Origin of the sequence: Paenibacillus sp. FSL R7-0210 (assembly GCF_038009085.1) — a bacterium.
GTDB lineage: Bacteria > Bacillota > Bacilli > Paenibacillales > Paenibacillaceae > Paenibacillus_AQ > Paenibacillus_AQ silagei.
In genome coordinates, this window is the sequence record NZ_JBBPAR010000001.1 from 5,188,498 (window position 1) to 5,246,168 (window position 57,671).

A 57,671-nucleotide genomic window follows, 5' to 3' on the forward strand; every position below is an offset into this window, starting at 1 on the left:
GAAACCTTCTTGCTCTGTCGTCCATGCGGATCTTGTGCCACAACAACAATGCTGTACGCACCTGATGGAAGTCCTGTTAGAGTCAAGGTCTGATTAACCTGTGCTATATTGTCACTGTCCAGCGTCAGAGTCAGCGGATAGTTGGGCATAGCTTCAATTCTGATCTCTGAGTCTGGCTTAGATAAATAGTAATATGCACTTGCAATTCCACTGCGGTCTGTCACTTTCACGTTAAACTGTTGTGATGATTTGAAATGATCGTGCTGACTTATTGCGGTATATTTAATCTCCGGGGAATAGGCGTCATACGTGTAGACTTGTGAAAATTCAGCAGTGTTACCAGACTGTTTATTTTTCACACGATATTCCAGTATATATTTCCCGTCCATCAGAACTTTGGTTCCGCTAAGATTCGATTTTTCAGCTGCACCAACATCTTGGCTTGATTCATAAACTCTAAAGTTTTGTGTAAAGCTTTTGTCATTGCCAGGAGCAGAAATCCACCGGTAACTCGTTTCAAAGTTTGGATTGCTTACGTCAAAGCTAATGTCAAAATACGGCTTTGGAAGACTGGAATCCTCCGTATGGAGGGTGTCGGCAACATTTCCATTGAACATACTCACAGGCTTTTTATAGTATCTAGAGGCTTGCTCGTTTCTAGAATCGTTTCCAAGTGAGTCTACTGTGAAATAATAGAGCGTTCCCTCAAAGTTGTCCCCTTTTGGAATGGATAGAATGGTAGTTGTGCTGTCACCTTCTGAGTCTACAAATGCCCACAGCCCTTGAGTTGAAGCAATTTCTTTGGAGGCAGGTTTAATTTGATTGATTGGCGTGTCAGGCGGCGCCGCAATTCCGTCTACAAAGGTATAATAAGTCCTTGACCAGCCGTTGTTGCTTTGCTCAAGGTCGTTCATTTCAAAGCGGTATTCATTTCTTTTGCGAAGCTGCGCATCTTGCGGATGTACAGTTTCATGTACGGTCACCCGCGGAGCCAGGTTGTCGATTTTGATATTTTCAATTTCTGCATAGCCGGCATCTCCGCCCAGCGGATTGTCAGCTTGATCCCATCCATACAGACGAAGCTTGAATTCGCCTTCCGTAGGGTCGATCGGACTTAGCTTTATGCTGACTCCATTGATGACCTGCGTGTTAATAGGTGCGGTAACTCTTGTTCTGTTTCCTGTACCGTCAAAGTTTGTTATTCGGGTCACGGCCGGTTCATAGGAATCGCCGGTTTTCTTGTACAGCTCATAATTCAAATAGTTTTGATTCGACTCGCTGTGGGCGACATTTCCCTCTGGATAGAGTGTTTCGCTGGCAACCATATAAAATTCATGCAGCTTTTTGATGTTGTTTTGAATGGAATTTGCCCCCAGCAGGTCATTTCCATTTTGGTCGGTCACTCTTACAGTTGGGGTTTTTGTGTCCACTTTATGAGTTGAGAAATAAAAACTTTGTGATGTCGGTGATTCTGGAGTTGGATTCTCTAAATAATAGGCCTGAGCGCGCCCCTTTTTCATTAGATAGGTAGATACGTTGTTAAGCTGAAGCCTTATGCCCTCGCTTTCAACTGCGCTAACATCCAGCGGAACTTTTCCAGTGAACTGAAGTTTGCCGTTTGGTTTGCCGTCATTGCCCTGCAGTTTGGTCATGGTAAGGTCGGCAAGCGGTGTTTCCGTACTGTTGCCAAGATATAACACAGGCGTTGCCTGGAAGTTTGTGATGAGCTCCGTTTTAATTTCTTGCGTCATAGCCTTTTTATGAATGGAAACCGCTTCAACTGTGATGTTAACATCTGTCAATTTCCGATTCAGATACCGGTTGTCCTGGCTCGGCGAATAGGTAACCGTCTGATTGATATCGGGGTTGCCGAGGTTATATATACTACGATAGAACGTATAAGTTACATCTTTATAATAGTAATTCGCTTGCCCTATCTTTGTTGTTAAATAGGTTTTAACCTCGGGATCGCCTGAGCTTGTATGGGCAAAGGTCCCCCCGAGGCTTTCAGCATTGGTAGACTGGGCAAGCAGCGCCACCCTGTAGGTTAGCGAAATCTCTGCTTTGTTCTGTGCAACCATTTGATCGTGAAGCTTCTTGCGGTCAATATTGAGCTGAAACGTTTTTGTTTTTGTAGGCTCCTCAAATGTTAACCAATCCCTGCCTACAGCGTCGTCCGAAACAGAATAGCTGAATACAGGAGCATCCTCATATTGCATGATGTCATAGTAACCATATTGATCTCTGACATATTTGTTCCACTCTGCATGTTCTGAGCCTGCCGAATTCGCATCCAGGTAGAACTCTCCGCCGAGCTCATCAACATAACCTATATCTGTGAATTTTCTTTTGGTTACGTCCGAAATGTCACGGTAAAGTCTGCCCTGGTCTCTTGTCCAGGAATCTATTTTAATGGTCTGTACCTTAGCCGGATTGGTATTCCCCTCAAGATAGGGAAGATACAAATCCACAGATTTACCGTACCAGTCATCACTGCCCACCAGCCAAAAAACGAGCTCATTCATTCTCCATGGTGGAATATTTTCCATTTTAAAGGTATGTCTTATATCAGACCAAGCGGGAGCTCCGCCAAAATTTGCTGCATAATCAGAGGCTGGTCCAGATTCATAGGTACTCACGCCCATGTAAATATCATCACCTGTTCCGCCGTCATCGTTTCCTCCTGTTTTCACACCAAACTCATAATTGTACTCTGTTGCTACATTCGCATAAACAGGCGTTACTGATGCGAGAAGCGATATTACCAGCATCAAGCTTAAAATCTTCTTCATAAAATACCTCCTCGTTATAAGACCACATTCTGGACAACGATCAGCCTTTACAGCTAATTTCCGCTGCAAATAGTTTCTATGTATTTTGAGCTAAGACCAATGGCTTGTAGCTCTTGTTTCATTTGATGGGTGAGTTCGATTTTTTGGTTAGGGACATATAAAGCCACGCCGTTGCGATTTTTGTAGCCAGCTGAATTTCTTACTTCGAAAGCAAGTGCTTGGGCGGCAGCAGTGACTTCTGATGATTGACCCATGATCTCTATAAGATCATATTGATCCAATATCCCTTCGTTTTTGCCTAACAGCTCTGATCGTTTTGCAAGGTCTGTTAGTGAGCGATCCAATTTCGCCTTTTCTATGGCCTTAACCAAGGATTCTGCCTGAGACAGCTTCATCATGGACATGGTTGTTTGCATCTTAGCTTCCATCCCCGAATGAAGGGTAAAAGAATCTAAAATTAACCGCCCTATTCTTTCCGTGCTGATCTGCGGGTTTCGCTCTAGCGCACCTATCCATGTGGTATAATACAAGCCTGCTGCGGGGGTTGAATCTTCAGAAGCTATGAGATATTTGCCCTGATCTCTAAGAGCATAGGCAGTTTCAACGGTGCCCATAAGACATGCATCAAAGACGATTAAGTCGAAATACAGATCTGATGAACCGATTGCTTGGGAAAGCTCCGAAACCTTCATCGTTTTTCGTTCGTTTAGCTCGTCTGCACCAAATCCGCCCATTGTACCGTACCCATGATCCCATAGAATCAGGATATAACGCTCACTTGGTGCAACGGTTTTACCCCAAACAAGAAAATCCCTTAGTGTCCTAGGGTCTGATGCGGCAGTTTGGATATGACTTTCGTGCTTTTGAAGTTGTCCATGGCTAACCTCAAAGCGTTCGGACGCTCCATCGGCCATATATTTGTTGTGATATTTGAGCGTTCCGCCTGTTTGCATCAGGATTTTCGTATTTTGGTTTGGCTGACCACGTAAAATTTCTTCCAAATCATCGGTGAGCCGGCCTTGCTGAGATTCAAGATCAGAACCAACCGCATAGATTAAAATCGTCGCTCCATCCAGATTTTTATCCTGCTCCCAAAGTGCCCTTGCCTCGTTTAATTGTTGCGTGGTGAAGACATCTGTTGCACTAAGGGTTTGACCTAGCGTGGCAAGTTGGTTTTTGGGTCTTGTGTTTAGAACATAACTGCTTATTTTTGCAAGAGTTCCCCGATTGAATTCGCGTTCTTTGGTAAGGTCTATTCCTAGAACTATAGAGGCGAAAGAAACCGCAGTTCCATAGGTAAAGTCGCCCTTGGTTTCTGAATATCCCAACACCCTTAATACCATTGAACAATATTGGTTAAGAGAGATGGGCCGGTTACCGCCAAAACGAAATTCATCAATTCCGTTAACTACACCCTTGGTATAGGCATACGACACGTAGCGGCCTTCCCACCCCGTATCAGTGAATGGATTTTTATAGATGCTATTCAGGGCCTCTTCTTCCTTCCCCCACAGCCGCAGCATCATTACAAGGGATTCTGCCCGGGTAGGCACCCGCGACAGTTCATATCCATGCTCCGTTCCACTGAACAACCCCAAGTGGTTAAGCCCTTCTGCATAATTTGAGCTTTGTGCCGCTGCTGCTGCTGATGGAGTTGTTGCGAGAAGAAAGATTAAAAAAATGATAAAACCTCGGATTTTCCCCATCAAGTTCCGGCCTTTCAATTTGAAATCCCCTTCTTTGCTCCTAAATTAGCTGATTAACCCTATCAAGCTACTCTAACATGACAGTTTAACCCCTGTGTGAAAGTTAAAGAAATCTTTAAGTTCTCACTTGCCGCTCGATTTTGGCAGACACCACAAATGTGTCCGTCGCTCACACCATTGATTCTGTGCATCAAACGAAAAATAATGATACTATGTATGATGGGTAAAAGACTTTGCTATAGACTATATCGTTTTTATATGTTGCAACAGGAGAAGATAATATGCGTAACGAACCAAACTTTTGGCTGGATTTACCGAAACCGTTTTTTATATTAGCTCCAATGGAAGACGTCACAGATATAGTATTTCGTCACGTCATTAGTGAAGCTGCAAAACCTGACGTATTTTTCACAGAATTCACAAGCGCAGAAAATTATTGTCACCCTGTTGGAAAAGAAAATGTAGGTGGCCGGTTAATGTTCACAGCTGATGAGCAACCGATTGTCGCTCATATTTGGGGCAATAAACCTGCACTTTTTGAACAGATGAGTATTGATATGAAAAAACTTGGTTTTCGTGGTATCGATATAAACATGGGGTGCCCGGCACAAAACGCCGCAGCCAGTGGAAAAGGGGCCGGATTAATACGCCATCCTGAAGTTGCAGCAGAAATTATTCAAGCAGCAAAAGCAGGTGGATTGCCGGTTAGTGTTAAAACAAGATTAGGTTACTCTAAAATTGATGAGTGGCGCGATTGGTTAGGACATATATTGAAACAAGATATTACGAATCTTTCCATTCACCTTCGTACCAAAAAAGAAAAGAGTAAAGTAGCTGCACACTGGGAACTAATTCCTGAAATAAAAAAATTGCGCGATGAAATTGCCCCAAATACGTTGTTAACCATTAATGGAGATATTCCGGACCGCGCAACAGGATTAAAAATAGTTGAACAATACGGCGTTGATGGTATCATGATTGGCCGCGGCATTTTCACTAATCCATTTGCTTTTGAGAAAGACTCTAAAGAACATAGCGCGAAGGATTTTCTCAATTTACTTCTTTTACAGTTGGATCTTCACGATAAATATTCAACAGAAACCTTGCCACGTTCATTTAGACCCCTTCTTCGCTATTTCAAAATCTATGTTCGTGGATTTAGTGGCGCAGGCGAACTAAGAGACCAATTAATGGAAACCACTTCAACAGACGAAGTGCGTCGTTTAGTAAAACCTCTTTTAGATGAAGAATTAGATTGAAGAATATTAAAGATATGAGCTACGAAAAAGAGACTTCCCACAAGTTCAATGAACTCATAGGAAGTCTCTTATTTTTGCATTCATGTGGTCAAACGGTGTTTCCTTCTCAGGAAACCCTTGATGCATAAGGGTTTGTCACCCTTATTACATCATGCCGCCCATACCGCCCATGCCGCCCATATCTGGCATTCCGCCACCAGCAGCGGCTGGTTCTGGCTTGTCAGCGATAACCGCTTCAGTAGTCAGGAACATAGCAGCTACGGAAGCCGCGTTCTGCAGAGCATAACGTGTTACCTTGGCAGGGTCAACGATCCCTGCTTCGAACATGTTAACCCACTCATCGGTAGCAGCGTTGTATCCGATGCCGATCGCTTCTTTTTTCAGACGGTCCACGATAACGGAACCTTCCTGGCCTGCGTTAGCAGCGATGGTACGAACAGGCTCTTCCAGTGCGCGCAGCACGAGGTTCACACCCGTTCTTTCGTCGCCTTCAGCTACAACAGCAGCTACAGCAGCATATACGTTCACAAGAGCCGTACCCCCACCGGATACGATACCTTCTTCAACCGCAGCGCGGGTTGCGTTCAGGGCATCTTCGATGCGGAGCTTGCGCTCTTTCAATTCAGTTTCAGTAGCAGCACCGACTTTGACAACGGCTACGCCGCCAGCCAATTTAGCCAGACGCTCCTGCAGTTTTTCTTTGTCGAACTCGGAAGTGGTTTCTTCCAGCTGGGAACGGATTTGGCTAACGCGTGCATTAATGTCCGCCTTGTCGCCGCTTCCGTCTACAATTGTAGTGTTTTCTTTGGTTACGCGCACTTGACGGGCGTTACCCAGTTGCTCGATAGAAGTGCTCTTGAGATCCAGTCCAAGCTTCTCAGTGATCACTTGGCCGCCTGTCAGAGCAGCGATATCCTGCAGCATAGCTTCACGGCGGTCGCCGAAGCCAGGAGCCTTAACCGCTACAGCATTGAACGTTCCGCGCAGCTTGTTCACGATCAGCATCGCCTGAGCTTCGCCTTCGATGTCTTCAGCGATGATTACCAGCGGACGCGCCTGTTGAACGATCTTCTCCAAGAGTGGAAGAATTTCTTGAGTGCTGCTGATTTTCTTGTCTGTAATCAGGATGTACGGGTTCTCCAGAACGGCTTCCATCTTGTCCGTATCGGTGATCATGTACGGGGAGATGTAACCACGGTCGAACTGCATACCTTCAACCACTTCAAGCTCTGTCAGGAATCCGCGGGATTCTTCAACGGTGATAACGCCGTCCTTGCCCACTTTTTCCATAGCTTCAGCAATCAGTTGGCCCACTTCTTCGTCAGCAGCGGAGATTGCAGCTACTTGTGCGATCGCTTGGGAATCCACAATCGGCTTAGCGATATTCTGCAGTTCAGCGACAGCAGCCTTCACTGCTTTGTCGATCCCTTTACGCATAACCATCGGGTTAGCGCCTGCAGTTACGTTCTTCAGACCTTCGCGGATCATAGCCTGAGCCAGAACCGTTGCAGTTGTAGTACCGTCACCAGCCACATCGTTAGTCTTGGTAGCTACTTCTTTAACGAGCTGTGCGCCCATGTTCTCGAAGGCATCTTCGAGTTCGATTTCCTTGGCGATGGTTACACCGTCATTCGTGATCAGCGGGCTGCCGAATTTCTTCTCCAGTACCACGTTGCGGCCTTTTGGACCCAGTGTAACTTTTACTGCATTTGCCAAAGCGTCAACCCCGCGCAGCATTGCACGGCGAGCATCTTCACTGAACTTAATTTCTTTTGCCATTGTATAGTTAACCTCCTAATATAATTTGTGAATGTATTCTGAATCTGAGTTATGAGAGACGCTTAAGACTAGTCAAGAATAGCGTGAATGTCGCTTTCTTTCATAATCAGATATTCTTTGCCTTCGTATTTGATTTCAGTTCCGGCATATTTCGAGAAAAGCACACGGTCGCCTTCTTTCACTTCCAGCGCTACACGGACTCCGTCTTTCAAAGCTCCGCTGCCTACAGCGATAATAGTACCTTCTTGCGGCTTCTCTTTGGAAGAGTCCGGAAGCACGATCCCGAAAGAAGTGGTTTCCTGTTGCTCGCTTGGTTCTACCAATACGCGTTCACCTAGTGGTTTAATCATGAAAAAATAGCCTCCTTTGAAATTATGTGATTTGCCTTGAAAACATAGATTGAGCTGCGGGGATCTGCCGTCAGGGCGGCAATATAGCGGATCAGCATCTTGATAAGGGATGTTGCTCCGGCTATTCCCGGTTTTTTCGCAGCGTTAGCACTCAACCCTCTGTAGTGCTAACAACAATTTTTATGATACTCAACTTGAAGGCGAATTTCAAGTCCTTTTACGTAAAATCGTATTTGTTTTTGCCAAAATTATGGTTTCAGCGCTTGTCCGTCACACACTCTCCTACATTCTATCCAGCAAGGGGCATATTATGCCCCCTTCCCACTAATCTGCCTTCACATACCGCGACTCCCGCTTAGCGTCCTCAGCCAATTGCCTGCGGTAGACGAATGCGGACAGAAACACACTGAATTCATACAGCACCAGCAGCGGAATCGTCACCAGAAAGTCCGAGATGAAATCAGGCGGTGTAATGACCACAGCAATGAACACAAGCGCGAAATAGGCATAACGGCGCATCTTGCGCAGACGCAGCGGGTTCAGCACCCTGAGCTTAGTCAGGAACATGACAATCAGCGGCAGCTCGAAGAGCAGGGCCAGCGGAATCACCAGGCTGAACAGGAAGTTGAAGTATTCAGCGATGCCGTAGGTCTCCTCAAGCCCCATATTCCGCGTAATCGAAATCGTGAAGGATAAGGCCATAGGGAATACTATGTAATAGGCAAAAGCAATGCCGGCAATAAACAACACAAACACATAAGGCACATAACGCAGGGCAGCGCTCCTCTCCACAGGCCGCAGGCCGGGGCTGATAAACGCCCATAGCTGAAAGGCAATAAACGGCACGGAGAAGACCAGTGAGACCGCCATAGCGATCTTCATATACATCCCGATTCCGTCCCAGAAGGAGAACGCATGCAGGACGAAGCCCTGCGCAGCATCGGCGCTGATCAGGTACAGATAGATTGGCTTGGCGACGAATAAGCCGAGCACAAGTCCTGCTACGAACACGATCAGCACGTAGATAAGACGTCTGCGCAGCTCCGTCAGATGATCGACGAGGGACATTTCTTCCGCTTCCAGAGACATGACTGACACCACCCGGATTGACATTTTTTCATCTTCAAAAAAAGGGCGCCGCCCCGGTCTAAAGCAGACCTGGGAAAGACGCCCCTGCGTGGGAACCTTAAAATTATTCCGGCAGACGGCGGTCCTGCGGAAGTTCTGCTGCTGCCGTCTGCGCAGCCGCAGGAGCAACAGTCTCGCTCCGCTTGGCCGCTTCCGGCTCGTTCACAATCTCCCGAGCACCGTCCTTGAATTCACGGAAGGTACGCCCGACTGCCCGCCCCAGCTCAGGAAGCTTATTGGGACCGAAGAGCAGCAATGCCAAGATAACCAACAAGATAATTCCGGGTGTGCCAATACCACCTAACATACCGGTTTCCTCCCATCCTTCTGTCCGTTCATGACAATAGTTAACGATAAAATAATAATACCATAACTTATATCACACATCCATTGTGTATCCTGAACGATTTAGACAAAAGTGAGGAGAGCAGAGTCCGATTACTGGCGGTATTGTCCCGTAACCATTAGCAGAGCTTCCGGAAGCTGATCCATAATCGCCGCCAGATTCTCATGTACCCCCTTCGGGGTACCGGGCAGATTGACAATCAGAGTTCTTCCGCGGATGCCGCAGATTCCCCGGAACAGCATAGCTGCGCGGTTCTTCTGCATCACCGTACTGCGCATCGCCTCGGAGAGTCCGGGCACTTCGCGTTCAATGACCCGCCGCGTCGCTTCCGGCGTAACATCGCGGATGGCCAGATCGGTTCCGCCGGTTGTCAGCACCAGATCCGCCTGGAAATAATCCGTAAGCTCAATCAATGCAGCAATAATCTCATCCTGCTCATCAGGCACGATCCGGTATTCAATGATCTCGCCGCCCAGCTCCTCCTCCACCAGCTCCCGAATCACCTGGGCGCTCGTGTCTTCCCGTTCGCCCCTGGCCCCTTTATCGCTGGCCGTCAGGATTGCTGTTTTCCACGCCATAGGTTGTCCCTCCCTCTCTATGTACTATGTATATCCGGCTGCTGAAGCAGCTGCCGCTGCGCCTTCGGCTGTATCCTTCCCTGCTGCTGCTCTATTCTGCTTCCAGCGCGTAATCCCCATTCTTGCCGCCGCTCTTGGACACCAGCATCGTAGGTCCGATAATCATGTCCTTCTGCAGCGCCTTGCACATATCATATACGGTCAGCGCCGCTGCCGATACGGCAGTCAGCGCCTCCATCTCCACCCCGGTCTTGCCGGTAGTGCTGACGGTTGCTTCTATATATAGTTCATCTTTGTTGTTATCCATGAAGCGGATATCCACTCCGGTAAGCGGCAGCGGGTGGCACATGGGAATCCAGCTTGCGGTCTGCTTCGCCGCCATGATTCCTGCAACCTGAGCTACCGCTAGCACATCGCCCTTGCGGACCGCTCCCGCCTTAATGGCGCTCAGCGTCTCCGGGGCCATATGCACCTGGCTTCTGGCTGCCGCTGTCCGCCTGGTAACCTCCTTGTCGCTCACATCCACCATGCGGGCTCTGCCCTGGTCGTTGAAATGAGTTAATTCCATGTAGCCCTCTCCTTCCGGCAATCCCAGATGCCGTTCTCCGTAATCAGCAGATCCATTAAGGCATCATGCTCCTCAAGCGGTACTTCCGGTACCAGCTGGAGGCCGTAGGCCAGACCAATCCACATAGGCTTGGCAGCCGTACCGGGGACTCCTGCCTCCAATGCGGTGTGCATGCGGTCATAATATCCTCGTCCGTAGCCGAGGCGTCCGCCCCGCCGGTCAAAGGCCAGTCCGGGCACGAAGATAACCTCCGGGCAGCCGGTTCCCCGTCCTGCTTGCGCGAGGGCTCCGGCAAGAGCAGCACTCCCGGCCGGCGGCTCCATGATCCCGTAGGTTCCAGGGACAAGCTCATCCCAGGAGCTTACCTGGTGAAGGCTTAAGTCCCCGCTCTCCCGGTTGACGCGGGGAAGCAGCACCTTATGCCCTTCCGCCCATGCCGCCGTAAGAAGCGGACGGCAGTCCAGCTCGGAGCGAAACGGCGCATACGCAAGCAGTGAAGCTGCGCCTTCCTGTGAGAACCAGCTCCAGGCATGGGCGCACACCCGGGCGGATAACAGCTCCCGCTGCTCCATGGGCAAGGCATCGCGGAGCGCGGTATTCCCGGCGCGAAGCTCGCGCTTCCGCCCGGCAAGCTGCATGCTGTGCTCCTGCATAGGCAGCCTCCTCCTTCACTTGTTCCTAGCTTATCATAGTTTGTAAGCTCAGTTTACCACTCTTCTCACCGGTTCGCCAAGGTTGATTCATTCCCCTTGTTAGAAGAATGAACCTCGCATGCCCCACCTTTTTCATGTAAACTGGAGAATAAGATTAGACAATCGCCTGGGCGCAAGCCGCCGGGGCCAATTTGCAAGGGCGGAGGTTTCATCAGAATGCTTCTTCAAGCGACAGGAATTACGAAATCATACGGTATACAAAGCGTGCTGGACGGCATTAGCCTAATGGTGAACGAGAGGGAGAGAGTCGGGCTGGTTGGCGTCAACGGAGCAGGCAAATCGACCTTTCTGCAGATTCTCGCGGGTGAGATGTCTTATGACAGCGGACAAATTCATAAGTCTAAAGAGACTACGATTGGCTATCTGGCCCAGAACAGCGGCCTGCAGTCGGATAACACCATACAGGAAGAGATGCTCGCGGTATTTGCGCCGCTGCTGGAGGCAGAGGCCGAGCTGCGGCAGCTGGAGACCGATATCGCCGATCCGGCACTTGCCGAAGATCCGAAGCGTTATGAGGATCTGCTGGAGCGCTATGCCAGACGCTCCGACTGGTTTAAGGATCACGGCGGCTATGAGATCAATACGCGTATCCGCAGCGTGCTGCACGGGATGGGCTTCGGAGAGTTCGCACCGGATACTCCGATCTCAACGTTAAGCGGAGGCCAGAAGACACGTCTGGCACTGGCCCGCATTCTGCTTCAAGCCCCTGATCTGCTCATGCTCGATGAGCCGACCAACCATCTGGACATTGAGACGCTCACCTGGCTGGAGGATTATCTGCGCGGCTACGCAGGCGGTATTCTGGTCGTATCCCATGACCGGTATTTCCTCGACCGCCTGGTGACGACCATTGTGGAGATTGAGCGGCACCAATCGCGCAGATACACAGGTAACTACAGCCGTTATATGGAGCTGAAGGCTGCGGAATACGAGATTCGTATGAAGCAGTATGAGAAGCAGCAGGACGAAATTTCGCGGATGGAGGATTTCGTGCAGCGCAACATTGTCCGGGCCTCCACCACCAAGCGGGCACAGAGCCGCCGCAAGGCGCTCGACAAAATGGAGCGCATCGACAAGCCGCTGGGCGACCTGAAGAAGGCCAGCTTCTCCTTCGAGCCTGACTTCATGTCCGGCAAGGAAGTGCTGCAGGTCCGGGAGGTCGCAGTATCTTTCAGTCCTGAGGCTGCACCGCTCTTCCGCAATGCCTCCTTCGAGCTGCGGCGCGGCGAGACAGCGGCGCTGATCGGACCGAACGGGATCGGGAAGTCCACACTGCTGCAATGCATGACCGGCACCCGCGAGCCTTCTCGCGGAACCGTGAACTGGGGAACCAAGGTGAAGATCGCCTACTACGACCAGGAGCAGACCCGGCTGAATCCGCGCAATACTGTGCTGGAGGAGCTGTGGAGTGAATATCCGATGCTGGAGGAGGCCAGAATCCGTACGATTCTCGGCAACTTCCTGTTCAGCGGCGAGGATGTGCTTAAGAAGGTAGCTGCGCTGAGCGGCGGCGAGAAGGCCCGGGTGGCCCTGTCCAAGCTAATGCTTCGCGGAGCCAATATGCTGATTCTCGATGAGCCTACCAACCATTTGGATCTCGTCAGCCGTGAGGTGCTCGAATCGGCCCTGATCGATTTTGAAGGCACATTGCTGTTCATTTCCCATGACCGTTATTTCCTCAACAAGATGGCTGAACGGGTACTGGAGCTGCACCCGGACGGAATTGATCAGTATTTGGGCAATTATGACGACTATATCGAGAAAAAGCTCGAGCTCAAGGCGATTGCCGAAGAGGAAGCCGAGCTTGCCGCCGCCAAGTCCTCCCGCAGTGCCGACAACGAAGCGGTATCCGCCGAGAAAGGAAGCTCCCTCTCCTATGAGGCGGAGAAGCAGGCCAAACGCGAGGAGCGGAACCGCCAGCGCCGCATCTCCGAACTGGAGGAGAATATCGCGAAGCTGGAGGAAGCCATCGCGGAGATTGAGCATGAAATGACTAAGCCTGAGGTGTATCAGGATTATATGGCGCTTCAGGAGCATGAAAGTGAGCTTAAGGACAAAAAACGCGAGCTGGGAGATTTATTTAGCGAATGGGAGAAACTGGCTGAGGAATAATGTAAAGGCGCATCAAAAAAAATTTTAACAGTTTCCAATTTGTTCAAATCTAGTTATCCACAGGCTCATCCACAGTTTCCGTGCATAACTATCGTCTAAAATTAGCCCTTCGGGGCTTTTTTCATGCGTAAAATGGCTACTTTGCTTGTCAAGGACTTTTTATCCACCGAATTATCCACATTATCCACAATTCTCACAATTTTGTTTCATAGCATAACCTCCTGTTTATGGTGCTCGCAAAAAAGGCGTTATTGCTGATTTTACACGGTTTTTACACAACTCGTGCGGAATATGTGGATAACGTTGTCCACAGGTTGACAAATGCCGCAAGTGGCAAAAATCATGTTAGGTTTAGGCGATATGTACGTTCACTTGTGCGCCATCCGGCCCACGCTCCCACGCAACGCCGAATGTGGTCGGTTTTTCGACTACATTTGGCTCGCGTACCCTCATCCGGCGCATTATGGTCGGTTTTTCGATTACAATGGGCTCGCGTACCCTCACCCGGCGCATTGTGGTCGGTTTTTCGACTACATTTGGCTCGCGCACCTTCATCCGGTGCATTGTGGTCGGTTTTCGACTACATTTGGCTCGCGTATCCTCATCCGGCGCATTGTGGTCGGTTTTTCGACTACATTTGGCTCGCGCACCCTCATCCGGCGCATTGTGGTCGGTTTTTCGACTACATTTGGCTCGCGCACCCTCACCCGGCGCATTGTGGTCGGTTTTTCGACTACATTTGGCTCGCGCACCTTCATCCGGTGCATTGTGGTCGGTTTTTCGACTACATTTGGCTCGCGCACCTTCATCCGGCGCATTGTGGTCGGTTTTTCGACTACAATGCGCCCGTCAGCCGTCGCGGCATATAATGTGGTCGGTTTTTCGACTACAATGGGCTCGGAAGCCGTCGAGGCATATAATGTGTTCGGTTTTTCGACTACATTCGGCCATACGTCGCTTTGCTAGCACCTGACAGCAAAAATGCCTCTGCCGATGTTGGTGACATGGCAGAGGCATCCAATCCTTGAAAAGCGTTGAACCCGCGCGGTAACTTCGCTCTGTTCTTGGGTCTCTAGCTTTTTAGCTATTCACCGCCGAGCCGGGAGAGGGCACCTCCGATTCCGACAGCAGTGCCGCATTACAAGCGGCGATGTAAGCAATGCCTGCGGCCATCACGATATCGTGATGGATGGCCGTGCCCCGGAACTTGGTGTCCTTCCACTCCACCATGACGGCGGCCTCGGCCTGGGCATTCCCGCCGCTGCCGAGGGAATGCAGCTCCAGCCCGTCGAAGCGGATATCCTCGGCAATCCCTTGCCCTATAGCGGCAATGATTGCTTCCAGCGGACCGTCTCCGGTGCTGGTCTGGGTCGTCTCTGCGCCGCTCTGCAGATGGCGCACTGTCACTGCGGCCACGCGGCGCGGCGCGCTGCCGGCCAGGACCTGGACCTCGCCGAGCGCATAGACCTGCGCCTGCTGTCCTGTGGTGCTGCTGACCATCCGCAGCAGCTCATCATCGCTGACGGCCTTCTGGCGGTCAGCCGTCTCCTTGAAGGATTCGTAGAGCGCGTCCAGCTCCGCCGAATCCAGGGCAATGCCGTACTTCGCAGCGCGGTCCTTCAGCGCATGCCTGCCGGAATGCTTCCCGAGGATAATCATGCTGCGCGGGATGCCCAGCCGCTCCGGGTCCATAATCTCGTAGGTACTGCGGTCCTTCAGCAGGCCGTCCTGATGGATGCCGGATTCATGCTGGAAGGCATTGCGCCCGACCACCGGCTTGTTGAAGGCAATCGGGAAATGCATCGCCCCGCTGATCATCCGCGAGGTGTCATACAGCTTATCCAGCACGATTCCAGTCTCGGCGCCGATAGAATCTCCGCGTGTCTCCAGCGCCATGACCAGCTCCTCCAGCGCACAGTTGCCGGTCCGCTCGCCCACTCCGTTGACCGTAACCTCAATCTGTGTGGCGCCGCCTTCAATGGCCGCCAGGCTGTTCGCTACGGCGAGGCCCAGATCGTTGTGGCAGTGGGCGCTGTAGATGACCTTGTCTCCGCCCCTGGCCCCAAGCCGCACACGCCGGAACATCTCTCCGTATTCCTGAGGCAGCGCATAACCTACCGTATCCGGCAGATTGATAATCGAAGCGCCCTCTTCAATCACCGCCTCGACCATCTCGATCAGATCGTCGATGCCCGTCCGCGCAGCGTCCATTGCAGTGAACTCTACCACATCGCAGAACTGGCGGGCATAAGCCGTCATCTCTCTGGCAACCGCTACAACCTCAGGGCGGCTCATGCGCAACTGATGGCGCAGATGGATGTCGGAGGAGGAGATGAATAGATGAATCCGCCGCCGCGCGGCATCCCGGGTGGCCCGAACAGCAGCATCGATATCCCCCTTGACTGCCCGTGCGAAGCCGCAGATCTCCACACCCTGAATGTTGCGGGAGATCGTCTCCACCGCAGCGAAATCCCCCGGACTGGATACAGGGAATCCCGGCTCCATGACATCCACTCCCAGGTCCGCCAGCTTGCCGGCCAGAATAATCTTTTGCTCTGGGGTAAGACTGGCTCCCGGGGCCTGCTCCCCGTCACGCAGCGTCGTGTCAAAAATCTGAATTCGTTTCTTTACCGGAATAATCATTGTAATTCCTCCTCAAATTAGGTTTATCTAATGGAGGGCTGCCTCCTAAAAAGCACAAAGACCCCCCGTCTCTTATAAAGAGACGGGGGGTCAGCCCTCCGCGGTACCACTCTTTTTGACGCATAGTCTCCCTGATGTCAGAAGTCCTGGCTGCGTCCAGCTTAGATCAGATCTCCCAGCCCCGATAACGGAAGCTATAAAGATCTGAAGGGTCCGGTAACGGGGACATCCGTAGCAGCGTACCTGTAGCTCTTTCCGCCGCTCCGCTCACGGGCGAGATTCGCCGGCCTCTGGTGTCTGCGTCGCACCTCCCCGCAGCTCTCTGTTCACCTTAGCCGTCTACTGCTCCCGATCCTTGCGTGTCATTCCTATATAACTTCTCACAAAATGTGCACAAAAAAAGCCTGCCGTCTCATTCAAGAGACGACAGGCTGTTCACTGTCGCGGTACCACTCTTGTTGATATCCGAACCCGCTAACCTTCCAGCTGTTCTGCGATACCCACTCCATGTCTGCAAGGTTCCCGGAATGTTCCCACTCCGCCAAGCCTTGACTGACCACCCTCTCACGGAGGTTAACCGTAACGGTGTACCTAAGGTTGCCGGATTACATCCTGTACCGGCCAACGCTCCTGTTCAAAGAGCTCCCTGCTTCCACCGCTCCGCTCCCGGACGAGTTCAGGTCTCCATCGACTGCGTCGCACCTTCCCGCAGCTCTCTTATCCCGGAGTGACCTTACTGCTTCCGATCATTGCGTTTGTTCAAATATAAGATGATTGAATTGAACTGATTATACCCGGCGGCATCTGCAAAAGTCAATAGGCAGATACCGACCATTTCTCCAGCGAATAGCCGGGATCGGCGACCATATCCAGCGGAATCCCGCCTTCATGTCTCCATTTCACGTAAGCTGCGGCACCAATCATCGCCGCATTATCCGTGCAATATACGGGAGGAGGGATAACCAGCTCGATCCCCTCTGTCCCGCAGCGCCGGATCAGGGCTTCGCGCAGCCCCTTGTTCGCCGCTACCCCTCCGCAGAGCAGAAGCTGCTCCGCGTGGTATTCACGGACGGCACGGATCGCCTTCTCGACCAGCACTTCAACTACGGATTCCTGGAAGCCGCGCGCAATGCCCGCGACATCCGGCACAAGCCCCTTCATCTTACTCTGATTCACCGCGTTCAGCACCGCAGACTTCAGACCGCTGAAGCTGAAGTCATACGAGCCCGGCTCCAGCCACACACGCGGCAGAGCGAAGGCTTCCTCCGCTTCATGCGCCAGCTTGTCCACATGCGGCCCTCCCGGATAAGGGAAGCCCAGGGCCCGCGCCACTTTGTCGTACGCTTCGCCGACGGCATCGTCACGGGTGCGCCCGATGATCCGGAAGCTTCCTTCCCGCTCCATATGCACCAGCTCCGTATGCCCCCCTGACACCACCAGCGTCATGCCCGGATACTTCAATTCCTTGACCAGCCGGTTAGCATAGATATGACCGGCAATATGATGCGTGCCGATGAGCGGCTTGCCCCAGGCCAGCGCCAGGCTTTTGGCAGCCACGACTCCGACCAGCAGCGCCCCCACCAGTCCCGGACCCTGCGTTACCGCCACAGCCGTCAGCTCCTGCGGACGTACGCCGGCTACGCTTAAGGCTTCTTCAATGACCAGCGTTATCACCTCGACATGCTTGCGGGAGGCCACTTCAGGCACCACTCCCCCGAATGCCCGGTGGGTCTCAATCTGGCTGGAGATGATGTTGGACAACACCTCACAGCCATCCTTCACTACAGCTACAGAGGTCTCGTCACAGCTGGTTTCAATCGCCAGAATCAATACAGGCTCCCTTGCGCCCGTGTCTGTCTTCATTTCAAGTCCACGCTTCCTTCCGTTACAGCTTGCTCCCCGTACTCCGGCAGATCAGCCCACATGATGAGCGCATCCTCGCGGTTGTCCGAATAATAGCCCTTGCGGGTACCCGCAGGCTTGAAGCCTTTTTTGCGGTATAAATTCTGGGCCACCTCATTGGAGACCCGTACTTCAAGCGTGATCGACTGCATGCCGAGATAAGCCGCCGTCTTCATCAGCTCGTCCAGGAGCCGCTCGCCCCATTTACGTCCCCGGTATGCCTCCAGCAGTGCAATATTGGTAACATGCGCCTCATCGACAATCGCCCACATTCCTGCGTATCCAATAATATGCCCTGCCAGCTCCATTACCATATATTTAGCAAAATGATTGTGGGTCAGCTCGTTGCGGAAGGCTTCCTCTGTCCAAGGCATGGTGAAGGCCTCCCGTTCAATCACAAGAATCGCAGGCACATCCTCCAGCCGCATCAGGCGAAAAACAAGCTCAGTCCCCTGAGCTGGTCTACGTTCCGGTTCGATCATCGTGTATTCAGACTCCCTTCGCTGCTGCGGCGCAAATTCGCCTCCGCCTCCGACAGCTGCGTATAATTGGGAATCAGCGTATGCAAATCTCCGCTCTCTTCGTAGAGACCCGCTTCCGCCAGAAATCCAGTCCAGCGTCCTTCCAGCTCATAAGGCACTGCCTGAACGTTGGCGGCTTCCATCAGCGGAGCCAGCATGTCCGCACTTCCGTGCAGCGCCGTCTCGCCTACGAACCACAGTGTGTCCGGCAGATTGCCCTCAGCTGCGGCTTCCTTCAGCCGTACCGCCAGCTCCTGCACCCAGTCGGCCATCAGCCTGATGGCATCCGGCGCCAGCCGCCGGGGAGGCTTGTCCCCGTCCGCCGCGAATACAGCGGTGTATGCCTGTCCCCGCCGGGCATCGATCAGCGGAATGATCCAGTCTGTTCCTGCCGTGCCGTTCGGGGACGTTATGGAGCCTTGCTTCTGCTGCGCAGAAGCCGCATGGTATCCGCCCCAGGCCAGCGCATGCAGGCTGGATACACCGGTAACCGGTACGTTCCAGGCCCAGGCCAGCGTCTTGGCTGCAGTCACAGCGATCCGTGTTCCGGTATAGGAGCCCGGGCCGATCCCGACCGAGATTCCGCCGATCCTTTCGGCCGTAGTGGCAGACGCCTGAAGTGCCTGCTCAATAATAGGCAGCAGATGAACCGAATGGTTCCGCTCCCCGGAAGCATTAATCTCATGCAACAGCTCCCCGCCGCCAGTCACGGCCACTCCCAGAACTGCCGTTGATGTATCAAGCGCCAAAAACCGCTTACGCGGCTCATTATTCGAGTTCGTCATATTTCTTTACCCCACTTCTGGATCAGCATCCGGCACACTTCGCCGTAAGGCTCTCCGATTCCGGTCACCGTAATCTCCCGTTCATCCGGGCCGGCGGTCTTCAGCTCTATATGGAGATGCCGCGGCGGCATCAGATCAGCAATGATTCGGCTCCATTCCACCAGACACACACCCTGACCGTAGAAATACTCTTCCAGTCCCAGCTCGTCCGCTTCCTGCAGCGATATCCGGTATACATCCATATGATACAGCGGCAGACGTCCTTCATACTCTTTGATAATGGTAAAAGTAGGACTATTCACAATACCTTCCACACCCAAATGGCGTGCATAGCACTGCGAGAACGCTGTTTTGCCCGCACCTAGATCCCCGTCAAGTCCGATAACCATCCCCGCCGATGACGCGGCAGCAATGGCGGCGGCAAGTGCCTCCGTATCCTGAAGGCCGAATGAACGGGTTGTAAACACCGTTTGTGTATTATTGTCCAAAGCTGCAACTACCACCTTTTTGAAGATCCCTTAACAGTTAACAATACTTTTAATTATATCGGTATGCTACTTGCACCGCAACAGCCTGTCAGTCCGTTGAGAACGCCGGAGCCGCCGCAGGCTTCCCCGGATGCCGGGAGAACAGGCTATGCAGCACCATACCACCAATAATGACCGCAATCCCCGCCCATGACAGGAGGGATGGCAGCGGCGAGGCCAGCAGGAGCATCTCCCCCAGCAAGGCGAACAGCACCTCCAGTGACTGGGTCGCTTCCACGGCTGCCAGACTGCTCATGCTATCCCTGACCAGATCGGTAGCCCGGAAAAACAGCACCGTAGCCACAACTCCCGAACTGAGTGCAACAATGACTGATTGTCCTATTTGCGAGGAGGAGGGCAGGCCTGTATCTGCCATACCATACAGAGCGACAGCCAGCCAGAAGGGCAGGCTGGCAAGCGTCATGCCAAGAATCCGCTGGAATACATCCAGCTGGCCGCCGCACAGCTCCATCATCTTACGGTTTCCGAGCGGATAAGCGAAGGAAGCGATAAGAACCGGGACAATGCCCAGCAGGACCTGGGATGGGGCAAGCTGCCGCGCCTGCTCCACTTGCAGCAGCGCTACTCCGGCGAGAATAATCAGGGAGAGCAGCAGCCCGCGCAGCGGGATTTTACCTCTTATGTATACTTGTCCTCCCGGTCCGCTGACCCATTCTCCGAAGAACGGAGCCAGCAGCGAACCGGAGATAATCGTGATCTGCCACGTTCCAGCCGTCAGCCAGCCCGGTGCATAGGCAGCGGCGAAGCAGATGGGCGCGTAGAACAAGCCGAACCCGACAGTTCCCCACAGCAGCCAGGCTCCAGGCCGTTCTCTCATCGCAGCCAGCAGCGGCTTCAGCCTCCCTCTTCCGGCCACAATCGCCAGCAGCAGCGGGAGCGTGAACAAGTACCGCAGCGAGGCGCTCCACGCCCAGCTTCCTCCCGCAAGCTCCATCCTCCGGTTCAGCACAAACGTCACCGCAAAAAACAGCGCCGAGCACACACCCAGTAATATCGGACGCACTTCCATCATCTCTTTTCGTCAAAATTCTTCTTCCAAATATAGGGCTCACCACTCCCGGCGTCAATATCTGTGTCAGCTATTATTTAGAGGCTACGGCTCCATACCCCGGCTCTGAGCATAACGATTATTTTCGGTCAGGCCACACAAAAAGCAGGAGACTCCCCGCGATGGTGCCACCGCCAAAAGAACTCCTGCTCGAATGAGTATTTTACCTGGAGACCTACCAGGACTTATTATGCTGACCCGCTACTTCCTCTGCTCCTCCAGCCGCTCAACACCAACAGTCTGTGTATTCGTCGGCCGGGAGCCTACCTGAACCGTTGCCATACCGTTATCCGAATCTACATGCTCAATCCAGACCGGCTCACCGTCGAGATGCACCGCAATCTTGTCCTTGGAAGCGTAAATATCCTGCGCACGTGTTATATCCATTCTTTTCTTGCCCCCCTATTCCTCTTCATCTTCCGCCGGAAGCTCCCCGATTGTTGCATCAGCATCCAGTAGTACTGCATCCTCGTCCAGTCCGGCATCCTCCGGATCGGCAATAATATTGTCCCAATTGACCGCCTCAGCCGGAATATCCTGCTCGGATAACGCATCGCTCCAGTGATAGTGCTCCTTGTCCATAATGCCTCCTCTTCTCGCTTTGGGTCTGTGCAAGCTGAGCAGCATTTATTTTTTCCCATGACTCTCAAAACATGCATCCGGCTAGAAAAAGCCCTGCCTCCCCATACTAAGCCATACCACATCCCATCAGGAGGCGATTCTCATGCATACCGTTTGGAAAGGAGCCATCAGCTTCGGGCTTGTGCATGTTCCGGTCAAGATGTTCTCCGCTACGGAGGATAAAGACATCTCGCTGCGCTACATCCACAAAGAATGCGGTAGTCCGCTGTCTTATGTACGTAAATGTCCTGTCTGTGACAAGGAAGTCACCTGGGAGGAGATCGGCAAGGGGTACGAATATGAGAAGGGCAAGTTTGTTCTGTTCGACAAGGAGGAGCTGGATCAGCTAAGCGAGGAGAGCAGTAAGAGCATCACCATACTGGATTTCGTGGATTTGACGGAGATTGACCCGATTTATTTCCAGAAGACCTACTATTTATCGCCAGACCAGGCAGGCGCCAATGCTTACCGTTTGCTGATGGAGGCGATGCGTCAGACCGGGAAGATCGGTATTGCCAAGATCTCCATCCGCTCCAAAAGCAGTCTGGCCGCCATCCGCGTCCTGGCAGACTGCTTGGCGATTGAAACGATCTATTACCCGGACGAGGTCCGTCCGGTATCGCAGGTTCCCGGCCTGCCGGAGCCGGGCAGCGTGAACGACAAAGAGCTGGATATGGCCAAGCTGCTGATCTCACAGCTGTCCACCCCGTTCGAGCCTGCCAAATACACCGATGATTACCGCCAGCGGATGCTTGATCTGATTACACATAAGATTGCAGGCGAAGAGTTCCATATTGCTCCGGCCCGCCAGGAGAACAATGTTATCGATCTGATGGCTGCCCTGCAGGCCAGTATCGAGGCTGTGCAGCATATTCCTTCCGATCCCGGACCGGCTAAGGGAGGCAGCGGGGCTAAGCCAAGGACAGCCGCCGGTGCGAAAAAACGTCCGGCCAAGGCCACTGCCGCAGGGACTCCAACCGATACAGCCGCCGCTCCGGTTGTAGATGAAGCTACCGGACCAATTCCGGTGATTGCCCCGAAGCCGAAGCGCCGGAGCGCGAAGAGCAAGGTAACCGGTGCCTAGAGGCCCGGCGTCTGCACCCGCCGCCAGGCTGGACAACTCCCTTCAGCTTAAGACCATCACTCCGTTTGAGCCTGTACTGGCCTCTGTGCTTCCAAGCGGAGAACAGTGGATCGCCCAGATCAAATGGGACGGCGTGCGGATGATCTCCTATTACGACGGGAGCCATGCTGAACTGATTAACCGCCGTGGCAATCGGCGCACGCTCCAATATCCTGAGCTGGCCGAACCAGGAAGCTATTGCCGGGCCGGCTCCTTCATTCTGGATGGCGAGATCATTGCACTCAGCGGCGGCAAGCCCTCCTTCCATGAGGTCATGCGGCGGGACAGCCTGAAGAACGAGGCTGCGATCCGGGCAGTGCAGCCCCAGGTTCCGGTGCTGTATATGGTTTTTGATATGCTGTATTGTGACGGCATCTGGCTGCTGGATGAACCGCTGTCCCGGCGGCAGGAGCTGCTGAAGGAGATGCTGCTGCCCCATCCCCATGTGCAGCAGGTGCCGAGCTACCCCGATCCCGTCCAGTTGCTCGCTGCGGCACGGCAGGGCAGTCTGGAGGGGATCGTCTGTAAGGATCTGGACAGCACTTATGCGCCGGGCGGCAAGGACAAGCGCTGGCAGAAGCTCAAGATCATCTCCGATGTCACCGCTGTCGCCGGGGGCGTCACCTTCCGGGACGGCATCGTGAATGCGCTGCTGTTCGGCCTGTATGATGATGCCGGCAGGCTGCATTATATCGGACATGCCGGAGCAGGCAGAATGACCGTCCAGGACTGGCGGACACTGACCGGACGGATTCCGGGACTTGTCACAGAGCATATGCCGTTTGCCGACCTTCCGCAGCGAAGCTCAGGCTCCGTTTGGATTAAGCCTGAGCTGGTGTTTAAGCTGCATTTTCTGGAATGGAATCCCTCCGGCACCTTCCGCCAGCCTGTGATTCAGGCTCAGGTCGATCTGCCCGCCCATTCCTGTTCTTTAAGCCAGAGGGGGTTCTAGCTGCCTATTGGGGAGTAAGGCTTCCGGCAAGTTTCAGCAGTTCAGCCTTACTCTGCACAGTGTTCCGGCTATCCGTTAATGTGTACTCTCTGCTGCCGTCCGTGCTGCTCCACTGCAATTGCGATTTGAGGTTGCCGTGATGCGGCCCGAAGGAGGTGAACATTCATCTCCTGCCCGTTAACCTGCACCTTCTCATCCTTGTCCTCCGGCAATACGGCCAGTGTAACTCCAGCCGGAAGCTTGCTTGCAGGCTCGGCACGCAGGCTGAGCACCTCTCCCTTGCGGGTATACGTCAACGTGGTGACATGACCGCTCCAGGGGAGCATTTTGGAGACGACCTTTTTACCGGCTGACGTAGATTGTTGCTTGAGTTGCTCCCTGAGCTGCGCATATCCTTCCTCATACGAAAAAGGAATGTCGGGACTGATGTTTGCCTCCTTCAGCACATAATCTTTTGGGAGCGAAGCTGGAGCCATGAATGCACCTCCGCCCATTGACGTTAATTTCTGCGCCGCTTTGCTTACAGACGTATAACTAAACGGCACGTAACTGATATCCAGACTGTCCAGCGTATTGATTTTGATGTCATTCACATACACAGCCCGGATTTCCCCTGCGTTCAAGGGAGCCTCATTCGCTTTGGACAGCAAAGCGTCCAGCGGGGATGGCGCAGCCGGTTTAGCCGGCTTTTCGGTTTCTTCCCACAGAATGCCATTGCTTTTATTTTTTAATTTATCAGGCAGCCTTCCCGCTGCTCCCACCGACCCCGCTGCTGCGCTCAGCAGCATGGACAGGCATATTGCGGCAGCAGCCGCTTTCTTTTTCATTAACAGAGTCATGTTCATATTCCTTCCCTTCAGCTGATTTGTTGTTGCTGCAACACTCCTGTAATGCCGCAAAGTGCCGAAAGGGGACATTCAACTGTGAAATAATAATAAAAGAACAGCATCACCCTAACTGATGAATACGACTGTGTTCGGTTTTTCGACTATATTTGGTCCACGCGCCTCCACACTGCTCATTGTAGTCGGTTTTTCGACTATATTTGGTCCACGCGCCCCCGCGCTGCTCATTGTGTTCGGTTTTTCGGCTATATTTGGTCCACGTGCCTCCGCACTGCTCATTGTGTTCGGTTTTTCGGCTATATTTGGTCCACGTGCCTCCGCACTGCTCATTGTGGTCGGTTTTTCGCATACATTGCCTCCACACTGTGGCTTCCGGAGACACCTGTATTTAACGCCCATAAATCTTCAACGCTGAACCATCCCGGCGGCAATGCTCTCCCATTGCTCCCGGGTCAACCGCTTATCCGGCGGGTCCGTCATCCAAGCAAGCCCTCCATAGGCGTTATCATACCAATACAGTCTGCTTACTGAACTTCCGTTCTCTTCTCCAGCGCCTGCCCCCGGAATGAACAGTAGCTCCTTATCCTCGTAGGTCCATAGTTCAGCCGTTTGGCCGGGGGATACGTGAATTTGCGAAGGACCGGTTGTTGCTGCGTTATTCCAGAATAACTGAAGCTTCAGCTGCTGGCTGCCATCCCGATAGATCACCTCGGCGCTTGCGAGATTCTCCAAGGGCCATAAAGTTGCAGCCAGCGGATTCCCGTCCGGAGCAGCTTCCGTTTTGGCCTTCAATGCCTCCAGTGCCAGCCTATACTCCGGCTCAAACGCAGAGGGGGTTTTGGCGAACAGCCGGCCCTCCGCAAACTGTAACCCGCCTATTCGCTCAGGCGGCAGTGCAAAACTCCACTTGCCCGTTTGCTCCCGGGCGGCTGACAGCTTCGCGTAGCTGGTATACGTAACCGTTCTGCTGGTGAAAAATAGCGGTTTTCCATACCCCAGCCCGTTCATCAATGCAATCAATTCACTGTCATTGACATAATAAGCTGCTGTCTCTCCCGGCTGTAAATCCGCTTGCGCCTGTTGTTCATATTGCTCCCTTAGCTTAAAGTAACGTTCCCGGGCTGAGCTAGAGCCAATGTAAGGCGTGTAGACCTTCGATTCAGCGTACCTAAGCTGCGCCACAACTCTGCCGCCGCTGTCCTTCAAGACCAGAGGCTGCCCCTCCGTCTGCCGGATGACCGCAAAGTCCGGGTGCAGCGCCTTCCCCGTAGTTTCCTGGTCTGTCCCATGGCGGAGAACGCTGAACCCAGCCAGCCCCAGCAGCGCAACCGCACAGAGTCCGGCGGCCAGCCTTCTGCCCCGCTGTACCGCAGGACGCAGCGAAGGTATCGGCTGCCTGGTCATCACAGGCCCTTGCCTAACCATTTCAGGCACCGCTTGCCCCGGTGAAGCTGGCGTTCCTCCGCCCTCTGATGCAAGCCGCTGTGCATGGATGACACGTACCCGCTCCATAACGGATGACTTAACATCAATGCTGCCCGCTGCCTCACCTGCGCCCATTCGTCTTATCCTTTTTTCTTCAGCAGCGAAGTGCTCGTCCATTGTGCTTCCTCCCCCTCTCTTTGCGATTTCAGCAGGTTGGTGAGTTTAATAATCGTGCGCTGATATCTTTTTTTGACCGCATCCTGATTCTTGCCCAGAATCACGGCGATTTCGGCAAAGCTCTGCTCTTCAAAAACCCTCAGCAAAAGCAGGTTCCGCTCCTCCACCTTCAGCCGGGAAAGCGCTACAGCGAGCGGTTCATCGAACAGGAAGCGGTCCATCTGCTGCTCCGGGCTTTCCGCGTATTTCTGCGGCCGCAGCAGCAGCATCACCCGGCTATGCCGCTGGCGCTGGCGGATAACCGCCAGGCAATGATGATAAGCGATTTTATACAGCCATGAAGAGAAGCTGACCAGCGGACGGTACTTGCCGATATTTTGATAGGCTTTGACCAGAATCTCCTGCACGGCATCCTCCGCCTCTGCCCCGCTGCCTAGCAGACGGCTGCAATAACGGTACATCGGCTGCTGAACAGCTTCAACGATCCGCCCGTACTGCTCCACGTCGCCGTTTTGAACCTTAACAACGAGGTGTTCCATTTCATCCAAAATCGTAAAACGCTCCTCTCTTCTAGCTAACACCCTTATAAGCACCTGCCCGGGCCAAAAGGGACATTTTGCGCAAAAAAGTGTGAACTGCCCTTATCCCGGACCGGAATCCCGACTGAAAACCGGCAGCACGGCAAATACTAGGCAGACATACACAAGCCTAAGGAGGGATGTCCCATGCCAGCGGCCACCAAAGGAACCATTACCGTAGACGGGCAGCAAATCAGCATCACCAATCCCGACAAACCGCTCTGGCCCGAGATGGGCATCACCAAGCAGATCTATCTGCAAAAGCTGGCGGCCCTCTCGCCCTACCTGCTGCGCTATTGCAAAGACCGGCTGCTCACGGTGATCCGCTATCCCCATGGCGTTCCCGGGATGTCCTTCTATCAGAAGAACGCCCCGGAGCCGCTGCCGGAATTCGTCCGCACGGCGGTGCAGGACAATATCACCTACATTGTGCTGCAGGGCCTGCCGGAGCTGCTCTGGCTGGGCAATCTGGCTGCGCTCGAATTCCATCCCTCCCTCCATTATGCCGGCAATACACTGCCCTGCGAATGGATGATTGATCTGGACCCTTCGCTTGAGGTCGAACCGCGGATTATGGAAGCTGCTGCTGTGGTAGGGGAGGTGCTGAGATCGCTCGGACTGGACTCCGTTCCCAAAACCTCGGGAGCCACCGGAGTGCAGATCATTGTTCCGGTTAAGCCGGGGGTGACCTTCGATGAGCTGCGCCGGATCGGGCATTTCGTAGGCCGTTATGTCACCGAGAAGCGACCCGATCTCTTCACCCTGGAGCGTCTGAAGAAGCATCGCGGGGATAAAATATATTTCGATTATCTCCAGCATTACGGCGGCAAAACACTCGCTGCCCCGTACACCCCGCGCGCCCGGCCGCTGGCTACTGTCTCCACTCCCCTCCTGTGGGAGGAGGTTGAACGGGGTGTCAAGCCTACAGATTTCAACCTGCTGAATATAGAAGAGCGTCTCAGCCGGTTAGGAGATCTGATTGCCAAGGTTCCTCCTCAGCCGGTCGAAGCGATTATTGCCAAGCTGCCCTCAGGACAGCAATAAGCCCGCAAATGCCTTTCTCAGGCTGCGGGCTTATCTGGCGTCCAGAATCAGGACGGAAGGTATTATTATATATGGGCATACGGCGCAACAAGTCAGGACCGCCGTATGGGTTACTCTGTCGTTCGTAAATATACCTTCCTTCGAAGCGTTCCGGCTGAACCGGTTACGCTAATGCTAATGAATTGCTTTTTTCTTGAAGCGACCGCCCTTAACATCATGGATATTGCCGATCGCGATGAACGCGTCAGAATCCCAATCTTCTACGATAGACTTCAGCTTCGCTTCTTCCAGACGGGTAATGACAACAAAAATCACTTTCTTGTTATCGCCGGAGAATCCGCCCTCACCATCAAGATAAGTCACTCCGCGTCCCAGACGCTCCGTCAGAGCTTCGCCGATATCACGGAATTTATCACTGATAATCCATACCGACTTGGACTGGTCCAGACCTTCAAGTGTAATATCGATCAGTTTGAAAGCAATGTAATACGCAATGAGCGAGAACATCGCATTATTCCAGCCGAACACAAAGCCTGCGCCGGACAGGATGAACAGGTTGAAGAACATAACGACTTCCCCTACAGAGAACGGAAGCCTCTTGGATACAAGAATGGCTACAATCTCAGTACCATCGAGCGATCCGCCGTAACGGACAACGAGCCCGACCCCAACGCCGAGAATTACCCCTCCGAATACTGCTGCGAGCAGCGGCTCAACCGTAATGGGATGAACAGGATGGAGCAACTGGGTACCGATGGACATTACAATTACAGCAAATAGAGTAGATAAGGCAAATGTCTTACCGATCTGCTTATACCCGATAACCAGAAACGGCAGGTTAAGCAGGGTCAATAGAATACCGAGCGGTATATTGAAAATATGGGACAACATAATGGAAATACCGGTGATTCCGCCATCAATCAACTTATTGGGAACAAGAAAAATTTCAAGGGCAACAGACATCATGGCCGCTCCGATGACAATCATCACAATCCGCTGGGCCAGTCTTGCCGTCTTGAACACTCCAGACTTCTCCGGCTTCTTCTGTTCTTCATTCGTAAAGATATGTTGGCTTACAGTCATAGAACTCCCCCTATAAATAGTATATCTAAGAAGCTTACGAAAGCGAACGTACAGTCGTGCCTTCTCCCCTGTTCTTCTTATATTTCCATTATATCATAAAAGAAAGTCAAATAACGCATGTAAATTGATATAACCTTCGATAATCGATGATTCGGCCATCTTTTCTGTCATAATAGCGGAGATAAGAGCTGACACAGACTTTCTATGCGTTTGACATTACGGCTGCGCTCCCGGAACTTTTTCGGATCAATGAATTCACTCTGCTCCAGATCTCTGCTGAAGTCCTCAGCCAGCTCTGTAATTGTCTCCGGACGGAACAGCACCGCCGTCAGCTCGAAGTTGGAATAGAAGCTGCGCATGTCCAGATTGGCACTGCCGACGGTGGCCAGCAGGCTGTCGATAATCATTACCTTGGCATGCATGAACCCTCTGGTATAGCGGTAAAATTTCACGCCGGCGTCCTGCAGATTCTCCAGATACGCCAGCGTGGCATAATAGACCAGCTTGTTATCCGGCTTCGCCGGGATAATAATCCTTACGTCCACACCGCTAAGGACTGCATTCTTCAGCGCCCTGCAAATCGCGGGGTCGGGGATGAAGTATGGTGAGGTCATCCAGATACGTTGCCTCGCGGCACAGATGGAAGCAAAATACATCTCCTGGGTGGCATCTATGCCCGCATCAGGACCGCTGGCGACAATCTGCACGGCTTCCCTTCCGCTACAGTCATGATCCGGAAAGAAGCGCGGATGGCTGAGAGCTTCACCGGCCGCCAGCCGCCAGTCCTTGAGAAACACATACTGCAGATGATAGACGGCATCCCCTTCAAGCCGCAGATGTGTATCCCGCCAGTACCCCATTTCCGGATTTTTGCCCAGATAATCATCGCCGATGTTCATGCCTCCGGTGAATCCGGTCAGTCCGTCCACCACCAGGATCTTCCGGTGATTGCGGTAGTTGAACCGGCGGTCCGGCAGTGCAGTCAGCGGCGGCAGAAAAAAATAAACCTGCACTCCCGCGTTCTTCAGTGTATTCACAAAGCCCCGGCTAAGTTTATGGCTGCCCAGGCCATCGCACAGCAGGCGCACCCTCACCCCCTGGCGTACCTTGCGGATCATCAGCTCCTGGAACTGCCGGCCGATCCCGTCCTCCCGGAAAATATAAAATTCCATGTGGATATGCTCCTGCGCACCTTCCATCACCTCCAGCATGGACTTATACGCTGCCTGTGCGCTGGACAGCACTTCACACCGGTTGTGGCTTGTAACCGGACTGTCCGCCAGTTCAGAGAACAGATGCAGCAGCTCAGAGCGGTGTTCAAATCCGGGGTTGCCGGTATCCTCCGCCTGCTTGACCTTATGAATCTTGCCGGCAACATGAATACGGATTTCCCGCAGCAGGGAGACGCACCGGTTCACGAGCTTGCGGCTCTGCCAGTAATCGCGCCCCAGGAAATAGTAGAACAGCAGACCCAGCGGCGGGCAGCAGAAGGTAATACATATCCAGGCAAGCGCCCGCTGCGGACGGCGGAATTCGGAAGCGGTAATAATGGCAAGCTGCACAATAAAAAGACATAAGATCACGGCAAATATCCTCATTCCGGGCCTCCTGATCAACTGAATGAACTATTACTATCTCTGCGGGCATAGACAGCGCCTGCTAACTTTCATGAGAAATCTGCGGCGGCAGAAGCCTGCGCTTACTACAGGTTTTGCCTTAACTCTCCTTCTTTATTCAAGTAAACCGTTGTCATGTTCACCTTAGTTATGGAATACATAGAGTAGTAGGACGAATCGGATAAGCCCCCTGCACCCCGACAGATGATTTCAGTCAGTTCATACCCAGCGGCTGCCATGGCCGCAGTAAGGAGACGTTATGAAGAGTCAGCCAAGTCAGGAAAAGATTACGCTGCTCGTTATGCGTGAGGCCGGACGGCCTGTGAAGCAGCTGCAAATGTCAAAGCCCTTCGCTCTGGCGCTGCCTGCCGCGGCCGCGCTGTCGCTCTCCAGTCTGGTCACCTCTATGCATATCCATGCCTCCCGGTCCATCGCAGAGCTGGAGGCCGAAGCGGCCGCCCTATCACTGACCAATATCCGCATGGAGCTGAAGGTTGCCGATAAGGATCAGGCGCTACAGCAGCTGCGCGGCCAGGTAAGCGAGCTCTCGGAGGAAGCGGAGAGCATTAAAGACAAGCTGAAGAGTGTGACTGAGCTGGAAGAGCAACTGCAATCACTGATCAACAAAGAAACCACTTCTTCTGCTGCCGGTAGCGGTTCTAGTGCGGCTATCCGCACTGAAAATACTGGCTCCAAGACCTACAGCGCGGATACGTCAACCTCAGCAGCTTCCTTCAAAGGCAACCAGCCGGTAGTGGCAGATTTGCCTGATACCGGAGCAGGAACCGCAGCCGCCGGAAGCTATGGCAAGGTCAGCCGGTTAAGCGCCGGCCCGTTCATCCGGGAACAGCCGGAAGCTCTCTCTGCCGCCGTATCGCCTGCCGTCAACTTCCGGATCAGGGCTGCTGCTACAGCACTGAGCCTGCCTGCCAATCCGCAGGTCGGCGGTGAATATGTCGCCGTCTACGAGAATGATCCGCAGCGGCTGGTTGAGGAGACAAAGGACGACTTCGAGGAGATCCACAGCATAATGGATGAAATGATCAGCAGTATCTCAAGCACGATTACACAGGCCGAGAAGGCACACAAGACAAGAGCGGAGTTTCAGGCAAAACAAGCCCAGGAGAAGCAAGCCCGGCTGGCACGGGCCGTGATGTGGCCTACCGGCTCGAAGGTCATTACCTCCAGCTTCGGTTACCGCTCCGATCCTTTCAAGGGCGTCTCTGCTTATCATTCCGGGATTGATATTGCCGGAAATATCGGAGATGCAGTATACGCAGCACTGGGCGGCGTCGTTACCTCTGCAGAACAAATGGGAGCCCGGGGCAAATACATCATCATCAAGCATGACAATGGACTGGAGACCTGGTACATGCATTTGAACCAGATGATAGTCACCCCCGGTGAGCGGGTCGGCAAAGGGGAGCAGATCGGCATGCTGGGCAGCACCGGGCGCAGCACGGGCCCCCATCTGCATTTTCAGGTCGTGAAGCAGAACAAGCCGGTGAATCCGCTCAACTATGTTAAGCCTTCATAATATTAAGAATATAAGGAGGAATGCTGGAATGTGGAACAGACGTCAACCGGGTGCTTCACCCAAGTCAACCGACTCGCTGATCGGCCATGGCGGCACGCTCGAAGGGAAAGTGCATTGCGATACGAACCTGCGGATTGAAGGGAATTTCAGCGGGGAGATTCTGTGTGAGGGTATAGTGACGGTTGGTGAACAAGGCACCGTCCACTCCAGCATTGAGGCGCAGGAGATCATTATCGCCGGCAAGGTCTATGGAGACGTAACCGCCCAGCGGAAGCTCATTCTCACCGGAACAGGACAACTGCATGGTAACATTGCCGCCGGTTCCCTGAGCATTGCGGAAGGCAGCCTGCTGAACGGGGCTGTGGCCATGACCGAACAGCCCGCCCCTGAGACAGCGGGCGGGCTGCATACGGTCAATACCAAGAAGACTGCAGGCAAGCGCAGAGAGAGCAAGCAGAGTAAGCTGGAGGGCGCATGAGCCGTAAGCTCTCAGCCTGTACGGTTACACTAGCCAGCCCTATCCTGCTACTTACGCTGCTACATCCCTTTTACGGAACACAATCCATGATACCGCCATGAATACCACATAATACACAGCCAGGACGGCAATCGCGAACCCCAGCGTCGCTCCCCCGGGACCGGTATCCGACACCACATAATTACTAAGATTCATATGGGCAAAAATCAGATAGTTCGCCCACTCATACCGGTCGGGGTTGAAGATGGCGATAAAGATATCCTTGGTGAACATGATCGACAGCGACAGCACAATCGCCAGGCCGCTGGAACGGAATACGCTGGAGATCATGAAGGCAATGGCTGCTGTCAGGAACAGCTCAATGTAGCTGCACAGAATCAGCATGAAGACATATTCCCCTTGCCCCCAGCCCATCACCATGTCCCCCGAAATCCCTGCAGCCCCGGAAGAGAAAATGAAGGCGGAGCCATAGCCGAAAAGAATTAACACTCCCGTGCTGACAAGACTGAAGATAACCAGCGAAATATACTTCGAGAGCAGAATCTTGGAGCGGCTCCAAGGGCGGATCAGCAGCAGCTTAATCGTTCCCCAGGTGAATTCGCCCGCTACGGAGTCGGCAGCCACTAAGGCAGTGAAGATGGTATTCAGGAAAAATGCGATGGTTACGGTGGTCCGGAAGCTGTCCCACAGCCCGACTACATTACTTCCGTTCGTGGTGAAATGAATTAGCGCCGGAAACAGCGCACTCATCAGTGCCAGAAGAACCAGCATAATCCATGTCCGCAGACGTCTGAATATTTTGATATTCTCATTATGTATGAGAGAAGCGAACTCACCCAATGCCTTCACCTCCTGTAATTTCCAAGAATTGATCTTCGAGCGAACGGGACAACGACTTGATGCTGTAGACCTTAATCCCGGCAGCTACCAGCTTGGCATTCAGCTCAGCAATCTCCTCCCGTACCGCATCTACAGCTAATCCGCCTTCCATGATTACACCTTGGCCGATCTGCGCCAGTGCAGCCTCAGGGTTATCTACCTCGAAGAACGTCTGGCTTACCGGTACCGCTGCATCCCCGACCGTCTTAAGCTGCTTCACATCGATCAGCCGGCCGTTCTGGATAATCGCCACACTATCGCACATCAGCTCCATCTCCGGCAGCAGGTGACTGGAGACAAACACGGTTGTCCCCTCAGTCTGACACAGCTTGCGCAGATAATCACGCAGCTCGCGGATACCCTGCGGGTCCAGTCCGTTGGTCGGCTCATCCAGAATCAGCAGCTTCGGCCGGTGCAGCAGAGCCTGGGCCACCCCCAGCCGCTGGCGCATCCCTAAGGAATAGGTCTTGACCCGGTCATTGATCCGCTGACTGAGGCCAACCAGCTCAACTACTTCATTGATGCGCTCTTTGGTCACGCCTGGCACCATGCGGGCATACTGGCGAAGATTCTGGTATCCGGTTAGGAACTTGTACATTTCAGGATTCTCTACGATGGCCCCCACATTAGCTATGGCCTCTTCAAAATGGTCTTTGATGCTTCGTCCGCAGATCAGGATATCCCCGCGGCTAATGGAGATCAGTCCTACCATCATACGGATGGTAGTGGTTTTACCGGCTCCGTTCGGCCCGAGGAATCCGAAGATTTGCCCGGGTGGAATGTCGAGTGTCAAGTCGCTGATCAGCGTTTTGGAGCCTATTCTTTTGGTAACCCCCATCAGGCTGGCTACAGGCTTCACCACTTCTGCCGTATTCGGCATAACTTCACTTCCTTTCGTCGGTTTGGTGTGAAACGAGTACAGATTAAAATTAAAGTGTCCATCGCAACTGCGGGAAAGGTTTGGACTTCCCCTCCGTTACTTACACTTTATTGTTATATCCAAAACCCGTTTCAACCATTTATATATTTTACCACACCTTTCCTTTTCCCTGAAATTAGGGAAGAAATGCAGGGAAAGTATAGAAAGGAAACAAAATCATCCTACCGGATGAACGGGATAGCACAATGTGTGCTGTTTTTCGCATACATTCGGAACATGCGCCTGCGTGTGAGCACAATAATCGGCCAGCGTGGGGCGCGAGGGTGGAATGTAATCGAAAAACCGATTATATTGGGCCAGCACGGGGCGTATGAGCGGAATGTAATCGGAAAACCGATTATATTGGGCCAGCACGGGGCGTATGAGCGAAATGTAATCGAAAAACCGATTACATTGGGCCAGCGCGGGGCGTATGAGCGAAATGTAATCGAAAAACCGATTACATTGGACCAGCGCGGACCCCGTGTACCGAATGAGTACTGTTTTTCACATACATTCGGGGCATGCGCCTGCGTGCGAGTACTATATGTGCTGTTTTTCGCATACATTTCCCCCGTCCACCCTCGCGTCAGTACAATGTATGCTGTTTTTCACATACATTCGGGACATGCGCCTGCGTGCGAGTACTATGTGTGCTGTTTTTCGCATACATTTCCCCGTTCACCCTCGCGTCAGGATGGCGTAAAGTAAGTTGTGTACCAAGATTTGGAGCCTAGTCAGGCACCAAAAAAGTAGGGTATCCTCGGGATTGCGAAACCACCAAGGAGGAACCCTACCAATGAATATTTTACCCGAAAGTTCGCTGAATAATCTATTTGAAAAACTTGTTAAAGATTTTGTGAAAGACAACATGGAACGCCTGTTGCGCGCCGAAATCCAGGGGTTTATGGAGAGTGAAGAAGCCGGCGCCAGCAATAGTCGCAATGGCTACTATACGCGAGACTTACACACGAAATACGGCCATATCGAGGATCTTCAGGTGCCCCGGGACCGCCAAAGCCTTTTCCAGACGCAGTTGTTTGAGCCGTACCAGCGGCGGGACGGATGGTTAGAAGAGGCCGTCATCCAAATGTATAAATCGGGCATGGGTACGCGGGATGTGGCCCGGTTCATTGAAAGTATGTTTGGCAGCCACTACTCCCCCACCACGGTCAGCAATATTACGGCTACGGTGCTAGACGATATCCACCAGTGGCAGAAACGGCCACTGAGCAAACGGTACTCCGTCATCTATTTAGATGGGCTGTACGTGAAGCTGAAACGGGGCACGGTTCGTGGTGAAGTGGTCTACTTTGCGATGGGAATTGACGAGGAGGGCCAGCGTCAAATTCTCGGGTTCTACGTGGGTGGCCAAGAGAGTTCGAATGGCTGGCGGGAGGTACTCAAAGACCTGTACGACCGCGGAGCGCAGGAAGTCCTGCTGGGTGTGTTTGACGGGCTACCGGGACTGGATGCGGCGTTTAAAGAGACCTATCCTCAGGCGGATGTACAGCATTGCGTAGTGCACAAAGTGCGGGCCACGTTTCATAAAATTCGGGTGGAGCACAAAACCGATGTCATGGAGGCGTTGAAAACCGTATATACGGCACCGGATGAAGTGGTCGCCCGGGCTAACTTTGATACGGTCAAAGCGAAGTGGAACAAGCTGTATCCGAAGGAAATGAGGTCCTGGGAGGAACAGTTATCCACACTCCTGACGTTCTACAACTATCCGCTGTCGATCCGTAAAGCGATCTACACGTCGAACCCCATCGAGCGGATGAACAAGGAAATCCGCAAGCGTCTGAAACCGATGAACAGTCTGACAAACATGGATGCCGCAGAGAAAATCGTGTACCTGGAGATGCTGGAATACAATGAACGTCATGCAGGGCGGGTCGCCCAAGGCTTTGGAGTGGATGCCGTTAAAAAGAAGCTAAAAGAGCTATTCGAAACACGCTACCCCTCTTTGCCCACACCGGAAGAGGCGTAACAGAGAAATCCAGTTTCTGGGAGTCGGGGTTCCCCCTCCCCCCAGAAACACTACATCCCAACCCGTAACCCGGGGGAGGCACTTCTACTCTTTTACACAAACTTCTTGACGCTACCCGCGTCAGCACAATGTATGCTGTTTTTCACATACATTTGGCCCGCTTACCCATCAGACGAGACCTAATTTCCTGTAAGAAAAACATAAGAGGCTACCTCTTCCATATGGGAAAGAGGTAGCCTCTTGAATTGACAATGCGCTCCGTCAATGCTGAAGCACATCACTTATGAAGTGTAAAATCTTAACCGCCAACACGCGCAAGCTCACGCATATTCGCTTCAAAAGCAGCCATCAGTGCAGCTTCACCGGTCAAACCGCTGCTCTCCACCTTGCGGATCTGCTCCAGCATCCGTTTGTAATCCTTCGGAATGACACGGGCAAATCTCGGCAGGGCCTCATCCCATGAATCCAGAATTGCCCGGCCCGCATTACTGTCTGTATGCTGGGTATGGCGGCTGATCATAGCATGCAGTTCAGCGATTTCGTCCGCTTCCTCTACACGCTCCAGCAGCACCATCTCCAGGTTACAGCGTTTGATGAAGGTGTTGTCAGGATCGTATACATAAGCGATACCGCCCGACATCCCTGCTGCAAAGTTACGGCCTGTTGTACCCAGTACAACCACACGGCCGCCGGTCATGTATTCGCAGCCGTGGTCGCCTACGCCTTCAACGACTACATTCGCCCCGGAGTTGCGGACGGCGAACCGTTCACCGGCAATACCGCTCACATAAGCTTCGCCGCCGGTTGCTCCGTACAGCGCCGTATTTCCGATGATGATATTCTCTTCTGCCGCGAAGGTAGCCTTGCGCGAAGGCCGGATAATCAGCTTGCCTCCGGACAGCCCTTTGCCGACATAGTCATTCGAGTCGCCTTCAACGGTAATAGTGATGCCCTTCGGCACGAAGGCGCCCAGACTCTGTCCCGCAGATCCGGTAAAGTGCAGGCGGATCGTATCGTCCGGCAACCCGGCTGCGCCGTATTTGCGCGTCAGCTCACTGCCGAGAATCGTACCCACGGCACGGTTCACGTTCGTGATCGGCAGGGAAGCTTCCACTGCCGTGCCGGATTCCAGCGCAGGTGCAGCAATATCGAGCAGATGCGTCATATCCAGAGTCTCTTCCAGACCGTGGTTCTGGAACTTGCTGCGGAAGCGTGTGCTTCCTTCCGGCATAGCCGGAATGTGCAGCAGGCTGCTCAGATCGACGCCCTTCTTCTTCCAGTGCGTGGATGCCTTAACCGCATCCAGACAATCGGTACGGCCGACCATCTCTTCAATCGTCCGGAAGCCCAGCTCGGCCATAATCTCGCGCAGATCCTGTGCCACGAAGGTCATGAAGTTCACCACATGCTGCGGATCACCCATGAAGTTCTTGCGAAGCTCAGGGTTCTGGGTAGCTACGCCCACCGGACAAGTGTCCATCTGGCATACACGCATCATGATACAGCCTACGGCTACCAGAGGTGCAGTAGCGAAGCCGTATTCTTCAGCACCCAGCAGAACGGCTACCGCGAGGTCGCGCCCGCTGAGCATCTTGCCGTCAGTCTCCAGCACGACACGGTCGCGCAGATTGTTCAGCATCAGCGTCTGGTGGGTCTCCGCCAGGCCCAGCTCCCAAGGCAGTCCGGCATGACGGATGGAGTTCATCGGCGAAGCGCCGGTCCCCCCATCATAACCGCTGATCAGGATAATATCAGCGCGGCCCTTCGCCACACCTGCGGCAATGGTGCCGACGCCGACTTCAGAGACGAGCTTCACGTTGATGGCAGCGCGCGGATTGGCATTCTTGAGATCATAGATCAACTCTGCCAGATCCTCAATCGAATAGATATCGTGATGCGGCGGCGGCGAGATCAATCCCACACCTGCCGTTGAACCGCGGACCTCTGCCACCCAAGGGTACACCTTGCGGCCCGGAAGCTGTCCGCCTTCACCCGGCTTCGCGCCCTGCGCCATCTTGATCTGAATCTCGTCGGCGTTCACCAGATAGTTGGAGGTAACGCCGAACCGTCCAGAAGCGACCTGCTTGATCGCACTGCGGCGGGAATCGCCGTTAGCGTCCGTAAGGAAGCGCGCCGGATCTTCTCCGCCTTCACCAGTGTTGCTTTTGCCACCGATACGGTTCATGGCAATAGCCAGCGTCTCATGTGCTTCCTTGCTGATCGAGCCGAAGGACATGGCACCGGTCTTGAAGCGTTTCATGATCGATTCAGCGGATTCCACCTCATCCAGTGATACCGGAGCACCTACGCTCTTGAACTGCAGCATCGAGCGCAGCGTCTGGTGCTTCTCGCTTTCGCCCTGAACGAGCGCTGCATACTTCTTATACATCTCATAATCACCGCTGCGCACGGAGTGCTGAAGCAGATGAATGGTCTGCGGGTTGAACAGATGCTCTTCCCCGTCACTGCGCCACTGGTATTCACCGCCGGAATCCAGCACCATATCGTTGCCGTCTTTGTCGGTGAAGGCGCGGTTATGGCTGGCAAGTGCTTCTTGCGCCACTTCCTCCAGGCCAATTCCGCCGATACGCGAAGGTGTCCAAGTGAAGTAACGGTCTACGAACTCGGAATTCAGACCGACCGCTTCAAAGATCTGTGCCCCGCGATAGGACTGAATCGTGGAGATTCCCATTTTGGATAGAATTTTGACCACGCTCTTCGTAGCTGCCTTGATATAGTTCTTCACAGCCTTCTCATGCGAGATTCCGCGGAGCAGGCCTTGGCTGATCATGTCATCAAGACTCTCGAAAGCCAGGTAAGGATTGACCGCACTTACACCATAACCCAGCAGAAGCGCATAATGATGAACTTCACGCGGTTCGCCGGATTCCAGCAGGATGCTGACCTTGGTACGGGTTCCCGAGCGGATCAGATGGTGATGCAGGCTGGAGACTGCCAGGAGCGCCGGAATTGCCGCATTCTCGCGGTCTACACCCCGGTCGGACAGAATAAGGATATTATGTCCCTTGCCCATGACGCGGTCTGCCGCCTCATTCATCCGGTCAAGCGCAATTCTGAGACCCTCTGCCCCCAACTCGGCCGGGAAGAGAATCGGAATGGACATCGACTTGAAGCCCGCACGGCGGACATGACGGATTTTGGCGAAATCCTCGTTCGAGAGAATTGGAGAATCCAGCGAGATCTGCCGGCAGCTCTCCGGTTCTGCCTTCAGCAGGTTGCGTTCAGGTCCGATCGTAGTCGCTGTGGACGTTACCAGTTCTTCACGGATGGCGTCAATCGGCGGGTTGGTGACCTGGGCGAACATCTGCTTAAAGTAATTGTACAGGCGCTGTGGACGGTCTGATAACACGGCCAGCGGCGAATCGTAACCCATGGAGCCGACAGCTTCGGCGCCTGTGGAGGCCATAGGCTCCAGCACCTTGCGCAGATCCTCGAAAGTATATCCGAAGGACTGCTGCAGCTGCTGCACATTATCATGCTTCGGATTCGGCAGCTCCGGTGCATCCGGGAGCTGATCGAGACCGATCAGATGCTCATCCAGCCACTCTTGATAAGGCTGCTCGGAGGCGATCTCGGCTTTGACCTCTTCGTCCGAGATAATCCGGCCCTGCTTCGTATCCACGAGAAGCATGCGGCCCGGTCTCAGCCGGTCTTTGTATAGAACATCTTCTGCCGGAATGTCGAGGACACCCGCTTCAGAGGAAAGAATAATCAGATCATCTTTGGTGACATAGTAACGCGCAGGACGCAGGCCGTTACGGTCCAGGATGGCCCCGATCTGTACACCGTCGGTAAAGCCCATTGCGGCAGGTCCGTCCCACGGTTCCATCAGGGTGCTGTGGTATTCATAGAAGGCTTTCTTCTTCTCGTCCATGCTGTCATGATTGCTCCAAGGCTCAGGAACCATCATCATCGCCACATGGGGCAGGGAGCGTCCGCTCAGGTAGAGGAATTCAAAGGTATTATCGAACATGGCCGTATCGGAGCCGTCCGGGTTCACCACCGGCTTAACTTTGCTGATGTCTTCTCCGAACTTCTCGCTCTTGAACAGCGACTGGCGGGCATGCATCCAGTTCACATTGCCGCGAAGGGTGTTAATTTCACCGTTGTGGATCATGAAGCGGTAAGGGTGGGCACGTTCCCAGCTCGGGAAGGTGTTGGTGCTGAAGCGGGAGTGGACCAGCGCAATCGCTGATTCCAGCGTCTCCTCCTGGAGGTCCAGATAGAATTGTCCTACCTGTACGGTAGTGAGCATGCCTTTGTATACGATCTTCTTACAGGAAAGACTCGGCACATAGAAGGATTCGCCCTCTTCTGCCCCGCCGTAGCGGATCGCCAGCTCTGCCCGTTTGCGGATCACATACAGCTTGCGTTCGAAGGACAGGTCATCCTTGATTCCCTCCGAGCGGCCGATAAATACCTGCCGTACATAAGGCTTAGCAGCCTTGGCTGTCTTGCCGAGCATTTCGTCAAAGGTCGGGACATCGCGGTAACCGAGTACCTGCTGCCCCTCTTCCGCGATAATCTCGCTCAGGAGCGCCTCGTGGCGGGCGCGGATCTCCTCGTTATGAGACAGAAAGATCATGCCCACGCCATAATGGCCCGGCTCCGGAAGCTCAAAGCCCAGCTTCGCAGCTTCGCCGGCAAAGAAACGGTGGGGAATCTGCAGCATAATGCCGGCTCCGTCTCCAGAGTTCGGCTCACTTCCCTGGCCTCCCCGATGCTCCATATTGAAGAGCATAGTCAGTGCATTACTGACAATCTCATGGGACGGCTTGCCTTTTATATGCGCGACAAATCCCATGCCGCAAGCGTCTTTTTCGAACTGGGGATCATAAAGGCCCTGTTTGCCGGGCAGTTCAGTGTGTCTCATCACATGCAACCTCTCTATTATAAAGTAGACGGAATTCCAGGAAAATTTTTCAGCGGAAAATCTTAATAATTATTCAGGCAGAATTGGTGTTATTATTTTATCATCGAGCTGACATGAGCGCAATTTAAACTTTTTTATGAGCTTGATTAACATTTGCTTTTGCATTGCAGCTTTAGCGAATAAAAGCGTAAAAAAACTGTCGAATGTATAATTATGCATAAATGACGAATAAGTGCTTATGCACTGAAAGCGTTTCAATCATTTTCCCGGCCTGAAAACAGCACTTCCTTTAGCTATTTATATTTATGAATAAACCAAAAGCGCCCCGTAAAGGGGCGCTTTTGGTTCGTATGTTGTACAAAGAATGTTGTTGATTTATACAGTCAAAACTTGTTCACTTTTCAGTACCGCTTCATTGCCGCGGTCGCGGGTCATGAAGTAGGTGAAGGTAAGAGCCAGGAAGATTATCCCATAAGCGCCAAGCGTTCCTGCATCGGCCCACATGGAGCCGAAGTCTCCCGTAGAGATTACTGCCTTGAAGCCTTTGACACTGTAAGTCATCGGCAGCAGCGGATTGAAGATCTTCATCCAGTTAGGAATCAGCTCCAGCGGGAAGGTTCCTGCGCTTGTAGTCAACTGGAAGATCAGAATCAGAATGACTACGAAGCGGCCAGGCTGATCCAACCAAGTAACAATCGCTTGAATCATCCACATGAAGGCCAGGCTGGTAATGAACGAGAAGGCGTAGAACAAGGGTACATTCTGTACTTCAAGTCCCAGACCATACAAGACAATCAGGACAGCCAGCAGAGCCTGAAGCACACTCATCATGGAGAATGTAAGTGTACGGCTCATGAACCGGTTGAACCGGCTGGCTCCAATGACTTCGGAATCACGCATAGGGATAACAATCGTACAGATCAGAGCACCTACGAACAATCCGAGGGACAGGAAGTAAGGAGCGAATCCTGTGCCGTAGTTAGGCACCTTGTTAACCTTCACTTCTTCGATCTGTACCGGCTGGGCGAACATCGATACCAGTCCATCGGTCTTGTTCACCGATTTGGTCTGTGAAGCCGCATCGCCCAGCTTGCTTGCCAGCTCACCGGAGCCGGTCTTCAGCTCATCCAAGCCATCCTTCAGCTGCCCTGCTCCGTCACTCAGCTTCTTCGAGCCATCGGCTACCGAGCTAAGGCCGCTGCCCAGCTTGCCTGCGCCAGCCAGCAGCTTCGTGGTGCCGGCTTCCAGCGCCTTGCCGCCGTCTGCCAGCTTCACGCCGCCCGCTGCAGCTTCGTCCAGCTTCGCGCCGAACTGCTTCATGCCTGCGGCCAGCTTCGCGCCGCCGTTCTCCAGTGCGCCTGCTCCGGCGGCCAGCTGATTCTGGCCATCCAGCAGCTGTGTGCTGCCTGCGTAGAGCTTCTGCGCTCCCTCATGCAGCTGGCCCACACCTGCATCCAGCTGCTGTGAACCACTGTGCAGCTGATTCGCTCCCTGCAGCAGCTGCTCCTGGCCGCTGTTCAGGGCCGCAGCTCCGTCAAGGAGCTGCTGCTGGCCCTGGTCCAGCTGCGTCGCGCCCGCAGCTACTGCTGCGCTTGCTGCCACCAGCTTCTGCACCTCAGGGCTTGCTGCCAGCTGAGGATTCGACTTCGCCAGCGCCTGCAGACCGTCAGACACAGCCTTAGCTCCGGCTGCTGTCTTGGCACTTCCGTCCTTCGAAGCCGTAAGTCCGGCTTCAAGCTTCGCACTGCCCTCGGCGGAGGATGATAATCCGGCCGCTAGCTTCGCGCTGCCATCCACAACTGCCTTCGTACCTGTCTGCAGCTTCTCGGTGCCGACGACAGCCGACTGTGTTCCAGCCTGTAGCGAAGCTGTTCCGGCTGCCGTCTTCTGCAGCCCGGCATTCAGCTGCTTGCTGCCCGCTGCCGACTGCGTCACCCCATCCTGCAGCTGCTTATGCGCAGCGGATAACTGCTGCAGTCCTCCGGCCAGCGTGCTGCTGCCGGTTTTGAGTGCGGCTGCTCCGTTATTCAGATCACTCACGCCCTGCGTAAGCGGCGCTACACCATCCAGCAGCTTGCCGGTGCCTTCGGTGAGGACAACCAGATTGTCCTTCAGCTTCAGCGCCCCGTCATCCAGCTTGGTGGCGCCGTCTGCGATCTTGGTCGCACCGTCTCCGGCTTCGCCCAGACCGTCTGCGATTTTGGTGATTTTATCAAACACAGAACTGGTATAAGCTTCCGTAATCTTGGCGGATACCTTGCTCTTAATATCCTTCACTGCCGTGCCGCCAATCTGGCCTGCCAGGAAGTTGTAGCCTTCATTCGGCTCGTAGATGATCTTGGCCGGCTGCGGGTCTGCATCCAGCAGTGTAGTTGCCTTGGCCGAGAAGTCTTCCGGAACCACAATCGCCATATAATAGGTATTGTCCGCAAGCCCGGCTTCCGCCTGCTCCCGGCTGACGAAATTCCACTTGAACCCGTCCGTCTTCTTCAGCTCCGTGACCAGATCTTCTCCGGCGGTCAGCTTGGTGCCTTCATAATCAGCACCCTTATCCTGATTGACAACCGCTACCGGAAGCTCGTTCATTTTACCGTAAGGGTCCCAGAATGCTTTCAGGAACAATCCGCTGTACAGAACAGGAATAAATAGAATGGCGAACATGGAAATACGCATCTTGGGATTCTTGAATACCGCGCCAAGATCCTTCATAAACACGGATAAAGATTTCATTCTGGTTCTCTCCTTATGATCATATGCTCTCTCTTGAAAAATAAGATGACCTGCTGTGAAATGATAGTTTCTTGAATATTACAGTAACACCAGGTGACTGTTTTCCCCAATTGGTCAATCAAAGGCAAAAAAAATAGGTCTATCCTGTTCAGTACGATCCGACTCAGCACCATCCGCCTCAGCCCAGCCGATCCCAATCAGGGAAAGCGCAGCAGTGCGAAACGCCATCCCTATACCGGACTTAACTTCTACTGCGACAGCCCTTCTGCCAAAAACAGATGAAAGTAATACTTGATCTGTTCTTTGGTCAACGGCACATGTACCTTGCTCAGCTCAGCAGTAAGCGCGATATATAACCTGAACATTACCACCGACACAATCTGGGGATCGCAGGGTTTGATTTCCCCTTGACGAATGGCCTGCTCCACCTCCCGTTCCAGATATTCAAGCACCACACTCTCGATCTTGTCGAGTCCTTCACCAGCCTGCGGCGTTCCGAAGTCCAGACTCTCCTGGGAGAGCTTGATGAATAGCTCATGTTCGCTCCGAAATTCCAGCAGGGCATCCAGCACACGGTGCAGATTATCAAAAAACGGCTTATCGCGCCTAATCTCCCGCTCGGCGATCATTTTCATCTCGAGGATAACATCGCGCAGGATTTCATCAAATAACTGTTCCTTGTTCGTAAAAAAGGTGTAAATCGTCCCTTTGCCGACATTGGCAATCTTGGCGACCTGGTCCATCGTTGTTGCCTTATACCCGAATAATGAAAAAGACTTCGTCGCCGCCTGCAGCACCTGCTGCCTTCGATCTACCACAGCCATTCATACACTCCCTTTCCTGAAGGATCGTCTGACACTTCCGTTCTGACCAATTTACTGATCCGGTCACTCGGTCAAGACCAACTTTACCACTTTGCCTATGCCTTTGCAATACTTTTGCTAAATTTTTTTATTTTATTGCAGTGTTTTAACTTTCTATTTACGTCTTATTTGTATAATGTGAGAAAAGAAGCAAAATCCCTAGTATAATATTAGGAGAAGCATGTACGCGGTAACCGCAGACGGACTACTAATGAAGCTATCTAACAAACCTATCTATAATGGAAAGTTGCAGGTGAACTTATGCGAAAGAAAAGAGTACTGCTGTTTTCGGAAGGCTTCGGCACGGGCCATACAGGGGCAGCCTATGCTCTGGCTGAAGGAATTCGACTGCTGAATCCCGATGTTCAGTGCCGGGTCTTCGAGCTCGGAAAATTCCTGAATCCTACGGTCGCTCCTTGGATTCTTTCCGCTTACCGCAAAACTGTCAGCAGCCAGCCGAAGCTGGTCGGCATGATGTATAAGACCCAATATCATAAATCACTGAACCGGTTGACCAAGCTGGCCCTTCACCGGATTTTTTATACCCATGCCTCTCAGGTCATTGAACAGCTGCGGCCGGATCTGATTATCTGCACGCATCCGATTCCCGCTGCGGTCATCTCCAGGCTGAAGCACCAGGGGCTTGATGTACCGTTCTATACGCTGATTACAGATTATGATGCCCACGGCAGCTGGGTGAATGCGGAAGCCAACCGATATCTGGTATCGACCTCAAGGGTCAAATCCATTCTTACGGGGCGCGGCGTCCCCTCCGAGCTGGTGACGGTGACGGGGATTCCCGTGCATCCGAAATTCTGGGAGTCCCAGGGTAAGACTAAGCTGCGCAAAGAGCTGGGGCTCGCCGACATCCCGACTGCGCTTATTATGGGCGGCGGCTGGGGCCTGATGTTCGGCAAGGATATTATGAACTCGCTCACCGCCCGGATCAATGAGATCCAGCTTATCTTCTGTATGGGCAGCAACGACAAGGCTATAGCCAAAATGCAGGCCAACCCCCTGCTGAACCATCCCAATGTAAGGATTCTCGGTTACAGCAGCGAGATCAACAAGCTGATGGATGCCTCGGATCTGCTGATCACGAAGCCTGGCGGAATGACCTGCACTGAAGGTCAGGCCAAAGGCATTCCGATGCTGTTCTATAACGCCATCCCCGGCCAGGAAGAGAAGAACAGCCAGTATTTCGTCGAGCTGGGGCTGGCCGAGATGCTGAATCCGGGCGTCGTGGACAAATGGTTCTCCATGCTGCTAAGCGAATATGCCGGATTCGGAGGACCGCAGAAGCGCAAGGCCTCTCCGGACCTCCAGCAGCCGCAGCACTGCGCCGCCACCATTCTTAAGATGCTGGGCAAGCCAGCTGCGGAAGCGGTCTTCTCCGAGGCGTGGAGTGCCCCTCCGCCCAAAGTACGGAGCGAAGAAGCCGTCTATGTCACACCTTAAGCGGGTTACCCTACCCGAACCGCAAAGAGCCTCCAATCCAACGTTAAGCTTGGATTTGGAGGCTCTTTTTGTACGGAGCTGACAAGACAGAGAAGCCGGCGATATCCTCAAGTTGGCTGCAGTTGCCGTTAAGACCATATGGCCGTAATAATATAGACGTATAGCGTCTGATGTGCAGCGGGCTTTTTTATTTATAAAAGGTATGATTGCCGATGGTCTTGGCGAATGTCCGTGAATGATGCACGGTCAGATCCTGTGCCAGCGTCAGCGACAGGAAGAAATAGGTATCATCCGTAACCTCTTTGACCCCCATAAGCGCTGCATTCACAGCCTTAATGCTGTCCGCATTTGGCTTCACGCGTTTAAGACGCCCGTTGGCCACAGGACTGAACTGCCTTTTCTGATAAATAACTTCTCTAATAGTGTCGGGATAATTGGCTGACCGCAGCCGGTTTAGAACAACGTTGGCAACTGCCACCTTGCCCTTGTACGGTTCGCCTTCTGCCTCTGCCATGACGATTTTTTGCAGCAGATGCAGGTCTTCTCCGGATACGGCGTAGCTCCAGGTAGCTTCAGCTTGCTGCTCCTTGGGTAGTAGCTTGGTCCGGGAGAAGAACAATGTTGCGGGGGGATGTTGCTGAGTTACAGCCTTGCTTGATTTCACACTCTTCGTCCCCGTTGCCGCGATCTTGGGCGCTTGCGCCACTGGCGGCGATGCTTTCACCACAGTTACCTTAGGCTTAGTCACAATGGAAGCCGGCTTGACAGCGTCCTTGCGCTGCAGCTTCTCGGGACTTAACCATCCTGCACTCACCGTGCGGGTCCAGGTATGAACCGGTTTGGCAGCTGTGGTGTAGAGCATGGGTGTAATGATTCCGGCTGAATGGCTTGTCCTGTGCAGGACCGATGCGGCTTGCGGAATAAGCTGCTCTACCGATTGATGGCTTGCAGACTTCAGCTTACCCATTTCTATTACATTCTCCCCGGTAGCAGCAGTTCCTTCGGGGTTCATCAAACTTATCGCTGAGAAAGACACTAGGATTACACCAACCAGCAGCGCAATATAGCGGCTCTGTTTGAAAATCAACATGTTTTACCTCCTATTTTACGGCACATTCCTATTGTATGTAACCGAAAATGGAAGCTTTGAAAACTTTCTTGTCGATTTTATATTCAGAAAAATGTAAATTTTTCAGTCATTTCATACATAGGAATGGCATGCATCCTGGTAGCATACACCACAAAACCCTCTACCGTCCAGCCTATGTCTGGAAGTAATTCGCCCGGGGGCTGATTCTTTATCCTTAAATTTTCCAGCTGCTCCAGCGTAAACGGATCTTCTCCTCGGTATTTGCGGGCTACTGTCAAATGGGGATTGTACGTTCGCATCTCTGGGGTATAGCCTAGGGGAAGGGTCGCTGAAACCACCTTTTGCTGCAGCTCCTTCAGCGGCTCCAATTCACCGGAAATCCCGGCCCAGAGCACTCTTGGCGAGTCTGGAAGACCGAAGGTGCCCCATTCGCCGAGCTTCAGCTGAAAGCCTTTACTTGAACGCGCAACCTTCCGGAGTGCCTCATAGAGAGGTGGAATATTTTCCCTGGGGGTATCTCCAAGAAATTGAAGCGTAATATGGAAATCTTTGAAATGTGTCCATCTGGCAAATTTAAGTCCGGACGACACACGGGCAGACTCATTCTTCAGATATTCAAGCAGCGTATCAGGCAACGGCACCGCAACGAACAGACGCTCCACTTCTTGCTCCGGGTCCAAATGGCTCATGCGAATTTCACCTTTCCAGACAGATTTGTTATGCTTATCTATACTTATCGTCTATTTCTCTACTGAAATGTAGAACAGGAGGGAACCATCATGACTAAATCCATCGTTTGTATGCAGCAGCTGTCCTCTGCTCAACAGGAACTGATCCGCGCCGCTGCACCAGAGTACACCCTTACCCTTGGAGATTCCAGGAACCCTGATCTGGAGCTGCTCTCCGGCGCAGAGATTATTATCGGCTGGGGCAAAGGCATCCGGGACACTGTGCTGCGCCAGGGCTCACCGCTCCGCTGGGTACAAGCCTGGTCCGCCGGAGTAGAGAAGCTTCCGCTGGATGCCCTGAAGGAACGCGAAATTCAGCTGACGAACGCCAGCGGCGTGCATGCGGAACCGATTACTGCTGTCATCCTCAGCTTCATGCTAATGTTCACGCGGAATATGCACACAGCCATCCGTAACCAGCAGAACCGCCGCTGGCACTCGAACGGACAGGAGAGCGAGCTGACCGGCAAGACGATTGTTATCGCCGGAACCGGCGCCATCGGCAGCGAGACTGCCAGAATCGCCAAAGCCTTCCATATGAAGACGATCGGAGTCAGCCGCTCCGGGCGACCGGTGGACGGCTTCGACCAGATCTTCACCACCGGGGAGCTGAAGGACTCCGTCCGCGAAGCAGACTTCGTAGTCAATACGCTGCCGCTCACCGACGAAACGCGCGGGCTGTTCGATGCTGAGGTCTTCTCCGCCTGCAAGCAGGGTGCCTACTATATTAATATTGGCCGCGGCGTCACCACGCATACGGACGACCTGATCGCTGCACTGAACAGCGGCCAGCTGGCCGGTGCGGGCCTCGATGTCTTCGAGACCGAGCCGCTGCCGGAGGACCACCCGCTCTGGGGCATGGAGCAGGTCATCATCACCCCTCACTGTGCCGGGGTAACCGACCGCTATGCCGACCGGGTGGTCGACATCTTCGTGGAGAACATGAAGGCCTATCTGGAATCCGGCAAGCCTTCGCGCAATCTGGTGGATTATAGCCGCCAGTATTAGGGGGCTTGGGCGGCCGGGGAGACTGGTGCGCTGTGTCGCATACATGCCCAGCTCATTCAACTCTTTTAACTAATTTCAGCAATTCAGTTCATTCAGTGATTCACGAATTCACACATAATAAAGAGCCTCTGCTAAACTAAGCAGAGGCTCTTTATTTACTTCCATCCCTAAATAGATTGAACTTGAAATTCACCCATTAGGGAGCAGTGGCGGAAGAGAAGTTTGGAACTGTAGGAGCGTTAGCGTCCGCCTTTAGATTTGTATTTCTACTGCTTACAGCAGCTTAAATGAGGAAATACAAATCTAACAGCGGCCGGAAGTCCAAACATTCTCTGCAGTCACGGCGTATCCCTAATCTCCGAAATTTCGCTGCTTCAATCTATCCCCCTCACACCTTAAAGCGGGTCACCGACTCCCGGAGCTCCGCAAGCAGCAGCTTCAGCTCCGAGATGCCGTTAGCCACAGCGGTGGTCGAGCTGAGCTGCTCATGCGCTGAAGCCGAGGTCTCTTCGACACCTGCCGCCGATTGCTGGGAGAGTGCCGAGATATGCTGGCTGAACTCGTTCATGGTCTCGCTGGCACCGGTCATTTGCTGCAGATCCTGGCTCATCTCGTCGATAGTCACCGCCATCATGCGGACCGAGCCGTTGATCTCAGCCAGCGCATCACCGGTCTCGACAATCTGCCGGCTGCCTTGCTCCGTCTTGGCTACCCCGCCGCGCAGCTGCTCTACCATGGTTCTGGAGTCGAGCTGGATGCCCTGCGTAATCTCTGTGATCTCCGAGACCGTCTGTTGCACATCCTCTGACAGCTTCCGCACTTCCTGTGCGACAACGGCGAAGCCGCGTCCGCTGTCACCGGCCCGTGCGGCTTCAATAGCGGCATTGATCGCCAGCAGATGGGTCTGCTCCGAGATGCTTCGTATGGCCCCCACCAGATGGAAGATACCTTCATTCTTGCGGTTCAGCTCTTCTACGGTGTCCATAGACTGCGAGACCGCATCGGCAATCTCGTTCATCTGCGCCACGGAGCTTTCCATGAGCGCCCGGCCCTTTTCACCCTTTTGACGTACCTGCTCTGAATGATTGGAGAGATCCGTACCTCTGCCGGCAAAATTCTCAATTAACGTATTCAGCTCCTCCACCGCCTTGGAGGCATCCACCGCTGCTTCGGCCTGGCTTCCGGAGGCTGTGGCCAGCTCTTCCATCGTCAGCGCAATCTGGCTGCTGCCTTCCTTGGTTTCAGCAATTGTATGCATCAGCACATCGCCCTGCTCCGTAATGACCCTGGATACATTTCTGATCCGGCTGACCATTTCCAGCAGCGTGCGGTTCGTTTCATTCACGGTCTTGGCCAGCAGGCCAATCTCGTCCTTGTTGCGGATCAGCGTCTCTTCCGCCGTCAGATCCCCGCTCGAGATCTGCTGCAGCTGCGCCGTTACTTTCTTCAGCGGATTGATGATCGTTCTGCGGACGAACATGTTCACCAAACCGATAACGATAAGGACAATCAGCACAGTTGCAATATTCATTCTCCCGGCGGTATTGAAAATACTCGCAGAAGTTTTGCCCTCGTCCTCAGCATCCTTCTGGCTGTGCGCCACCAGCGCATCCAGATCTACCTGCATGGAATTAAAAGCGTCAATCCCTTTCCGCGATACCTCCAGGGCTAATTTCTCGTCATTCGAGCTGCTGAGCAGGATCGCCTGATTGTTGACAGTCAGGAACTCGCCCCATTTCCCGACGAGCGACTGTAATTGCTTCAGCTCCTGCTCTCCTTTCAGATTGGCTTTATATTCCTTAAAAGTATCCGCTACTTTGCCGATGAATTTGGACCGTTCTTCCGCAAGCGCGTTTTTGTCCGCGTTATCAGTGCTCAGGATATGCTGCAGGCTAAGAGCCATAACATGCTCTGTAAGGTAATTGACATTGTGAATTTTGTTCAGCTCGGGAATGATATTTTTAATGATGTTCCCGGTGTTTTTCTGCATATTGTTCATTTGATAGAGCGAAACCACGCCGCTGATCGTAACGAATACAGCCAGAGCCGCATAACCGTAGGCTATCTTGGAGCCGATGCTTTTTCTGCCCCGGAACAGACTTGCCTGCTGCTCCTTGTCTGCTCCTTTCCTCCCTTTTCCTAACAGATCCTTCAGTCGCTGACCTATACCCACACCTGTGTGCCCCCTTGATAATATCTGGATGTTTACACCATTTTCCATCTGATTTCATTTATTTTCATAAAAAAAGCAAAAAAAAATAGGTTACATTTACTATGTCGGCAACAGTCGGTTAAAAATTTACATGTTTCTCTCGATGTAAGGTTTTACCTGCCAGCCCAAACGGCGGACAGGTAAAGGCTCCACATATATAGGTCTAATCCAGTATAGGTCTAATCCAGATCGTATATCGAACCGACCTTCAGCCCGTACAGCTCATTGTAGATTTTCTCGGCAAAGGCATCGGTCATTCCGGCGATATAATCGGTCACCATATGCTCCCAGGTCCAGATCGGCTTGGCCGACTTCTGATCCTTCTCGAACCGCTGCAGCCAGTCCGAAGGGATAATGCTCCGGGAGGTCTCGGGATCAAGGAATGCCTCCCACAGCCGCCGCAGTATCCACTCGCTCCGTTTCTGCAGACGCTGCACGCGCAAATCGCGGATCATCGTTACCCAGGCGAAGCTTTTGAGCACACTGACGGTCCGCAGCATATCCTCATCCTCCTTGCCTTCCTTAATGAAGGTAACCTTCTTCCAGTCCCCGTCCCCGATCACGCCAAGGCTGGCGACAAAGGTACTGACCCAATAGGCCTTGACTTCACGGCGGGTGCGGGAATAGTCATTCTCACAGGTAGGCATCTTCTCCTTCCAGACCCGCAGGAATGAACTCAGCACCTCCTCCACCTTGAAGCGGATCGCGGACTTGTTCCAGCCGGACCAGAAGGCATCCTCAAGCGTAGTGATCTTCTCCACAATCAGCCGCTGGATATAGTCGTCATGCAGGAAATGCTCATGTACCTCAATCTTACCGGCCTTGATGCCGTCCTCCAGATCATGCGCCGAATAAGCAATATCGTCACACAGGTCCATCAGCTGCGCTTCCAGCGTCTTTTTGCCTGCCGGAATTCCCCACTGGGTGCGGATCTCATGGATATACTCCCATTCATGCAGATACATCCCCTTCTTCAGCACCGTCCCGGGAAAAGGATATTTATTAATGCCCAGCAGCACCGCGTCCGAGAGGTTCAGACCGTCGATATTCTCGCGCTTCTCCAGGAACATAATCAGGCGGAAGTTATGGGCGTTCCCTTCAAAATGCTCATATTTGCGCTTCATGCTCTCATGAATCGTCTGCTGCTGAACCGGACCTGCGCCTGACTTGGCCACTGCCTCCACCGTCTTGCGGGTAACCAGCTTCTCCAGCAGGCTGTCCAGCACCTCTTCTCCCTTATGCCCAAATGGGGGATGTCCGAAGTCATGGGCGATTGCCGCACATTCCACTACCTCGGGATCAATGACCAGGCCCGGATTCTCCGCCGCTCCTGTCTCTACTTCCGGGTAAGAACGCAGCAGACTCTTGGCCGCTTCACGGGCAATCTGCGCCACCTCCAGCGAGTGGGTCAGGCGCGTCCGGTAGTAATCCCCGGTTCCGGCCCCGAACACCTGCGATTTGCCCTGCAGCCGCCGGAAGGTCGGCGAATGGATCAGACGCGAATAGTCGCGTTCATATGCGGCTCTGGAGGTCTCCAGCTTCGTGATTTCGGGATATTGTCTATGCTCTCTTTGTTCAATCAGTGTCATCTCCGCCGCCCCTATTCCTTGATCTGTATTTAGTAACTTATTATAAGTCATTTCTGCCGGAACTTTCACTCTAAAATGCAAATCGCCCTGCGGGCTGCTATAAATGCATAGCAACCAAGGGGGATAGAGCATTCTAAGACTTAAGCAGCAAGAACCGCTTATAAAAACAAGTGTGGAGTGAATTTGAGAGCCATGAGAACAGCCACCCGATTGACCGCCGCAGTTCTTGCCGCACTGGCGCTGATGCACAGCCCTTCCGATCTGGCCCTGGGCAGTCCGAACAAGGCAAAAAACCGCTACTACTATGAGGAGCGCGGCGATATGATCTGGGAAGTACGCACCAGCCAGAAGGTGATTGCGCTGACCTTCGATGACGGCCCGGACCCCCTGGAGACGGACGGCATTCTGGAGGTGCTGCATGAGTATCAAGCGAAATGCACGTTTTTTGCGATTGGCAAGCGGATCGCCGCTTATCCCGATGTCGCCAGACGCGTGATTAATGAAGGACATGAGCTGGCGAACCATACCTATAATCATGTCTATTTCAAAAGGCCGATCTCCGGGGAGCAGATTCAGGAGGAGCTTGCGCTGACGGAGAAGGAAATTATGAAGATATCCGGCAGACACAGCAGCCTGTTCAGACCGCCGGGCGGCATGTATGACGAGACGCTGATCGATGTGTCCAACAGCATGGGCCTTAAGCCCGTTCTGTGGTCCTGGCATCAGGACACCCGCGACTGGAACCGCCCAGGCGTCTGGAACATCTCAAGCCGGGTGATCCGCAATGCCAAGAGCGGCGATATTGTCCTGTTCCACGACCATGTCCACGGGCCGTCGCAGACGAAGGAAGCACTGAAGATCATTCTGCCTGAGCTGAGGAAGCAGGGCTTCCGGTTTGTTACCGTCTCGGAGCTGATTCAGCTATCCGATGTGCAGCAGGCGAAGACAGAACGCCATATGACCTATTAGGGGGCCTGCCCGGATTGCACAGGTTCACAAAATAAGGTAGTCTTGAGCATAATAAGGCTATCCTAATATGGCTATTTGTGAATCTGCCGATGTCCATCCCCCAGGAGGGTACAATACATGACCGAGAATACTTCCTATACAACCGAGGAAATCGCCCGGCTGCTCAAAATCTCCAAGCTCAAGGTCTATGATCTCATTAAAAAGGGCGAGCTGCCCTCTTACCGTGTCGGCAAGCAGATGCGGGTTGACCTCTCTGATCTGGAGAGGTACAAGCAGAATTCCCGCAACAGCGGGCCTTCTGCGCATCCGCTGCCCGGGGGCGGGCTGAGCGAAGCTGCATTGCCTCAGGCGCAGTCATCGCAGCAGCAGATGGGCCCCCCGTTCGCCGCGCCTTATCAGGCCTTCGCCTCCCCGCCGCCGCACAGCATGAAGAGCAGCGGTGTACATGTAGTCATCACCGGCCAGGATATGTCGCTCGATATTCTGGCGACCCATCTGGAGCGGACCCTGCCCTCCACCCGCCCGCTCCGTTCCTATGCGGGCAGTCTGGACAGCCTCATCGCCATGTATCAGGGCGAATCAGATATTGTCAGTACCCATCTGCTGGATGGCGATAGCGGCGAATATAACCTGCCCTATATCCGCAAGCTGCTCGTAGGCTTCTCCTATATTGTAGTGCATCTGCTAACACGCAGCGCAGGCTTCTATGTGCAGAAGGGCAATCCGCTGGGCATCCGCAGTTGGGGGGATCTCCGGCAGGACGGGCTAACGCTGATTAACCGTGAGCGCGGCTCCGGCGCCCGGGTGCTGCTGGATGAACAACTGCGCCTGCATGGAATTCCGTCCTCCCGCTTGAACGGATACATTAATGAAGAGAACAGCCATCTGGCAGTAGCCAGCCTGGTGGCAAGAGGCGGGGCGGATGTGGGCATCGGCACTGAGAAAGCCGCCAGAATCATTGACGGCATCGACTTCATTCCGCTGATCCGCGAGCGCTACGATCTGGTCATGATGAAGAAGCCGGAGAATGAAGCCTGGATTAACGCCATTCTGGATATTCTGCGCTCGGAGGCCTTCCGCAGTGAGCTAAGCTCAATTCACAGCTATGACCTGAGTGAGACGGGCAATATTATTTACGAGACTTGAAACCAGAGGAGGAACGCATGTTATCCACAATACCGCAGGCAGCGTTCAGGCTGGAGCGCTTGTTTTTTTCAAGCGTACACAGCTATTACGGAAGATTGGCGGAAGGGGAGGCTATGCCCCGAAGGACCCTTCACCACCATGCCTTGTGTTATGTCACAGAAGGTAAAGGGCAGATTATCCTAAATGGAGGGCTGCTTACAGCGAATAAAGGAGATTTCTTTTTGTTGTTGCCCGAAACTTCAGTGGAAGGCAAAGCGCTGACGACAGAACCGCTACGTTATGTGATCATTTTCTTCTCCTGTATACAGCTTCGTAAAAATCACAGGCACCAGGAGCTACATCCTCCGGTATTTCCGGTTAGCGGGAAGCTTGAAGCAGCTGGCCATCCGCTGGCTGCAGAGATCAACCGGCAAATGACCTCCTTTCACCGTACCCGTAACCTGGAGGAAATCATGCACGCCAAGCACCGGCTGCAACAGCTGCTCGCGTTGATACTTCAACCAAGTAAGCGTATTGTGCAGGACAAGGCTGTAGGGATGGATATTGTGCTTGCCCACATGAAGAACAACTACAACCAAGAGCTTAAAGTTGGGCAACTGGCTCTAATGGCGGGCTTAAGCACCAATCATTTTATCAGAGCGTTCAAGCAGCTTACAGACAAGACACCTATGGCCTATTTGCAGGAGGAACGGATAAAAAGGGCCAAGCAGCTGCTCTTCTCTTCCGAACGTGTCAAGCAGATCGCCAAGGAAGTGGGCTATAAGGACGAGCATTATTTTAGCCGGGTGTTCAAAAAATCGGAAGGCGTGGCACCGGCCAGCTACCTCAAAAACAATCATATCCGTATTGCTGTTCTCTACTATGGTCTGGATGATTATCTGATGACACTTGGATTGATGCCAGTGGCTGCGCTGTCTTACCGGGAGCGGGTGTCAAGAAATTACAGCCTTCCCCACTCCGGTATACTGGAGCAGGACATAGTCCGCCTGAACGGTTCCCGGTTGAATTATGAAGAGCTGGCACGGTTGAAGCCTGATCTGATTATTGGGAGCGACCGCCTGTTACCAGGCGAGCTGCTGGAGTCCATCGCACCGACGGTTGTTCTTAAGCATACCGATAATGTGGAGCAGCAGTTGTCCCGTTTGTCCCGCATTCTGGGCAGAGAGCAGCAGGCAGACGACTGGATGAACCGCTACGCAGAGCAGAAGCACCTCCTTAGATCACAGCTGGAGGCACAGGATGTGCGGCCCACAGTTTCTTTTATCAGAGTCAGCTCTGAATTCTACCGCTTATACGGCACCTCCAATCAGACAGGAACTCTGCTATACCAAGATCTTGGACTGAGTCCGCCCCCCTCAACCCGTGAGCAGACTGAAGCAATGGATTTCGAGATTCATGAGCTTCCCCTGCATAACCCGGGAACCATCTTTTTGGCTGCGGACCCTACCCTGGAATCGAGACAACGGCTGGAAGCACTGCTCTCGTCCAGAGAATGGTCTTCCCTGGATGCAGTGAAGCAGTCCCGGGTATTCGATGCCGGAGATCTGTTGTTCAAAACACTCGGACCCTCAGGCAGAAAGTGGGCCATGTCGTATGTTGCATCCCGGATTAGCAGGCCGGCCGATAGAATTATCCACGCCAACACAGGGTTATAATCCATTGTAAAGTAGGTATCGTTCTCCTATCATAATGATAATGATTATTATTATCTATTGCACAAAGGAGACTAGAAATAAATGAATCGAATGAAATCCATCCAGATCATGCTCCTTGCTGTGCTGCTGCTGATACTGGCCGCGTGCAGCAATACAGCGGGACAACCGGCCTCCGAAGAACAGAGTCCCTCCGCTTCCCAAACCAGCGATCAGGGGGCTGCGGAACCGGGCACACGCACAATTACCCACCTTAAGGGAGAAGCTGTGATTCCGGCCAAAATCGAAAAAATCGTTGTTCTCTCGGCAGAGTACATAGATCATCTGTTGACTATCGGAGAGAAGCCCTCCGGTGTGAACACCGAGGTCCGGTACGGAGGAGACTATCTTCCCTATCTGGCTGACAAGCTGCAGGGGGTACAAACCGTAGGTTCGGCGGATAATCCCAACCTTGAGGCCATTACCTTGCTTGATCCGGATGTGATTCTTATTGAGAGCCGGACGGCCGAGAATAAGTATGAGCAACTGAACAAAATCGCCCCTACCATTGTTCTTGGAAATGAATGGCTTGATTATGGCGACGATACTTCCTTTTGGACCAAGGATCTGCTAACCATTGCGGAGATGTACGACAAGACGGACCTGGCGAAGGAAAAAATTGCTGAACTGGAACAGAAAACGGTCCAGGCCAGCGAGAAAATCAAAGCACTGGACAACAAAAAACTCGCCTACCTCCGTGTACGGGAGAAGACACTCCAAGTGTACGCACAGCAAGGTCATCCAACCAATGCATTACTCTACCAGGATCTCGGTTTCGAACCTGCCGCACTTACGCCGTCAGAGCAGAGAGAGGATTTATCCTTGGAGAAAACGCCGGAGCTGGGAGCAGATTTCATCGTCCTTGAGATGGACCCGAATGCCCGCGATTTCCTGGACAACATGCAGGCCAGCGCACTCTGGAAGAACATCCCTGCCGTACAGGGAGGAAAGGTTCATGAGACCGATTCCTTCTGGCTCTTTAAGGGCTGGGGAGTGATCGGCCGGGGTGAAATTATTGATGAAATCATGGCATGGCTAGAGCAATGAGTGAGGTTATACCTTTTAGCAGCCAGTGGATACAAGATTTCATGCAGCAGCATTTTGCCGTGACTGTCGCGGAAGACAGGAATAATTCTTTTCCATACAGTACAGGAGATCTATTGGACGAGGCGAAGCTCCCGTTAATTATCGGGCAGCAATCACTCCAGCTTGGGGAGCCTGGAGGAATTGTGGTCGGAACTTTGT

47 protein-coding genes and 2 other annotated features (2 of these 49 only partly in view) are annotated in these 57,671 nt (G+C 53.1%); of the genes, 16 read left to right on the top strand and 31 right to left on the bottom strand.

Annotation, left to right across the window (positions count from 1 at the left end; translation table 11 throughout):
- Positions 1–2,792 carry the beginning of a hypothetical protein gene (locus tag MKY64_RS21950; protein WP_036723198.1) on the bottom strand. It extends 4,027 nt beyond the left edge of the window, so the window shows 2,792 of its 6,819 coding nt (coding positions 1–2,792); its start codon is at positions 2,790–2,792; its stop codon lies beyond the left edge, outside the window.
- Between the two features lie 53 nt (positions 2,793–2,845).
- Positions 2,846–4,516 (bottom strand): clostripain-related cysteine peptidase, encoded by a 1,671-nt coding sequence (locus MKY64_RS21955; RefSeq protein WP_340955710.1) that lies wholly within the window; start codon positions 4,514–4,516, stop codon positions 2,846–2,848.
- Positions 4,517–4,779: 263 nt separating this feature from the next.
- Here MKY64_RS21955 and MKY64_RS21960 point away from each other — a divergent pair, with 263 nt between their 5' ends.
- Entirely contained in the window at positions 4,780–5,757 is a 978-nt protein-coding gene (locus tag MKY64_RS21960; RefSeq protein WP_340955712.1) for a tRNA dihydrouridine synthase, read from the top strand.
- A 144-nt stretch (positions 5,758–5,901) separates the two neighbouring features.
- On the opposite strand, the gene groL is transcribed toward MKY64_RS21960, so the two are convergent.
- The 7 genes from groL to MKY64_RS21995 form a co-directional block, all read right to left on the bottom strand.
- Positions 5,902–7,536, bottom strand: coding sequence for a chaperonin GroEL (groL, locus tag MKY64_RS21965; protein ID WP_036723193.1), 1,635 nt, complete (start codon positions 7,534–7,536; stop codon positions 5,902–5,904).
- 68 nt (positions 7,537–7,604) lie between these two features.
- Positions 7,605–7,886, bottom strand: a complete 282-nt coding sequence (gene groES / locus MKY64_RS21970) for a co-chaperone GroES (protein ID WP_036723192.1) — start codon at positions 7,884–7,886, stop codon at positions 7,605–7,607.
- Positions 7,887–8,210: 324 nt separating this feature from the next.
- Entirely contained in the window at positions 8,211–8,975 is a 765-nt protein-coding gene (gene tatC / locus MKY64_RS21975) for a twin-arginine translocase subunit TatC (RefSeq protein WP_339314766.1), read from the bottom strand.
- A 103-nt stretch (positions 8,976–9,078) separates the two neighbouring features.
- Positions 9,079–9,321, bottom strand: a complete 243-nt coding sequence (tatA, locus tag MKY64_RS21980; RefSeq protein WP_036723189.1) for a twin-arginine translocase TatA/TatE family subunit — start codon at positions 9,319–9,321, stop codon at positions 9,079–9,081.
- A gap of 131 nt (positions 9,322–9,452) precedes the next feature.
- Entirely contained in the window at positions 9,453–9,938 is a 486-nt protein-coding gene (locus tag MKY64_RS21985; RefSeq protein WP_036693720.1) for a MogA/MoaB family molybdenum cofactor biosynthesis protein, read from the bottom strand.
- A 91-nt stretch (positions 9,939–10,029) separates the two neighbouring features.
- Positions 10,030–10,506, bottom strand: coding sequence for a cyclic pyranopterin monophosphate synthase MoaC (moaC, locus tag MKY64_RS21990; RefSeq protein ID WP_340955715.1), 477 nt, complete (start codon positions 10,504–10,506; stop codon positions 10,030–10,032).
- On the bottom strand, positions 10,497–11,159 hold the full coding sequence (locus MKY64_RS21995) for a 5-formyltetrahydrofolate cyclo-ligase (RefSeq protein ID WP_340955716.1): 663 nt from the start codon (positions 11,157–11,159) through the stop codon (positions 10,497–10,499). The genes moaC and MKY64_RS21995 overlap by 10 nt, the downstream gene beginning before the upstream one ends.
- A 216-nt stretch (positions 11,160–11,375) precedes the next feature.
- Here MKY64_RS21995 and MKY64_RS22000 point away from each other — a divergent pair, with 216 nt between their 5' ends.
- Together MKY64_RS22000 and MKY64_RS22005 are read left to right on the top strand one after the other, a co-directional pair.
- Positions 11,376–13,331 (top strand): ABC-F family ATP-binding cassette domain-containing protein, encoded by a 1,956-nt coding sequence (locus tag MKY64_RS22000; RefSeq protein ID WP_340955719.1) that lies wholly within the window; start codon positions 11,376–11,378, stop codon positions 13,329–13,331.
- A 342-nt stretch (positions 13,332–13,673) separates the two neighbouring features.
- Positions 13,674–14,297, top strand: a complete 624-nt coding sequence (locus tag MKY64_RS22005; RefSeq protein WP_340955722.1) for a hypothetical protein — start codon at positions 13,674–13,676, stop codon at positions 14,295–14,297.
- Between the two features lie 114 nt (positions 14,298–14,411).
- Here the strand turns inward: MKY64_RS22005 and MKY64_RS22010 are convergent, their stop codons facing one another.
- The 8 genes from MKY64_RS22010 to MKY64_RS22045 all read right to left on the bottom strand — a co-directional run bounded on the left by MKY64_RS22010 (position 14,412) and on the right by MKY64_RS22045 (position 21,360).
- Positions 14,412–15,974, bottom strand: a complete 1,563-nt coding sequence (locus MKY64_RS22010) for a 2-isopropylmalate synthase (protein WP_340955724.1) — start codon at positions 15,972–15,974, stop codon at positions 14,412–14,414.
- A 75-nt stretch (positions 15,975–16,049) separates the two neighbouring features.
- Positions 16,050–16,339: a binding site (T-box leader), on the bottom strand.
- Between the two features lie 51 nt (positions 16,340–16,390).
- Positions 16,391–16,733, bottom strand: a binding site (T-box leader).
- 54 nt (positions 16,734–16,787) lie between these two features.
- Complete coding sequence (tsaD, locus tag MKY64_RS22015) at positions 16,788–17,837, bottom strand: tRNA (adenosine(37)-N6)-threonylcarbamoyltransferase complex transferase subunit TsaD (RefSeq protein ID WP_340955726.1); 1,050 nt, start codon at positions 17,835–17,837, stop codon at positions 16,788–16,790.
- On the bottom strand, positions 17,834–18,358 hold the full coding sequence (gene rimI / locus MKY64_RS22020) for a ribosomal protein S18-alanine N-acetyltransferase (protein ID WP_051477836.1): 525 nt from the start codon (positions 18,356–18,358) through the stop codon (positions 17,834–17,836). Before rimI ends, tsaD begins: the two co-directional genes overlap by 4 nt.
- Entirely contained in the window at positions 18,355–19,182 is an 828-nt protein-coding gene (tsaB, locus tag MKY64_RS22025) for a tRNA (adenosine(37)-N6)-threonylcarbamoyltransferase complex dimerization subunit type 1 TsaB (RefSeq protein ID WP_340955728.1), read from the bottom strand. The genes rimI and tsaB overlap by 4 nt, the downstream gene beginning before the upstream one ends.
- Positions 19,179–19,670, bottom strand: coding sequence for a tRNA (adenosine(37)-N6)-threonylcarbamoyltransferase complex ATPase subunit type 1 TsaE (tsaE, locus tag MKY64_RS22030; RefSeq protein ID WP_155991279.1), 492 nt, complete (start codon positions 19,668–19,670; stop codon positions 19,179–19,181). Before tsaE ends, tsaB begins: the two co-directional genes overlap by 4 nt.
- Before the next feature lie 88 nt (positions 19,671–19,758).
- Entirely contained in the window at positions 19,759–20,733 is a 975-nt protein-coding gene (locus MKY64_RS22035; RefSeq protein WP_340955731.1) for a DMT family transporter, read from the bottom strand.
- 246 nt (positions 20,734–20,979) lie between these two features.
- Entirely contained in the window at positions 20,980–21,165 is a 186-nt protein-coding gene (locus MKY64_RS22040; RefSeq protein WP_036723178.1) for an H-type small acid-soluble spore protein, read from the bottom strand.
- A 15-nt stretch (positions 21,166–21,180) separates the two neighbouring features.
- Complete coding sequence (locus tag MKY64_RS22045; RefSeq protein WP_339253947.1) at positions 21,181–21,360, bottom strand: hypothetical protein; 180 nt, start codon at positions 21,358–21,360, stop codon at positions 21,181–21,183.
- Positions 21,361–21,502: 142 nt separating this feature from the next.
- On the opposite strand from MKY64_RS22045, the gene ku reads away from it, so the two are divergent.
- Together ku and MKY64_RS22055 are read left to right on the top strand one after the other, a co-directional pair.
- Entirely contained in the window at positions 21,503–22,483 is a 981-nt protein-coding gene (gene ku / locus MKY64_RS22050; RefSeq protein ID WP_339253945.1) for a non-homologous end joining protein Ku, read from the top strand.
- The gene (locus MKY64_RS22055; protein ID WP_339253943.1) at positions 22,476–23,474 is read left to right on the top strand and encodes an ATP-dependent DNA ligase; all 999 of its coding nucleotides are present in this window, start codon (positions 22,476–22,478) and stop codon (positions 23,472–23,474) included. Before ku ends, MKY64_RS22055 begins: the two co-directional genes overlap by 8 nt.
- Positions 23,475–23,542: 68 nt before the next feature.
- Here MKY64_RS22055 and MKY64_RS22060 read toward each other — a convergent pair whose 3' ends face one another.
- The 3 genes from MKY64_RS22060 to MKY64_RS22070 form a co-directional block, all read right to left on the bottom strand.
- Positions 23,543–24,313: a hypothetical protein gene (locus tag MKY64_RS22060; RefSeq protein ID WP_340955737.1), complete on the bottom strand. Its 771-nt coding sequence runs from the start codon at positions 24,311–24,313 to the stop codon at positions 23,543–23,545.
- Positions 24,314–24,724: 411 nt separating this feature from the next.
- Complete coding sequence (locus tag MKY64_RS22065) at positions 24,725–25,921, bottom strand: hypothetical protein (RefSeq protein WP_339253939.1); 1,197 nt, start codon at positions 25,919–25,921, stop codon at positions 24,725–24,727.
- Complete coding sequence (locus tag MKY64_RS22070) at positions 25,885–26,460, bottom strand: RNA polymerase sigma factor (protein ID WP_339257307.1); 576 nt, start codon at positions 26,458–26,460, stop codon at positions 25,885–25,887. Before MKY64_RS22070 ends, MKY64_RS22065 begins: the two co-directional genes overlap by 37 nt.
- Before the next feature lie 186 nt (positions 26,461–26,646).
- Here MKY64_RS22070 and ligD point away from each other — a divergent pair, with 186 nt between their 5' ends.
- The gene (gene ligD / locus MKY64_RS22075) at positions 26,647–27,543 is read left to right on the top strand and encodes a non-homologous end-joining DNA ligase (protein ID WP_339253937.1); all 897 of its coding nucleotides are present in this window, start codon (positions 26,647–26,649) and stop codon (positions 27,541–27,543) included.
- Between the two features lie 174 nt (positions 27,544–27,717).
- Here the strand turns inward: ligD and MKY64_RS22080 are convergent, their stop codons facing one another.
- Together MKY64_RS22080 and cls are read right to left on the bottom strand one after the other, a co-directional pair.
- Positions 27,718–28,626 (bottom strand): YitT family protein, encoded by a 909-nt coding sequence (locus tag MKY64_RS22080; RefSeq protein WP_036723169.1) that lies wholly within the window; start codon positions 28,624–28,626, stop codon positions 27,718–27,720.
- A 167-nt stretch (positions 28,627–28,793) separates the two neighbouring features.
- Positions 28,794–30,224 carry a cardiolipin synthase gene (cls, locus tag MKY64_RS22085; RefSeq protein ID WP_209878257.1) on the bottom strand — a complete coding sequence of 477 codons (1,431 nt, stop codon included), beginning with the start codon at positions 30,222–30,224 and terminating at the stop codon, positions 28,794–28,796.
- Between the two features lie 277 nt (positions 30,225–30,501).
- Between cls and MKY64_RS22090 the strand changes: the two genes are divergently transcribed.
- On the top strand, positions 30,502–31,779 hold the full coding sequence (locus tag MKY64_RS22090; protein WP_339253935.1) for a M23 family metallopeptidase: 1,278 nt from the start codon (positions 30,502–30,504) through the stop codon (positions 31,777–31,779).
- A 28-nt stretch (positions 31,780–31,807) separates the two neighbouring features.
- A complete protein-coding gene (locus tag MKY64_RS22095; protein WP_339253933.1) occupies positions 31,808–32,257 on the top strand; it encodes a bactofilin family protein in 450 nt (149 codons plus the stop codon).
- A gap of 51 nt (positions 32,258–32,308) precedes the next feature.
- On the opposite strand, the gene MKY64_RS22100 is transcribed toward MKY64_RS22095, so the two are convergent.
- On the bottom strand, positions 32,309–33,097 hold the full coding sequence (locus MKY64_RS22100) for an ABC transporter permease (RefSeq protein ID WP_209878251.1): 789 nt from the start codon (positions 33,095–33,097) through the stop codon (positions 32,309–32,311).
- A complete protein-coding gene (locus tag MKY64_RS22105; protein ID WP_340955745.1) occupies positions 33,090–34,016 on the bottom strand; it encodes an ABC transporter ATP-binding protein in 927 nt (308 codons plus the stop codon). The genes MKY64_RS22100 and MKY64_RS22105 overlap by 8 nt, the downstream gene beginning before the upstream one ends.
- 838 nt (positions 34,017–34,854) lie before the next feature.
- On the opposite strand from MKY64_RS22105, the gene MKY64_RS22110 reads away from it, so the two are divergent.
- Positions 34,855–36,048: an IS256 family transposase gene (locus MKY64_RS22110; protein ID WP_339249823.1), complete on the top strand. Its 1,194-nt coding sequence runs from the start codon at positions 34,855–34,857 to the stop codon at positions 36,046–36,048.
- 298 nt (positions 36,049–36,346) lie between these two features.
- On the opposite strand, the gene gltB is transcribed toward MKY64_RS22110, so the two are convergent.
- The 3 genes from gltB to MKY64_RS22125 all read right to left on the bottom strand — a co-directional run bounded on the left by gltB (position 36,347) and on the right by MKY64_RS22125 (position 44,496).
- Entirely contained in the window at positions 36,347–40,942 is a 4,596-nt protein-coding gene (gene gltB / locus MKY64_RS22115) for a glutamate synthase large subunit (protein ID WP_339312963.1), read from the bottom strand.
- A gap of 375 nt (positions 40,943–41,317) precedes the next feature.
- Positions 41,318–43,672, bottom strand: coding sequence for a YhgE/Pip domain-containing protein (locus MKY64_RS22120; protein ID WP_339312962.1), 2,355 nt, complete (start codon positions 43,670–43,672; stop codon positions 41,318–41,320).
- A 248-nt stretch (positions 43,673–43,920) separates the two neighbouring features.
- Positions 43,921–44,496, bottom strand: coding sequence for a TetR/AcrR family transcriptional regulator (locus MKY64_RS22125; RefSeq protein WP_076081070.1), 576 nt, complete (start codon positions 44,494–44,496; stop codon positions 43,921–43,923).
- Positions 44,497–44,796: 300 nt separating this feature from the next.
- Here MKY64_RS22125 and MKY64_RS22130 point away from each other — a divergent pair, with 300 nt between their 5' ends.
- Positions 44,797–45,993 (top strand): UDP-N-acetylglucosamine--LPS N-acetylglucosamine transferase, encoded by a 1,197-nt coding sequence (locus MKY64_RS22130; protein ID WP_036723158.1) that lies wholly within the window; start codon positions 44,797–44,799, stop codon positions 45,991–45,993.
- Positions 45,994–46,180: 187 nt separating this feature from the next.
- Here MKY64_RS22130 and MKY64_RS22135 read toward each other — a convergent pair whose 3' ends face one another.
- Together MKY64_RS22135 and thpR are read right to left on the bottom strand one after the other, a co-directional pair.
- Positions 46,181–47,083 carry a cell wall hydrolase gene (locus MKY64_RS22135; RefSeq protein ID WP_036723157.1) on the bottom strand — a complete coding sequence of 301 codons (903 nt, stop codon included), beginning with the start codon at positions 47,081–47,083 and terminating at the stop codon, positions 46,181–46,183.
- Positions 47,084–47,166: 83 nt separating this feature from the next.
- Complete coding sequence (thpR, locus tag MKY64_RS22140) at positions 47,167–47,772, bottom strand: RNA 2',3'-cyclic phosphodiesterase (protein WP_036723156.1); 606 nt, start codon at positions 47,770–47,772, stop codon at positions 47,167–47,169.
- 90 nt (positions 47,773–47,862) lie between these two features.
- Between thpR and MKY64_RS22145 the strand changes: the two genes are divergently transcribed.
- Positions 47,863–48,819, top strand: a complete 957-nt coding sequence (locus MKY64_RS22145) for a D-2-hydroxyacid dehydrogenase (protein WP_339312961.1) — start codon at positions 47,863–47,865, stop codon at positions 48,817–48,819.
- A 388-nt stretch (positions 48,820–49,207) separates the two neighbouring features.
- On the opposite strand, the gene MKY64_RS22150 is transcribed toward MKY64_RS22145, so the two are convergent.
- Both MKY64_RS22150 and MKY64_RS22155 read right to left on the bottom strand, forming a co-directional pair.
- Positions 49,208–50,992: a methyl-accepting chemotaxis protein gene (locus MKY64_RS22150; protein WP_339312959.1), complete on the bottom strand. Its 1,785-nt coding sequence runs from the start codon at positions 50,990–50,992 to the stop codon at positions 49,208–49,210.
- A gap of 218 nt (positions 50,993–51,210) precedes the next feature.
- On the bottom strand, positions 51,211–52,620 hold the full coding sequence (locus tag MKY64_RS22155) for a deoxyguanosinetriphosphate triphosphohydrolase family protein (protein ID WP_209878243.1): 1,410 nt from the start codon (positions 52,618–52,620) through the stop codon (positions 51,211–51,213).
- Between the two features lie 192 nt (positions 52,621–52,812).
- Between MKY64_RS22155 and MKY64_RS22160 the strand changes: the two genes are divergently transcribed.
- From MKY64_RS22160 to MKY64_RS22180, 5 genes are all read left to right on the top strand, one after another.
- A complete protein-coding gene (locus tag MKY64_RS22160; protein ID WP_340955748.1) occupies positions 52,813–53,589 on the top strand; it encodes a polysaccharide deacetylase family protein in 777 nt (258 codons plus the stop codon).
- A 117-nt stretch (positions 53,590–53,706) separates the two neighbouring features.
- A complete protein-coding gene (locus tag MKY64_RS22165; RefSeq protein WP_340955750.1) occupies positions 53,707–54,735 on the top strand; it encodes a helix-turn-helix transcriptional regulator in 1,029 nt (342 codons plus the stop codon).
- A 17-nt stretch (positions 54,736–54,752) separates the two neighbouring features.
- Positions 54,753–56,390, top strand: coding sequence for an AraC family transcriptional regulator (locus MKY64_RS22170; protein WP_339312955.1), 1,638 nt, complete (start codon positions 54,753–54,755; stop codon positions 56,388–56,390).
- 81 nt (positions 56,391–56,471) lie between these two features.
- Complete coding sequence (locus MKY64_RS22175; RefSeq protein WP_339312954.1) at positions 56,472–57,473, top strand: iron-siderophore ABC transporter substrate-binding protein; 1,002 nt, start codon at positions 56,472–56,474, stop codon at positions 57,471–57,473.
- Positions 57,470–57,671, top strand: partial view of a (2Fe-2S)-binding protein gene (locus tag MKY64_RS22180; RefSeq protein WP_340955753.1) — the start only. It continues 590 nt past the right edge of the window; only the first 202 of its 792 coding nucleotides appear in the window; it begins with the start codon at positions 57,470–57,472; the stop codon falls past the right edge of the window. Before MKY64_RS22175 ends, MKY64_RS22180 begins: the two co-directional genes overlap by 4 nt.

Coding starts and splice junctions, on each gene's coding strand:
- MKY64_RS21985 (WP_036693720.1), bottom strand. CDS start 9,938: ATGGCGTGGAAAACAGCAATCCTGACGGCCAGCGATAAAGGGGCCAGG.
- MKY64_RS22175 (WP_339312954.1), top strand. CDS start 56,472: ATGAATCGAATGAAATCCATCCAGATCATGCTCCTTGCTGTGCTGCTG.
- MKY64_RS21960 (WP_340955712.1), top strand. CDS start 4,780: ATGCGTAACGAACCAAACTTTTGGCTGGATTTACCGAAACCGTTTTTT.
- groL (WP_036723193.1), bottom strand. CDS start 7,536: ATGGCAAAAGAAATTAAGTTCAGTGAAGATGCTCGCCGTGCAATGCTG.
- MKY64_RS22165 (WP_340955750.1), top strand. CDS start 53,707: ATGACCGAGAATACTTCCTATACAACCGAGGAAATCGCCCGGCTGCTC.
- MKY64_RS22130 (WP_036723158.1), top strand. CDS start 44,797: ATGCGAAAGAAAAGAGTACTGCTGTTTTCGGAAGGCTTCGGCACGGGC.
- MKY64_RS22145 (WP_339312961.1), top strand. CDS start 47,863: ATGACTAAATCCATCGTTTGTATGCAGCAGCTGTCCTCTGCTCAACAG.
- ligD (WP_339253937.1), top strand. CDS start 26,647: ATGCCAGCGGCCACCAAAGGAACCATTACCGTAGACGGGCAGCAAATC.
- gltB (WP_339312963.1), bottom strand. CDS start 40,942: ATGAGACACACTGAACTGCCCGGCAAACAGGGCCTTTATGATCCCCAG.
- MKY64_RS22105 (WP_340955745.1), bottom strand. CDS start 34,016: ATGCCGAATACGGCAGAAGTGGTGAAGCCTGTAGCCAGCCTGATGGGG.
- MKY64_RS22060 (WP_340955737.1), bottom strand. CDS start 24,313: ATGACTCTGTTAATGAAAAAGAAAGCGGCTGCTGCCGCAATATGCCTG.
- cls (WP_209878257.1), bottom strand. CDS start 30,224: ATGAGGATATTTGCCGTGATCTTATGTCTTTTTATTGTGCAGCTTGCC.
- MKY64_RS22095 (WP_339253933.1), top strand. CDS start 31,808: ATGTGGAACAGACGTCAACCGGGTGCTTCACCCAAGTCAACCGACTCG.
- MKY64_RS22090 (WP_339253935.1), top strand. CDS start 30,502: ATGAAGAGTCAGCCAAGTCAGGAAAAGATTACGCTGCTCGTTATGCGT.
- MKY64_RS22040 (WP_036723178.1), bottom strand. CDS start 21,165: ATGGATATAACACGTGCGCAGGATATTTACGCTTCCAAGGACAAGATT.
- MKY64_RS22070 (WP_339257307.1), bottom strand. CDS start 26,460: ATGGAACACCTCGTTGTTAAGGTTCAAAACGGCGACGTGGAGCAGTAC.
- MKY64_RS22065 (WP_339253939.1), bottom strand. CDS start 25,921: ATGGACGAGCACTTCGCTGCTGAAGAAAAAAGGATAAGACGAATGGGC.
- MKY64_RS22160 (WP_340955748.1), top strand. CDS start 52,813: ATGAGAACAGCCACCCGATTGACCGCCGCAGTTCTTGCCGCACTGGCG.
- MKY64_RS22005 (WP_340955722.1), top strand. CDS start 13,674: ATGTTAGGTTTAGGCGATATGTACGTTCACTTGTGCGCCATCCGGCCC.
- MKY64_RS22120 (WP_339312962.1), bottom strand. CDS start 43,672: ATGAAATCTTTATCCGTGTTTATGAAGGATCTTGGCGCGGTATTCAAG.
- moaC (WP_340955715.1), bottom strand. CDS start 10,506: ATGGAATTAACTCATTTCAACGACCAGGGCAGAGCCCGCATGGTGGAT.
- MKY64_RS22080 (WP_036723169.1), bottom strand. CDS start 28,626: ATGACTGTAAGCCAACATATCTTTACGAATGAAGAACAGAAGAAGCCG.
- groES (WP_036723192.1), bottom strand. CDS start 7,886: ATGATTAAACCACTAGGTGAACGCGTATTGGTAGAACCAAGCGAGCAA.
- MKY64_RS22045 (WP_339253947.1), bottom strand. CDS start 21,360: ATGGACAAGGAGCACTATCACTGGAGCGATGCGTTATCCGAGCAGGAT.
- tsaB (WP_340955728.1), bottom strand. CDS start 19,182: ATGACGAACTCGAATAATGAGCCGCGTAAGCGGTTTTTGGCGCTTGAT.
- rimI (WP_051477836.1), bottom strand. CDS start 18,358: ATGATCGAACCGGAACGTAGACCAGCTCAGGGGACTGAGCTTGTTTTT.
- MKY64_RS22155 (WP_209878243.1), bottom strand. CDS start 52,620: ATGACACTGATTGAACAAAGAGAGCATAGACAATATCCCGAAATCACG.
- tatA (WP_036723189.1), bottom strand. CDS start 9,321: ATGTTAGGTGGTATTGGCACACCCGGAATTATCTTGTTGGTTATCTTG.
- MKY64_RS21995 (WP_340955716.1), bottom strand. CDS start 11,159: ATGCAGGAGCACAGCATGCAGCTTGCCGGGCGGAAGCGCGAGCTTCGC.
- MKY64_RS22110 (WP_339249823.1), top strand. CDS start 34,855: ATGAATATTTTACCCGAAAGTTCGCTGAATAATCTATTTGAAAAACTT.
- tsaD (WP_340955726.1), bottom strand. CDS start 17,837: ATGAAGACAGACACGGGCGCAAGGGAGCCTGTATTGATTCTGGCGATT.
- MKY64_RS22010 (WP_340955724.1), bottom strand. CDS start 15,974: ATGATTATTCCGGTAAAGAAACGAATTCAGATTTTTGACACGACGCTG.
- MKY64_RS22000 (WP_340955719.1), top strand. CDS start 11,376: ATGCTTCTTCAAGCGACAGGAATTACGAAATCATACGGTATACAAAGC.
- MKY64_RS22170 (WP_339312955.1), top strand. CDS start 54,753: ATGTTATCCACAATACCGCAGGCAGCGTTCAGGCTGGAGCGCTTGTTT.
- ku (WP_339253945.1), top strand. CDS start 21,503: ATGCATACCGTTTGGAAAGGAGCCATCAGCTTCGGGCTTGTGCATGTT.
- tatC (WP_339314766.1), bottom strand. CDS start 8,975: ATGTCTCTGGAAGCGGAAGAAATGTCCCTCGTCGATCATCTGACGGAG.
- MKY64_RS22135 (WP_036723157.1), bottom strand. CDS start 47,083: ATGTTGATTTTCAAACAGAGCCGCTATATTGCGCTGCTGGTTGGTGTA.
- thpR (WP_036723156.1), bottom strand. CDS start 47,772: ATGAGCCATTTGGACCCGGAGCAAGAAGTGGAGCGTCTGTTCGTTGCG.
- MKY64_RS22125 (WP_076081070.1), bottom strand. CDS start 44,496: ATGGCTGTGGTAGATCGAAGGCAGCAGGTGCTGCAGGCGGCGACGAAG.